Consider the following 44,948-nt stretch of genomic DNA (forward strand, 5'->3'; position numbering starts at 1 on the left):
CAGAACGTCGTGAGACAGTTCGGTCCCTATCTGCCGTGGGTGTAGGAGTTCTGAGAGGATCTGTCCCTAGTACGAGAGGACCGGGATGGACGGACCTCTGGTGGACCTGTTGTGGCGCCAGCCGCAGTGCAGGGTAGCTATGTCCGGTCGGGATAACCGCTGAAGGCATCTAAGCGGGAAACCCCCCTTGAAACGAGAACTCCCTCGAGAGCCGTGGAAGACGACCACGTGGATAGGCTGGATGTGCAAGCACGGCAACGCGCTGAGCTGACCAGTACTAATCGCTCGATCGGCTTGATCGCTCTCATGATCCGTGTCCGGATCGACACCAACCACAACACGATGAAGACGGATGGGCGTCACAGCCCCTCCACACATGCTTGCCCGAACGCGACGTGCTTGGCCGGTCTGGTGGTCAGAGCGGGGTGATCAGAACCCGATCCCATCTCGAACTCGGCCGTTAACCGCCCCAGCGCCCATGGTACTGTGTCTCAAGACACGGGAGAGTCGGTCACCGCCAGACCTGCCAAGCACGCACACCTTCCCTCTTCACGACCGATCATATCGATCAACGCAAGACACCCCGCCGGACCAACCGGCGGGGTGTCTTGCGTTCAGGCGTCCACGGCGCCCGATTCGTCGCTCAGGGCGCGATCTGCAGGATCGCCTCGACCTCGACCGTCATGCGGTTCGGCAGCGAGCCCATGCCGACCGCCGAGCGAGCATGGCGGCCGGCATCGCCGAGCACGTTCACCAGAAGATCCGAGCATCCGTTGATGACCTTCGGGTGGTCGGCGAAATCGGGCTCGGCATTGACCATGCCCAGAAGCTTCACCACCGCCTTGATCCGCGACAGGTCGCCGAGCGCCGCCTTGGCGACGGCGAGGAGTTGCAGCCCGGCGAGCTGCGCGTCGGCGTAAGCTTCCTCGATCGTGGCGTCGCGGCCGAGGCGGCCGGGGCGGTAGGTGCCGTCGGGGCGCTTGGGGCCCTGGCCGGAGAGGTAGAGCAGGTCGCCGACGATGCGGAACGGCACGTAGTTGGCGACCGGCACCGGCACCTCGGGGAGGGTCAGGCCGAGCTCGGCGAGCTTCTGTTCGGGGGTCACGGATCGCTCCTCGTCGATGGACGTCGTCGGTGCAGCGGGAAACCCGTTGATTTCCCGCGTGGAATCGCAACACTTCCGCCTGCCGGCACCGGCCAACAAGACGAGCGGAACGCCGCCATGTCCACCCCCACCCTGAAGCAGATCCGCTTCTTCGTCGCCGCGGTGGATTGGGGCAGCCTGTCGCGGGCGGCAGCGCATCTCAACGTGGCCCAGCCGGCCCTGAGCCAGCAGATCGCCCAACTCGAAGCGACCTTGCGCAGCGAACTGTTCGTCCGGACCGCCCGGGGCGTGCGGCCGACCGAGGCGGGCCAGCGCTTCTACCGTCACGCCCGCACGATCCTGCGGCAGGTGGACGGGGCGGTGGCCGACCTCACCGGACCGGGGCCGGTCATCGGGCGGGTGGCGATCGGCCTGCCGACCAGCGTCTCGACCATCCTGGCGCATCCGCTGCTGAGCACGATCCTGCGCGACTATCCGGGCATCCGGCCGGAGCTGTTCGAGAGCCTGTCGGGCTACCTGCACGAGCTGATCGCCCAGAGCCGGCTCGAACTCGCGATCCTCTACCGCGACCGCTCTGCCCCCGGGCTCACCGTGCAGCCGATCCTGCGTGAGGAACTGTTTCTGGTGACGAAGGCGGGCGCTGCCACCCCCGCCACCATCACCATGCGGGAGGTCGCCCGTCTGCCGCTGGTGATGCCGAGCCCGACCCACACCCTGCGCACGATGGTCGAGGCGGCCTTCGCCCGCGAGGGATTGTCCCTCACGGTGATCGCCGACGTCGATAGCCTGCCGACCATGCGCCGGATCGCCGCCTCGGGCCTTGCCGCCGCCATCCTGCCGATCTCCGGTCTGTCGGGGCTCGACGAGGCCCAGCGTCCGGCGATGATCCGCATCGTCGAGCCGACCATCACCCGGCCGCTCGGCCTGTGCCACGCCGCCGACCAGCCGCTGACCGGCCCCGCCGCGCTCGTGGCCGACCTGATGGTGGCGGAGGTGCGCCGTCTCGTCGAGAGCGGCGCCTGGGGCAATGCCGTCCTGGCCGAGCCATAAGCTTTCCCGATAGCCACCCCGGAAAATCCGTCTCGATCGCGGCCGCTCCCTCGGACAGGATACTCCCCAAGCAAGATTCGTCGGGGAGGCACGGATGGCCCGCAGGACGCGCTGGTGGCGACACGCCGCTCTCGACCGGGGCTGCCGATGAGCGCCGCGCCCGCCGCCGACGGGCCGCTCGCCGGGATCCGGGTGCTCGACCTCTCGCGCCTCGTCGCCGGCAACATGCTGAGCCTGCAACTGGCGGATTTCGGCGCCGACGTGATCAAGCTCGAGCCCGACCGGGGCGACCCGCTCCGGCACTGGCAGGATGACGGCATCCCGGCCTGGTGGAAGGTCTACGGCCGCAACAAGCGCTCGATCCGCCTCGACCTGCGCGAGCCCGAGGGCAAGGCGGCCTTGCGCCGCCTGGTGCCCACCGCCCAGGTGCTGATCGAGGGGTTCCGGCCCGGCGTGATGGAGGCCGCGGGCTTCTCGCCGGAGGTCCTGCTCGGATTGAGCCCGAAGCTGGTGATCGTCCGGGTCAGCGGGTTCGGGCAGACCGGCCCGTATGCCCAGCGCCCCGGCTTCGGCTCGCTCATCGAGGCGATGAGCGGGTTCGCGGCCAAGAACGGCTTTGCCGACAAGCCGCCGGCCCTGCCGAACCTCGCGCTCGCCGACATGGTGGCGGGCTTGTCGGGGGCTTTCGCGACGCTCGCGGCCCTGCGCGTCGCGGAAGCTCCCGGCGGCGCCGGCCAGGTCGTCGACCTGTCGCTGCTGGAGCCGCTGCACGCGACCCTCGGGCCCGACGCGGCGATCCACCGGCTGACCGGGCGGGTGCCCTCGCGCATCGGCAACCGGGTCAGCATCACCGCGCCGCGCAACGTCTACCGCACCCGGGACGGCGAGTGGCTGGCGCTCTCGGCCTCGACGCAAGAGATGGCCGCCCGGCTGTTTCGCGCGATCGGCCGGCCCGAGATGATCGCCGACCCGCGCTTTTCCACCAACTCCGCCCGGCTCGACAACGTCGAGGAGGTCGACGCGATCGTCGGCGGCTTCATCGCCGAGCGGGATCTTGACGCCAACCTCGCCTACTTCGAGGCGGCGGAAGTCACGGTCGGCCCGGTCTACGACCCGGCGGGGTTCGCCGAGGATCCGCATGTCAAGGGCCGCGGGGTTCTCGTCGAGGTCGAGGATCCGGAGCACGGCGCGGTGCCGATGCACGCGCCCTTCCCTCGCCTGTCGCGCACGCCCGGCCGGATCCGGCGCCTCGCACCCGCGCTCGGCCAGGACGAGGCCGACATCGCCGCCGAGCTCGGCCGGACGGAGACCACGCGATGAGGCTGCGCTCCCTGCTCTTCGCCCCGGCCGATGCGGCCCGCAAGGTCGAGAAGGCGGTCGGATCGGGCGCCGACGGCGTCATCCTCGACCTCGAGGACAGCGTCGCCCCCGCGGCCAAGGACGCGGCGCGGGCGGAGGCCGTGGCGATGCTCCGCGCCCGACCGGGCACGCTGATCGTGCGGATCAACCCGCGCGGCACTGCCTGGTACCTCGCCGACCTCGCGGCCGTCGTCCCGGCGCGGCCCGCCGCGATCCTGCTGCCGAAATGCACCGCGCCGGCCGACCTCGCGATGCTCGCCGGCCAGATCGACGTGCTGGAGGCCGCCGGCGACGTGCCGGCCGGATCCGCCGGCGTGCTGCTGCTCGCGACCGAGACGGCGGAGTCGCTCCGGGACATGAACTATGCCGGCGTGTCGCCGCGCCTGCGCGCCCTCTGTTTCGGGGCCGAGGACCTGTCGGCGGATCTCGGCATCAGCCCGCGCCGGCCCGACGGCCGCCTCGCGGCACCGGTCGCCGCCGCCCGCGACCGGCTGCTGATCGCCGCCGCCGCGGCCGGCGTCGCGGCGATCGACACGCCGTTTCCCGATCCCCGCGACCCCGCCGGCCTGAAGGCCGAAGCCGAGGCGGCCGCCGCCGACGGCTTTTCCGGCAAGCTCTGCATCCATCCGGGCCAGTTGGAGGCGGTGACCGCCGCCTTCACCCCAGCACCGGAGCGGGTCGCCTGGGCGCGCGAGGTCGTGCGGCTGCTCGAGGGGAGCGGCGCGGGCGTCGCCGTCCTCGACGGGCGGATGATCGACATCGCCCACCTCAAGCTCGCGCGCCGCGTGCTCGCGATGGCGCCCGAGGGGCAACCGGGGGACAGGTCATGATGCGCTTTCCGAAGACCAGCCGTGCCGCCGTGGTGCGGGAGTTCAAGGCGCCGGTCTGCATCGAGGAGGTGCCGGTCCCGCAGGAACTGGAGCCCGGCACGATCCTGACCAAGATCGAGACCTGCTCGATCTGCGGCACCGACGTCCATCTCTGGCAGGGATCGCTCGCCCTCAAGGTCGACCTGCCGGTGATCATCGGCCATGAGATGGTCGGACGCATCGTCGCGATGGGGGCCGGGACGGAGCGGGATTCGGTCGGGCAGCCCCTGCGGGTCGGCGACCGCATCACCTGGACCCACACGGCCTGCGGGCGCTGCTACTTCTGCACAATCGCCCGCGAGCCGACCCTGTGCCAGTACAGCCGCAAGTACATGTACGAGCGGATGGACGTCGCGCCCTACCTGCTCGGCGGTTTTTCGGAGTACGGCTACGTGCTGCCGGATTCCGGCCGGGTGAAGGTGCCCGATTCGGTGCCGAACGAGCTCGCCAGCATGGCGAGCTGCGCCTTCCGCTCGGTGATGAACGCCTTCGACGTCCTCGGCCGGGTCGATCCGACCGACACGGTGGTGGTGCAGGGCGCCGGGCCCCTCGGGCTGCTCGCCACCGCGGTCGCCAAGATCTCGGGCGCGCGACGGGTCGTCACCCTCGGCGCACCGGAGGCGCGGCTGGCGCTCGCCCGCGACTTCGGCGCCGACGAGGTGATCTCGATCGAGACGACGAGCCACGCCGAGCGCCTCGACCGGGTCCGGGCGCTCACCGACGGGCGCGGCGCCGACGTGGTGATGGAGTTCACCGGCCACCCCGCCGCCTTCGGCGAGGGCCTCGACCTCGCCCGCCGCGGCGCCTCCTACGTCGTGGTCGGGCAGCTCGGCCAGGGGACGACGACGATCGCGCCCTCGACCATCGTAGCGAAGAACCTGCGGGTGCTCGGCTCGTTCTCCGGCCAGGCCAAGGCGTACTGGAAGGCGCTGCAATTCGTGGCGAACCACCAGCACGAGGTGCCGTTCCACACGATGGTGACGGGACGCTACAGCCTCGACGAGGTCGATACGGCGCTGAACCGGATGAAGAACTTCGAGGAGATCAAGCCGATCATCGCGTTGTGAGGAAAGCTGTACCGGCGGAGCATCCTGCAGCAGCCCACATCGACATCCCTCGATGTCATCCCGGGGCTCGCCGAAGGCGAGAACCCGGGATCCATAACCGCTGAGGCTGCAAGACCGATCTGAACACCCTCCGCTTCATCCTGAATCGTCGGCGGTTATGGATCCCGGGTTCCGCTTTCGCGGCCCCGGGATGACGATGGAGCTTCGACGAACACGTTCGCGGTCGCGGTCGAAGACAGAAAACACCCGCCCCGCGGCCCCACCGCCAACCAAAAGAACCCTCAGGAGGAACGATGTCGAGCGCCCCCCTCTCGCGCCGCGCCCTGGTCGCCGGCACGCTCAGCGCCGGACTGGTCGGTTCGGCCTTTCCGTTGCGCCGCGCCCGCGCCGCCGAGTTCGTGTTCAAGCTCGGCACCGACGTGCCCGAGACCCATCCGATCAACATCCACGCCCGCAAGGCCGCGGAGGCCATCCGCGCGCAGACCGACGGACGGGTGGACCTGCAAATCTTCTCCAACAACCAGCTCGGCGGGCAGAGCGACATGCTCTCGCAGCTGCGCTCCGGCGCGCTCGAATGTTTCGCGCTGTCGGGCGTCAACGTGCTCTCGACGATCATCCCGACCTCGTCGATCTACGGCCTCGGCTTCGCCTTCCCGGATTACGACGCGGTCTGGCGCGGCATGGACGGGCCGCTCGGTGCGCACCTGCGCGGCCAGATCGAGAAGGCCGGCTTCGTCGTCATGGAGCGGATCTGGGATAACGGGTTCCGCCAGATCACCAACAGCGTGCGGCCGATTCGTGAGCCGAAGGACCTCCAGGGCCTCAAGATCCGGGTGCCGGTGAGCGCGCTCTGGACCTCGCTGTTCCGCTCGCTCGGCGCGGCGCCGACCAGCCTCAACTTTGCGGAAGTCTATTCCTCGCTGCAGACCAAGGTGGTCGACGGGCAGGAGAACCCGCCGGTGATCATCAATACCGCCAAGATCTACGAAGTGCAGAAATACTGCTCGGTGACGAACCACATGTGGGACGGCTGGTGGTTCCTGATCAACCGCCGCGCCTGGAACCAGCTGCCGGCCGACCTCAAGGACGTGTTCGCCCGCAATGTCGACGCCGCCTGCCTGGAGGAGCGCAAGGACGTGGCCCGGCTCAACGCCTCGTTGCGCGAGGAACTCGTGGGCAAGGGCCTCGCCTTCAACGACGTCGACACCGCGCCGTTCAAGGAGGAATTGCGCAAGAGCGGCTTCTACGCGGAATGGCGCAAGAAGTTCGGCGACGAGGCGATGGGCCTGCTCGAAACCGCGGCCGGCAAGCTCGGCTGAAGGCCCCCCTGCCCTCAGGCCCCGTGCCGCCGGCTCCAGAACGGCCGGTCGGCCCAGCGGGTCTCCAGGCCGTACCAGGCCCGCAGATGGGTGTCGTAGGCTCCCGCTACGGCGTCGAGCCCGCGCCGGTACTCGTCGAGCGCTTGAGGCTCGCCGGCGAGGGTCCGGAGGACGGCTTCGGCGCCGGTCAGGGCGGTGTAGAGCGCGTTGAGCAGCCCCTGCGACGAGAGCGGGTCGCAGGCCAGGGCGGCATCGCCGACGGCGAGCCAACCCTCGCCCGCGGCCGCGTCGATCCGCGCGCTGTGCGCCGCGCAGGAGCCGGCCGGGCCGTCGGGCACGAAGCCGGTCGCGTCGAGGATGTCGGCGAGGCCCGGCTGACTCTTGGCGCGCGCCAGAAGATCCGGAGCGTCCGCGGTTTCGACGGCCGCCGGGAGGTCCGCGTCGGTGTGGAAGGCGAGGACCCGGCGCCCGGCCGGCAGGGGCGCGGTGTACCACCACCCCTCGGCTTCGGCCGCCACCATCGTGCGGCGCGGCCCCTCGGCGCCATGTCCGTGGAGCCAGCGGCAGATCAGCCGGTCCTGCCGGGTCCGGCGCCGGCCGAGGGCCCGGGCCACCGGCGAGGCGCGCCCGCCGGCATCGATCACGATGCGGGCCGCGACCGTGAGCGGGCGCCCGTGCCGGGTCACGGTGAGCCGCCAACCGTCGCCGCTGCGCGCGAGCCCGGCGAGCTTCGCCGGAGCCACCAGGGCGGCGCCGCGCCGGGCGGCGCAGGCCCGCAGCCACTCCTCGAAGCGCGCCCGGTCGAGGTGCCAGCCCGGCCCGTCGAGGTCGCGCATCGCATCGACCGAGACCGGGTCCGGCCCGCCCCAGAGGCTGTCGGCCCCCTGGCAGGGGGCGTGGCCCTCGGCCAGGAACGCGTCCCACAACCCCATGTCGCGCAGGAGCCGGCGCGCCGCCGCCGGCAGCGCCTCGCCGATGCGGGCGGGCCGCGGCGCGCCCGAATCGGCCCGGTCGAGCACCAGCGTGCGGCAGGAGGGAGCCAGCAGCGACGCCGCGGCGGCGCCGGCGGGGCCGGCCCCGATCACCACGATGTCGGCGGTGAGGTCCGTCGTCACGGCGGCTCCCGTCTCCAAGCATTGTCCGACGAAGTGGATGCCGGTTCGTCGTAGAAAATGCGGTAAAAACAAAAACCTTTGGGCACTGCACGATCGCGTTGCGATCGTGCAGTGCCATCAGGTCAGCGGTGCAGGTGCGGCGGCAGGCGCCGCACCTTGTCGATGTCGGACAGGTCGGTCACCTCCGGGTCGGGCGTGGCGCTCCGCTTCAGCAGCCGGATGCCGGGCCGCGCCGGGACGGTGAGGTCCTGCACCTCCATGACCGCCGGGAACGCGTCGTCGCCGGGGCCGGGCAGGCTCTCGACCACGCCCATCTTGTCGAAATGCGCGATCATCGTGTTGACCTGCGCCACGTAGGTCGCCGCGAGGTCGAGGGGGGCGTTCCAGTCGGCGCGGCGGGCGAAGGCGGCCTTGCGCTCCGCCAGCGGCCGGCGCTCGTCCTTGACGATGGCGTAATCCTCGCGCGTGAGAACCTGGTTCGGCACCCGGGCCGGCCAGAAGGTCGGCACGTAGGGGTCGTAGGCCTTGGCGTAGCCGGAGCGGCAGCTCGCCGTGTCGGTCTGCCAGGGCACGGCCATCCAGCGGGTGATGCCGCCGGCGATCTGGGGGCCGAGGCAGCCGTCGGGGGCGATCGCCCGCTCGTAGGTCAGCGTCATGCCGTAATCCGGCTCGACCCAGCCGGCCGGGGCGTGCGCGAACCGGAACGGCGCGCGGTACAGGCCGATCCAGCGCACCGGCCAGGTCATCTCGCAGCCCGGATGGAAGGCGTCCGCGAGGCAGAAATCGAGGGCGGCCTTGGTCAGCATGTCGCCCTGCCGGGCGAACGGAACCTCGTCGAGGGTCCGGGGAACCGGCCGCGCCGGGTCGTAATCGGCCTCGAACTCACCCTTTACCCAGAGGCCGAGCTGCTCGAGCTGCAAGCCGCTGAGGCTGCTGTTCTGGCGCGGCGAGAGGGCCGGCGGGTTGTTCATGGCGTCGCCGTAGAGCCATGGCCACGGCACCGGCGACCAGCTGTCGCGGGTGGTCGACGCGAGCGGCATGCCGTTCGACTCGTTCGGGCTGACGGTGCGGAACTGGTTGGCCAGCACCCGGCGCCATTCGCGGTCGGATGGGTCGGCCGAGGCGAGGCGGGCGATCGTCTCGGGCGTGAGGTCGAACACGCCCTTCCAGCCGAAGCCGGCGGCGAAGCCCTGGTTGACCCATTGCAGGCCGGCCATCCGCTCGAAGATCGGCAGGATGTCGTGGGTGAAGGACGGGCGCTTGGGCTTGGGCAGCCAGTGGTTCGCCACCGCGACGTCCCGCATCAGGTCCCACAGCGTGCGCACCGACTTGCGGCACGGGCCGTAATTGGGCGGGGCGACCACGATCCAGGCCGGCTCCACCGGCAGCGACCGGCCGCCGAGCCGGACGGTGGCGGTGACCGGGCCGTCGGCGACGTCGTCGTGCCAGGTGTCGTTGTTGGCGAAGGTCACCGCCATCTCGCCGGTATAGGACGCGGATTTGCCGTGTCCGCCGAGGACGATGAGCCGGCCGGCCTCGTCGGTCCGGATCGACCCGAGCGTGACCCGGGCGCCCATGAAGGTCCCGTCGTCGAAGACCTTCTCCGGATGGTCCCGGCCCGACACCGTGCGCGCCCGCGGGGTGATCGCCAGGGCCGCCCGGTCCGTATGCATCGGGTTGCGCAGGGTGGTGGGCGTCGCGCCCGGTTCCCAGGATTCCGGGATGTCGAGCGCCAGCTGGAAGCCGTACCAAGCCGCCTTCGTGTTGGCGAGCCGCACGGTCCAGGCGACCTCCGCGTCGGAGCCGGTTAGCTCGCGCACGATCGTGCCGGCCTGGTTGAGGCCGTAGACCCGGAACCGCGCCGCTTCGCGCTTCAGGGCTCCGGTGGGGTCTCGGTAAAAGCCGGGCGGCCACGGCAGCGGGTCGGGTACCTCCGGCCCGAGATACCACTCGGTCTCGCTGTTGCCGACGCGGGCGATCCCGATCGAGGGATAGATCGCCGCCTTGACGATCTCGTCGGCGGGAGCGGAGGAACCGGGAACCGCTGTCATGTGGGTCGACCCTGCTGGCGTAAACCGCGCGCTCGTCCAGGACGAATCGGCGAGATCCCAGTCATAGACGCCGCACGCCGCCTTGGCATGCCTCGCTTATGAAATTCAGATTTCAATTATATTTCTTTTTATAAAATTATGCCTTGCAGCGGCATCGATTTTTTGCGTCACACTGATTCGATATGGATTTTATTCCGGGCACTGCCCGGGAGATGGTGAAGATCGAGGTGATTGAGTTGGTCTTGCAACCATCTATTTGTTGTCTTGTTATTACAATAACCACTTAAACTATTTTTATATCGACAATATTATAAGATGACAATGCAAGATGCTGGCTCGCGTCAGCAAGCTGGCAAGTCTCCCTTAGCGTCATCCCGGGGCTCGCCGAAAGGCGAGAACCCGGGATCCACAACCGCCGAGGATGCGAGACCGATCTGAACGCGTTCCGCTTCGTCCTGAAGCGTCGGCGTTTAGGGATCCCGGGTTCCGCTTTCGCGGCCCCGGGATGACGTGGCGGGAATCTCGCCGATCGGCTCGCCCCGATCGGGCTCTTAACGCCGCCGCGATGGACCTTGGGCCTGCCACACTGCGCCGCCACAGGGGCTCACACGACGATCGCGGCCTTCGCCCCGTCCATGGTGAGGGTCACGCCGGTGACGTAGCTCGCCTTGGCGGAAGCGAGGAAGACGATGGCCGCGGCGATCTCCTCCGGCTCGGCCATGCGCCCGAGCGGGATGCCGGCCTCCGCCCGTGTCCGGGCCTCGTCGACCGCGACGCCCTGCACCGCCGCCTCGGCCCGCATGCCCTCCGCCACCCGGTCGGTCCGGGTCAGGCCCGGACTGACGCCGACGACCCGCACGCCGCTGCCGGCATAGGCTTGGCCGAGGCCCGCGGTCGCCAGCATCAGGGCGGCGTTGGCGGCCCCGCCCGCGATGTGGGTCGGGGCCGCGACCTTGCCGCCGCTGCCGATGACGTTGACGATCACGCCCGTGCCGCGGGCGGCCATCCGCTTCACGGCGGGGTCGAACATGTTGACGTAGGTGAAGAGCTTGGCGTCGAAGGCGGCCCGCCAGCGTTCCGGCGTGAGGTCCCCGGGCGGCACGCGCTTCGCGGCGCCGGCGCTGTTCACCAGAACGTCGACCGGCCCGAGCGCCGCCTCCAGGGCGTCGAGGGCGCCGAGCGCCTGGGCCGGGTCGACGAGGTCGGCCGCGAAGCCCGCGACCGGACCGAGCGCGGCGCGGGCGCGGTCGAGGTTGTCGCTCGAACGCGAGACGATCCCGACCCGCGCGCCCTCGTCGAGGAAGGCGCGGGCGCAGGCGAGGCCGATGCCCTTCGAGCCGCCGGTGATCAGCACCACCTTGCCGTCGAGTCCGAGTTGCATCCGCGTGTCCTCCTGGTGTCGTTCGTCCCCGCACTGTCGGCGACGGCGGCCGGATCCGGAAGCGTCCTTGTCAGAATGCGGGTTCGTTCGAGGACCGCCGCCACCTCGTGATCCGTCGCGGCATCGGTCGTGGACGAGCCGTCGGCGCGGGCGGACGGTAGCGGGATAATTCGGCAATATTTCTTGGAAGTTATTCCAAGAAATATTGCCAGTCTCTTGAGAGAATGCACGTCCGCCCCCGGACCTATGTATCAATTACACCACAAACGTGGGGAAATGCCGCAAGTGCCCCGCAAGGCCGGGTGTCGCCGGCCCGTGAAGCGTGCTTAGCCTGTGCCCGTCCCGACCCGCGCTGACGCAAGGCACCGGGCGGGCGGCGATGTTCTCACGCGGAAGTTGTTCCGCGCGATCCGCTTCGTCTCGACGACAATCAAGACAAAATCACCGGGAGGTTGGTGCGATGCCGGTTTTCAACAACACCGTCTACGGCGCAGGTTTCGTCGCGACCGATGACGGGGCGCCCTCGGCCGGGTTCGGCCTCGACGATGTCTCGACCGCGAGCATCACGGTGACCGGAACGGTCGCCAAGGCCGGCGACACGGTCCAGGCGACCGGCATCTTCCCGACCGAGAGCACGTCCACCACCAAGACGCTCTACGCGACTCAGTACGATTCGCCGAGCATGATCCAGTTCACGGACAATCCGGCCAAGCCGACGACCCGCTACGTCTTCTCGAACACGGCGCTCGCTGCGCGTCAGCGCGTCACCTTCGACAGCAACAACACGCCGACCGATTACGCACCGGTCTGCTTCGTCACCGGCAGCCGCCTGCGCACCTTGCGCGGCGAGGTCGCGGTGGAGGACCTACGGGTCGGCGACCGCGCCGTGACGGCGTCCGGCGCCCTGCGGCCGGTGATCTGGATCGGGCATCGCGACCTCGACGGCGCCGGCACCGCCCTGCCCCGGCAGCAGCAGCCGATCCGGATCCGCGCCGGCGCCTTCGGGCCGGGCCTGCCCGCCCGCGATCTCCTCCTCTCGCCCGGGCACCCGGTTCTCGTCGGGGCGGATGCGGACGGCGAGGGCGGGCACCTCGTGCCGATCATGTGCCTGATCAACGGCACCAGCATCGTTCGCGAGCCGGTGGCGGCCGTCACCTACTGGCACGTCGAGCTCGACGCCCACGACGTCCTGCTCGCCGAGGGACTGCCCGCCGAGAGCTACCTCGACTGGGGCGACCGGCCGTTCTTCGCGGAGGGCTCCGACCACGCCCTGCACAACCCCGACTTCGTCGTGCCGGGTCTCGCCGCCCGCTGCCGGCCGGTCGCGGTCGAGGGGCCGGTGGTCGAGGCCGAGCGGGCGCGCCTGTCGGGCGTGTTCGCCGCGTCCCTCGGCGAGGCCTGCGCCTGGGACGAGGCCGAGCGCTTCGCCTGGATCGCCGCCTGACCGGCGCGGACCGCCCGAAGGCGGGGCCCGGGCGGGGCCTCGCCGACCGGCCGGATCCACCGGGCGCTCCGCCCCTCGTGACTTGTCCCCGCCACCCTGAGACAAAGGGGGACAACAACGAAGACACGAGGGAGAGACGACCATGGACCGCGACGATCCTTTCGCCGGACCCGACGCCGCGCGCGCCCGGCGCGACACGATCTCCGATGCGCTCCGCCGCACGGCCCGGCGCTACCGCGACCGCACCGCGCTGACCTTCGGCGAGCGACGCTGGAGCTTTGCCGCCCTCGACCGCGCCGTCGACCGTGTCGCCCGGGGCCTGCTGGAGGCGGGCCTGACCCGGGGCGACCGGCTCGGCGCGCTCGGGCGCAACTCGGACGCCTACCTGATCCTGTGGCTCGCCTGCGCCCGGGCCGGCCTCATCCACGTGCCGGTCAACTACGCGCTGACCGGGCGCGAATTGCGCTACATCGTCGAGCAATCGGGCGCCCGCGCGCTGATCGTCGATCCGGCGCTCGCCGGCAACGCCCGGGAGGCGCTGGACGAGGGGGCGGGTCCCTGGTTCGCCACCCTGTTCGGCGGCACCGGCCTCGACGTGCTGCGGCTCGCGCAGGGCGAGGGTGAGGTCGAGCCCGTCGACGTGCCGGTCGCCGACGAGGACGTGGTGCAGCTCCTCTACACCTCCGGCACCACCGCGGCGCCGAAGGGCGCGATGATGACGAGCCGCGGCCTCATCGCCGAGTATCTGAGCTGCGTCACCGCCCTCGATTTCGGCCCCGGCGACCGGGCGCTCGCCGCCCTGCCGCTCTACCACACCGCGCAGATGCACGCCTTCACCATGCCCCAGCTGCTGGCCGGAGCCGAGACGGTGCTGATCGAGGCGCCGGTGCCCGAGACCTGCCTGCGCCTGATCGAGGAGCACCGCCTCACCTCGTTCTTCGCGCCCCCGACCGTGTGGATCAGCCTGCTGCGCTCGCCCGACTTCGCGCGGCGGGACCTCACATCACTGCGACACGTCTATTACGGCGCCTCGATCATGCCGGTCCCGGTGCTGGAGGAACTGCGCGCCCGCCTGCCCGGCGCGAAGCCCTACAATTGCTACGGCCAGAGCGAGATCGCGCCGCTCGCCACCGTGCTGCGCCCCGAGGAGCACGATGCCCGCCCGGCCTCCTGCGGCCGCCCGGTCTTCAACGTCGAGACCCGGATCGTCGACGACGCGATGCGCGACGTCGCCCCGGGCGAGCGCGGCGAGATCGTCCACCGCTCGCCCCAGCTGATGGCCGGCTACTGGGACAAGCCGAAGGAGACCCGGGAGGCGTTTCGCGGCGGCTGGTTCCACTCGGGCGATGTCGGGATCATGGACGAGGCGGGCTACATCACGGTGGTCGACCGGGTGAAGGACGTGATCAAGACCGGCGGCACCATCGTGGCGAGCCGCGAGGTCGAGGAGGTGCTGTTCACCCACGCGAGCGTCTCGGAGGTGGCGGTGATCGCCCTGCCCCACCCGAAGTGGATCGAGGCCGTGACGGCGGTCGTGGTGCTGCGCCCGGGCGCGCAGGCCGGGGCCGAGGAGCTGATCGCCCATTGCCGCACCGGGCTCGCGCCGTACAAGGTGCCCAAGCGCATCCTGTTCCAGGAGGACCTGCCCCGCAACACCGCCGGCAAGCTGCTCAAGCGCGAGTTGCGGACGCAATACGCGGCTTTGGACTGGCCGGGGGAGGACGGGCGGGGCGTGTGAGCGCGTGCTGGCCGGCTGCGCCCTCGCGGCGGCGGACGCAGCCGGCGGCACGGGCGCGGCGGGGTGGCCGCGCTCGCGCCATGCGCTGATTGACGATTGACGATTTGCAGCAATACATTTTCGTAAAGAGATCTGCCATGGCGACCATCCTGAACGTTCGGAACCCTCGCGCGCATGCGCTCGCCAGTGAACTTGCGCGGCGTCGCAAGACCGGTATTACCGAGGTCGTGATCCAAGCCCTGGAACATGAGCTTGAACGCGAACGCTCCTCGATACCCCTCGCTCAGCGTCTCACCACTCTTGCGGATCGCGCCAGGGCGAAAGCCGGGCCCAATGCACGCCCTGTCACTGAGGCGGATCGTGACGAGATGTGGACCCGTTGATGTTCATCGACACGTCCGCTTTCGTAGCGATTTTCTGCGATGAACCCGAAGCCGGGATCTTCGCGACGTGTATCGAGCGAGCGCCACATCGTTGCACATCGCCGATGGTTCGCCTGGAAACCTGCATGGTCTTGGCAACCCGCATGGATCGCGATCCCGTCGATGTTCAGGCCGATTTCGACGAATTCCTCGCCGAAGCCGGGATCGCCGTCGTGTCGATCAGTGACAGCGTCGGCTGCATCGCCGTCGAGGCGTTCCAGCGGTACGGAAAGGGACGCGGCCACCCGGCACAGCTCAACCTTGCGGACTGCTTGTCGTACGCCTGCGCCCGCGCCTACCGTCATCCCATCCTCTTCAAGGGCCGGGACTTCGGCCACACGGACCTGCAATTCGCGCTCTAGCAGCCGTCCGTTGAGTCTCGATCTCATTGCAAGTGAGCCGCTGCCTCAAGGCCGCAGTTCCTCACCGCCGACGACTCGCGCCTGTTCCGTGGGGCGGACGGTCTAACCACCGCCCTCCTCCCTGCCACGTCCGAACCTCCCACCGTCATCCACAGCAGAGACGAAACGACGCGCGTTGCCCACCTGTTCTCGTGCGTTGACCGGGGCGGCCAAGGTAGCGTGTCGGCCGTGCTCACGCAGGTGATGGGAATGTCCGAGATCCGGAGCTTCGGCCCGCAGGACCGCGCGGCGGTGCTGGAACGTCAGCGCACCCTGAAGATGGCGCGGTCGGCGCATGCCTACGTGCGCGGCAACACCCTCAAATTCTACGAGTGGCTCGACGGCCTGCCCCGCGGCACCCTGCCGGAGGGGCCGGCAATCTGGATCTGCGGCGATTGCCATCTCGGCAATCTCGGGCCGCTCGCCGACGCCGAGGGGCGGGTCGAGATCCAGATCCGCGACCTCGACCAGACGGTGATCGGCAACCCGACCCACGACCTCGTCCGCCTCGGCCTGTCGCTGGCGAGCGCGGCGCGCGGCTCGGACCTGCCCGGGGTGGTCACGGCCCGGATGCTGGAGGAGATGATCCGCGGCTACGCGCAGGGCCTCGGCGTGGGGGAACCCGGCGAGCCGGGTGCCGGCGAGGCCCCGCCGGAGCCGGAGGTGGTGCGGACGGTGCGCCGCCGGGCGCTGGGCCGGCACTGGAAGCAGCTCGCCCGCGAGCGGCTGAAGGACGTCGAGCCGCGGATCCCCCTGGGGCGCAAGTTCTGGGCCCTCGACGCAGGCGAACGCGACGCCTTGCGCGAGGTGTTCGCCGAGGACGCGGTGCGCCGCCTCGTGCTCGCCCTCAACGGGCGCGACGCGGGAGCGGATCTCCGCCTCATCGACGCCGCCTACTGGATGAAGGGCTGCAGTTCGCTCGGCTTCCTGCGCTACGCCGCCCTGGTGCGGATCGAGGAGCCGGAGCAGGGACACGACAAGGCCGGAGGGCACGGCAAGGAGCGCCGGCGCCGCCTGGCCCTGGTCGACCTCAAGGAGGCGGTCGCGCCCGCGGCGCCCCCGGCCCCCGGCGCCCGGATGCCGGAAGACGCCGCCGAGCGGGTCGTCGCCGGGGCGCGGGCGCTGGCGCCGAATCTCGGCGAGCGGATGCTGCCGGTGCATCTCCTCGGAAAGCCCGTGGTGATGCGCGAGCTCGCGCCCCAGGACCTGAAGCTCGACGTCGACCAGTTCACCCGCGAGGAGGCGGTGCGGGCCGCCCACTACCTCGCCACCGTGGTCGGCCGGGCCCATGGCCGGCAGATGGACGACGAGACCTGCGCGGCGTGGCGGGCCGAGGTCACCCGCGGCTGCGACGGCGAGGCGCCGTCCTGGCTGTGGTCGAGCGTGGTCGAGCTCGCCGGGCGGCACGAGGTCGGCTACCTGCAGCATTGCCGCCGCTATGCCGGCCGCCGCGCCGCCTGACGGGCGCTCCCCGCGCTCAATGGGGCGCTACTGCACCAGCGCCCCGTAGAGGAGGTTCTTGAACAGGAAGCGGGTGTGCTGGCGCGTGCTCGGGCCGGCCGCCAGGAAGACGCCGACGATCCCCTCCTTGCGGTCGACCGTGAAGCTGGTGCCGCCGGCCCCCGCCCACATCGCGTCGCCCTTGGAGCCGGGGATCCAGGCCCCGCCCTCGTCGAGGCGCACGCCCCAGCCGAGGCCGAAGCCGTAGCCCGGGCCGGTGGTCGGGGTCGGCGCGCCTTCGAGCCCCTGGAGATGGTTCGACAGCATGAACTCGACCGATTCGCGCGACAGGATGCGCGCCCCGTCGAGCTCGCCGCCATTCGCCACCATCTGGGCGAAGCGGAAGTAATCCTCCGCCGTGATCACCGCGCCGGCCCCGCCGTGGAGGTAGCGCTTGCCCGGATCCTGCTCGCTGCGGGCGAGCTTCCACAGGTCGGCCTTCAGCGGATCGGCATCGTAGGCGTCGGCGAAGCGGGCGGCCTGGTCCGGCCGGAGCTGGAAGCTCGTCTGCGTCATCCGCAGGGGCTTGAACAGGGTCTCGTCGAGGAACCGGTCGAGGCGCTGGCCCGACACCTTCTCGACCACGAGGCCGAGGACGTCGGTGGCGACCGAGTATTCCCAGCGCGTGCCCGGCTCGTAGGCGAGCGGGATCGCGGCGAGCCGCTTGACGAACTCGTCGTTCGAGAGGTCGCCGTTCAGGCTCTCGACGTCGGCCTTCTCGTAGGCCTCCTTCATCTCCGGGAAAGGCGCCGAACCGCCATAGGTGAAGCCCGCGGTGTGGCGAAACAGGTCCCAGACCAGGATCGGGCGCTTGGCCGGCACCGCGACGCGGCTCGTGCGCCCGCGCTCGTCGCGCACCTCCGCGTAGACCTTCATGTCCTTGAATTCGGGGAAGTACTGCGACAGCGGATCGCGCAGGGCGAGCCGCCCCTGCTCGATCAGCGCGATCGCGGCGACCGCCGTGAACGGCTTCGTCATCGAGAAGCCGCGGAACACCGCGTCGCGGGTCATCGGCTTCGTCTTCGCGGAATCGAGGAAGCCGTGCGCCTCGAAGTGGACGATCCTGCCGTTGCGGGCGATCAGCGTCACCGCGCCCGGAATCGTGCCCTTCTCGATCTCCCGGGTGATCGCCGGGGCGATGCGCGCCAGGCGCTCGGTCGAGAAGCCCTCCTGCACCGGCGGCCCGTCGGCGGCGTGCGCGACGCCTGCCAAGAGCACGGCTGCCAGCGACCAAGACAGAGCGCGTTTCGCGGTCCGACCCATCTGTTCCTCCCGATTTTTGAGCGAGCATAGAGCGGGCGTAGCCGATGGACCAGACGGTCGGGCGGCGATCATCATCCCATGCTGTCGCGACGGGCGCGTGACGCCTCTAGGCAGGATTCGTCAGCAGGAGACGCGAAGACCATGCAGGACGATCCGACCGGCCGGACCCTCACCATCCACGAGTCCCGGGCGGTGCCGTGGCTCAGCGTCGCCCTGGGCTTCGGCCCGATGCTGCCCTTCGTGGCCGGCGCGGCCGCGTCCTGGACGCTCGGGGGCGAGCCGGGCGAGGCGGCGGTCACGCTGACGCTGCTCTGGGCCTGCGCGATCCTGCTGTTCTTTTCCGGGGTCCGCCGCGGGGTCAGCTTCCGCACCGAGGGCGGGGCGACCGTGATGCAGATCACCACGATGCTGGCGCTGTTCGTCCTGGGCTTCGGCGCCCTGCTGGCGGTGGCGCTCAGTCGCACCGGGCTCGCCGCCGGGCTGCTGATCGCCGGCTACGGCGCGGTCGCTTTGCTCGATCCGGTCGCCGCCCGGCGCGGCGAGGCGCCCCTGTTCTTCGCCCGCCTGCGCCCGGTCCAGATGCCGCTCGCGATCGCGAGCCTCGCGGCGATCCTGGTGCTGGTCGCGCGCGCGTAAGCGCTACTCGACCGTGTTGGGCGCCACCACGTTGCCGGTCCCGTTATCGGCATTGTCGAGGCTGCTGCCGAACGGGTAGCCGGCATCCTCGCCGCAGGTGAAGCGCCAGCCGTTGCGGGAATTGACCACGATCGGCGCGGCCTGGAAGAAGCCGCGGGTCCGGAAGGTGTTGCCGGTGATCACGTTGTCGGAGGGGGTCTGGTGGCGCACCGTGCTGCCCTCGCCGCAATTGCGGTAGAGGCGTAATCCCCCCTGGCCGCGCAGGGTGAGGCGGTTGCCGGTGATGCGGTTGCGCGCCGAGCCGTCGACCGCGACGAGCTCGCGCGCCGTCTCGGTCTCGACATCGTTGTCCTCGATGCGGTTCTCGGCGCTCTCGGCGTCGAGGTAGAGCGCCGTCGAGACCGAGCGGCCGGCGAGCCGCGAGCCGCGCAACGTCACCCGGGTGACGCCGGGGCCGAGATAGAGCGGGATCGGTCCGGCGGCGACGATGGTCGTGCCGGTGATCGTCACGTCGGTGGGCGCAGCGGCTTGCGCGCGCGCGGTGTGGCCGAGGCTGTGCGAGGATTCGCGCAGGAGCGCGCCCTGCCCGTTCTCGGCCATGCCCCAGATCCGGACGTGGCCGAAGACCTGGCAATCGCGGATGCGGATGGCGGACGGGCGGTCCCAGGCATCTCCAGGGCGGGAGGGCGGCCGGGAGCGGATCGCGATCGTGTAGGCGCCGAGATACGCCTCCTCGCCCGGGCGGCCGAGGCTGGCGCCGGCGCAATCGAGGGTGAGGCCCGACGCCGCCGCGCCCTCGATCACGATGCGCTTGAGCACCCGGTCGCCGGGCGCGAGACGCAGCGAGCAGGTGAGACGCACCTCGTCGTCCCCGGGCGTCGGCGGCGCCAGCAGGCGCGCGCGGGTAGCCGCCTCGCAGGGAACTGTTGCGACGTGACGCACCATGGCCGGCGGATCGGGCGGCAGCGGGGCGAGCGGCATCGGATCGCTCACGCGAAAACGGGCGAGGCCCGTGCGGCCTCGCCCGTTTTCGACGTCACGATGAGACGTGAGGTGGTGCCGGCGCTTACCAGCGCCCGCTGCCCGCGGAGTGCATGCTGCGCTCCACCGCGGCGAGCGCGCTGGCCTCGGCCTTGGCCTCCGTCGGGTGCGGACGGTCGGAGCGCTCGACCAGCTTGCCGTTCCGGCGGATGGCCCACTGGAACTGCCCGGCGGGCTTCGTGATGGGGGAGATTTCGATGGTGTAGGGAGTGGAAGTGCTGTCTGCCATGAGCCCCATATAGGCGGTGGGCGGTCACCTTTCCACCCCGTACCGGGTGAGAGGTACGCGAGGACTGCATGGCCGGGGCGCACGGCGATGTGATCCCCGCTCCGCGGTGCATGGGAGGAGGCAGGGCGCGAGACCTGCTATCTCTGGCCGGCGAGGCGCGAGCGAGGAGCCCCGATGTCGTCACCCGTTGCGCCCGCCGAGGCCCAGGCCCGCCCCGTGGCGCAAGGCGGGGCCATGCCTCCCTTCCGGGCCCGGTTCTGGCTCGTGGCGCCGGCCATCGGGGCGCTGGCCGGCCTGCTCTACGGCCTGACCTTCGGCGTCGAGCCGTTCGTCGCGGTGGTCCGGGGCGTCTTCATCGGCGCGCCGCTGATGCTCTACGAGCGCGGCCTGATGCTCCGGCGCTGGCGCGCGCTGACGCGCCGGGCCGCGACCCCGGTCTTCGCCGTCGCGACGCTGGCGACCTACGTCGCGATGATCGTGCTGGGCAACGCCGTCGCCGGCACGGTCCTCCACCGCGGCTTCGGCGTCATGGCCGATGCCCGCAGCGCGATGATGATGACGGAGACGGGCTTCGCCTACGCGCTCGGGATCTCGGCGTTCGCCACCTTCGTGTTCCGGGTCCGCGACCTGATGGGACCGCGCGTCTTCGCGAGCCTGCTTGTCGGCCGCTACCACCGCCCGATCACCGAGGAGCGCATCTTCCTGTTCCTCGACGTCGCCGGCTCGACGCGCTTCGCCGAGGAGCACGGCGACCTCGCGGCCCAGAGCTGGCTCGGGGCGATCTTCGCGGCCCTGGCCCTGCCGGTGCACCGCGCCCGCGGCTCGATCGACGATTACGTCGGCGACATGGCCCTGGTGAGCTGGTCGATGGACAGGGGCACGCGGGACGCGGCCTGCCTGCGCTGCGTGTTCGACTTCGTCCGGACGATCGAGGCCGACAGGGAGGGCTGGGTCGCGCGGTTCGGCGCGGTGCCGACCTTCCGCGCCGCCCTGCATTGCGGGCCGGTCGTGACCGCGGAGATCGGTCTGGAGCGGCGCAAGATCGCCTATTTCGGCGATGCGCTGAACACGACGAGCCGGCTCGAGGGCCTTGCCAAGGAACTCGACGTCCCGGTCATCGTCTCGGGCGACCTCCTGGATCGTCTCGGCCCCCTGCCTGCCGACCTCCGGGCGGCGGATCTCGGCCTGCGCCCGGTGCGCGGGCGCAAGGAGCCGCTGCGGATCGCGGCTTTGCGGGAGGCCGGCCGCACCGGGGCAGCGGCGCGGTGAAGCCCGTCCCTCACGCACCCTCACGCACCCTCCCGTCGCTCAGCCGACGCCACCACCGCCGCCGCGAGCGCGACCGCCACCGCATCCTCGGCGAAACCGTAGGCGCGACCGGCCGCATGGCGGGAATCCGGCCCGCGCGCGGCGCGGCCGAGGAGCGTGCCGGCCGCCGCGCCGGCGAGGCCCGCCAGCGCACCCGCCTCCGGCGCGGCGCGCCGCCCGGCCAGCGCCCAGCCGCCGACGGCCCCGATGACGAGCCGCAGCGCGAAGGACGGCGGGATCCGCCGGTCGGGGGCGAACGGCATCTTGTCGCCGGCGATCTCGGCCAGCGCCGCCGCGACGGCGAGGCTCCGGGCGACGGGCCCGGACGGGATGACGGTGCCCCGGGTACGCCCCTCTGCAGCCGCGACCGTCAGCGCGGCGCAGGCCGTCATGCTGCGCAGGCCCGCGACGAACCCGATGCCGAACGAGGGGCCGTGGTCCCGCATGTGTCGTCTCCCTTCGCGTACCGCGAGGGACAAGGCGCCAGCGGCATGGCGTGTTCCCGTCACGGCCGATCGTGGCATTCCTGCACCAGGGCGAGGATTTTCCCGCCCCCGCATCCGTCCGGCCGCCCGGCGGGGCGGGCTTCGTTGCCGAACATTTCCGGCAGAAACACAACGGCTTGCGTGGAGTCACCCCGCGCAGTTTAGAACTGGACGTAATACGATGAAGACACCACGCTACGACAAGCGCTTGTGCGATCGTATTCGGGATGATTGATTGATCAAGGTCCAGTTTAGATAAGTTCGGAGTTGGGGCATGCAGGCGGTCTCGATCGATGCGCTGCATCGGGGCGACGGTGCGAGGCTGCGGCGATTCCTGACGCGCCGGCTCGGCAACCCGGCCGACGCGGCCGACGCCCATCAGGAAACTTATCTCCTGATGCTCGCGGCGCTCACCCGGACCAACATCGAGCAGCCCTCCGCCTTCCTGTTCCAGATCGCCAGCAACGTGGCGCGCCGGATGCGCAACCGGCAGCGGCTGGAGGGCCGGATCTTCCAGCCGGTCAGCGACGAGGACTGGACCGGCCTCGCCGACGCCCACGCCCTCCCGGAGCAGCAGGCGATGGCCCGACAGGATCTTCGGCGGCTCGCCGCCGCCATCGACGAGTTGCCGCCGCGCTGCCGGGAGGCGTTCCTGCTCGCGCGCATCGAGGGATTGCCGAACGGCGAGGTGGCGGCGCGGCTCGGCGTCAGCCGGAACATGGTCGAGAAGCACCTGATCAAGGCGCTCCTGCATTGCCGCCGCCGCTGCGGCGATCTTTTCTAAAGAGAACGTCAGGATTCCGGCGCCCCGTCGATCATAAGGGATCGAGGCTCGCATCCCCGGATCGTCCGGGCCTGGTGAGCGCCGTTGAGGGAACCGGCCTTGGCCATCGACGACGGGACCGGTGCGCATCATCCGGACGAGGAGGATCCGATCGACGAGGCGGCGGCCGGCTGGGTCGTGCGCCTCGCCTCCTCCGACGCGACCGAAGCGGACCGCGCCGCGTTCGACGCCTGGCTCGCGGCCGATCCGGTCCACGCGGCGGCCTTCGCCGAGATGGATGCGCTGTGGCGCCAGCTCGGTCACCTGCCGGACCGGGCTCCCGTCCGCCGGAGTCCGAGGGGGCCGGCCGGCCTCGCCGCGATTCTCGTGCTGGGAGGAGCCCTGGCCTTCCAGGCCGGCCTCGCCGACTGGCTGCGCTCCGACCTGTGGAGCGGAATCGGCGACATCGCCCACGCGACCCTGCCCGACGGCAGCCGCGTCGACCTCAATACCGGCACCGCCCTCGCCCTGCATTTCTCCGGCGCCGAGCGCCGGGTGTCGCTCCTGCGCGGCGAGGCGGTGTTCGACGTCGCCCGCGATCCCGCCCGGCCCTTCGTCGTCGAGGGGGGCGGCGTCAGCGTCCGGGCCGTCGGCACGGTGTTCTACGTCCGCGCCGACGGCGCCGCGCAGCCGGTCGGCGTCGCCGAGGGCCGGGTCGATGTCGCCACGGGAGGCCGCCACGTCGCCGTGTCGGCCGGCGAGGCGTTTCGGGAGGGCCCGGCGGGCGGCGGCGAAGCGGTTGTGGCGAAGGCGGACGTCGCCCGCGCGATAGCGTGGCGCGACGGGCGCCTGACCGTCTCCGGCGAGCGCCTGTCCGACGTGCTGGCGGAACTCGGGCGCTATCGCCGCGGGCGCATCGTCCTGCTCGACGCGAAGGCTGGAGAGCGGCGCGTCACCGGTGCCTTCGACCTGCGCGACACCGACGACGCCCTCGACGCCCTCGCCGCTGGCCTGTCCCTGCGCGTGACCCGGCTCACGCCGCTCCTGGTCCTAGTCGGCTCGCCCGTCTGACGAATTTTTTCGAGAAAATGCGTTTTCCGACGTCAGGAGATCGCCGCCCCGTTGATCTCAAGCCCATGAAGGGACGAGAGCGCGCGAACACGCCGCCCCCCTTCGCGCAGACGGACGGGGTGGTCGGACATGGTGGCGCGCAAGCGTAGGGTTCAATGCGGACGGCTGGCCGGGATGGCGCTCGCCGGCGCGTCGGTGCTGGTGCTGGCATCGGCGGCGGCCCGGGCCGACGACGCCGTCGCCCTGTCGATCCCAAACGGGCCGCTCGAACCCGCCCTCGTCCGCTTCACCGAGCAGGCCAAGGTCAAGCTCGTCTACGGGACCGACCTGACCCAGGCCCTGACGACGACCGGCCTCGAGGGCACGTTCCAGCCCCTCGAGGCGCTGGGCCGGCTCCTCGACGGGACGGGCCTGAGCTACCGCCGGGTGAGCCCGTCCACCCTCACCCTGGTCAATCCGCGCTACGCCCAACTCGGTGGCAAGCCCGAGGAGACGGTGCGCCTCGACGAGATCGTCGTCGAGGGCCGGCCGGGGGGCGGGCCCGCGGCTGCGGGCGACGGGGGGCGGGGCCTGCCGCCGCCGACCGGGACGGTGGGGCAGCCCCCGCCCCCCTTCGCCGGCGGCCAGGTCGCCACCGGCGCCAGGCTCGGCCTTCTCGGCAATCGCTCGGTCCTGACCACGCCGTTCAACGTCACCGGCTATACCGAGAAGCTGATCCAGGACCAGCAGTCGCGCTCGCTCGCCGACGTGGTTCTGAACGATTCCTCAGTGCGCAACGACGCGCCGCCGTTCAGCGAGCGCGATTCGTTCTTCATCCGCGGCTTCTCGGTCGTGAACCTCGACGTGGGCTTCGACGGCCTGTTCTACCTCGCCAACCCGCGGCGGGTGTTCACCGAGGGCGTGGAGCGGGTCGAGATCCTGAAAGGTCCGTCCGCCTTCCTCAACGGCGGCACCGGCCGCGTCGGCGGCACGATCAACCTGATCCCCAAGCGGGCCTACGACGAGCCGCTGACGCGTCTCACCACGACCTACCTCAGCGATTCGCAGGTCTGGACCCACGCCGATCTCGGCCGCCGCTTCGGCCCGTCGAAGGAGTGGGGCGTGCGCACCAACCTCTCCTATCGCAACGGCAACACGCCGCTGGACAAGAACGCCATCGAGGTCGGCGTCGCGACGCTGGGCCTCGACTATCGCGGCGAGCGCCTGCGCGCCTCGCTCGACCTCGTCCACAACAGCCAGAACATCACGGCGCCGACCTCGCTCTTCAACTCGGTCTCCCCGAACATCCCGATCCCGCGAGCGCCGAACAACCGCCTCAACACGTCGAGCTCGCTCGAATACATCGACACCCGCCAGAACATGGCGGCGGGCCGGGTCGAGTACGACATCCTGCCCGACACGACGATCTACGCGGCCGGCGGCGTGAGCCGCTACAACGAGGACTTCCTCACCTCGTTCTACCAGGTGACGAGCCTGACCGGCCAGGCAACCAACACCCTCTCGATCCAGCCGCAGGAGATCCAGGGGCTCACCGGCGAAGTCGGCCTGCGCACGAAGTTCCAGACCGGGATGCTCGGCCACTACCTGACCGTCTCGGCGGTCGAGGCGAACAACCGGAACTACCGCGGCGGCTTCGTCCAGCCGGCCCTGCCGGCCCCCTTCCAGACCAACATCTACGATCCGATCCACCTGGCGCGCGGCTCGGTGAACACCCGGCTGCTGCCGCGCTCCGACAACCGGCCGCTGTTCACGGAGTTGAGCGCCCGCAGCGTCGGCATCGCCGACACCCTGTCGCTCGGCGAGGACCGCTTCCTCCTGACCCTGGGCGGCCGGTTCCAGGAGATCGACCAGCAGGGCTACAACATCACCCTCGGTCCGAGCCTGGGCAACCAGACCTCGAACTACCAGCGCGGCCGGTTCAGCCCGGCTATCGCGGCGGTGTTCCGCCCGACCGACAACCTGTCGTTCTACGGCAACTACATCGAGGCGCTGGAGCCCACGGCGACCGCACCGGTCGCGGCGATCAACGCCAACGAGGTCTTCCCCCCCGCGGTCAGCCGGCAGCAGGAGATCGGCGCCAAATACGATTTCGGCACGTTCGCGGTCACGGCGTCGCTGTTCGAGATCGAGCAGCCGAACGCCTTCACCGACCCTGCCACGCGGCGCTTCTCGGTCAGCGGCCTGCAGCGCAACCGCGGCGCCGAACTCTCGGTGTTCGGCGAGCCGCTCCCGGGGGTGCGGCTGCTGGGCGGCGTCACCTTCCTCGACGGGCGGCTCGTCAACATCGCGAACCGCCAGTTCAACGGCAACGTCGCCCCCGGCGTGCCGGACGTGGCGTTCAACCTCTACGGCGAGGTCGACCTGCCGCCGTGGCTCGCCCCCGGCCTGACGCTGACCGGGCGGGCCATCTACACCAGCGGCCAGTTCTACAACCAGGCCAACACGCAGCGGGTGCCCGACTGGACGCGCTTCGATGCCGGCCTGCGCTACACCTTCGAGGGCGCCTCCGGAAAGCCCGTCACGGTGCGGGCCATCGTCGAGAACGTGTTCGACAATTCCTACTGGGCCTCGGCCGCCCGCGGCTTCCTGGCGGTGGGGGCGCCGCGCACGGTCATCGTCTCGGCGACAGTGGATTTCTGAGTGAGACGGCAGGGGAGCGGCCCGGAACCGGCCCTCCCCCTTTCCTGCACGATGATGCCTGCACTCCGCCGAGCATTCGACCCACGATACCCTGAATGACCGCTCGATTTTGCGAGTTTTTGTTTTCATAATAGTTCAAATCTATGCGTCTATGCACGCAGTATCGGCATATTTTCTTGACTCGTGCCTGTCGCGCGAGCGATAGACCCCGTCACGAAGCGAGCCCGACGCGATCCCGCGCATCCGAGCGGGCGACCCGGCCCCGCCGGGCGCAGAGCCTCGGCGCCCCTGCACACACGAAAATTCCCCCAACCGGAGGCCGGAGCGAGGCTTGGTCGTCATGCCGCAACCGTCTGAAGCCGTCGCCGAGGCGGCGGCGTTCCGCAGCTTCGCCAACGGCTACCTGCGCGAGATCGATCCCGGCATCCCGGTGCGCCACGCGCTGCCCGACGGGCCGCCCGCGCGTTGCGTCGAGTGGCAGCTGCGCGACCAGCGCGTCACGATCCGGGCCGAGATCGTCGCGCCCTCGCTCTGCGGCGCGCTGGGCTTCGGCCGGCTCTGGACCCGCCACCTGCACGAGCCGCGCTGGCGCCCGGTCGCGCCGATGCGGGCGCTGCAGGACCTGCTCGGCGAGGCCTATGCGCGCTGCGACGAGGCCGGCGGGGAAAGGGCCCGCGCGCGCGAACTGGAACTGCTGGGGCGGGTGCTCGACAGCTACCGCGAGACCGCGCGCCAGCTCGACCTGGCGGCGCAAGCCCCCGGCGGGGCGGAGGATTTCATCGCGGCCGAGCGCGCGCTCGTCTTCGGCCACTGGCTGCACCCGACGCCGAAGAGCCGCCAGGGCCTCACGTCGTGGCAGGCCCGCGCCTACGCACCCGAGGAGGCGGGGACGTTCCGCCTCGCGGTCTTCGCCGCCGACGCCGCCCGGGTGCGGCACGACTCGGCGGTGGACCGCTCCGCCCCGGAGATCGCCCGCGACCTGCTCGGGGCGGATGCGGCGTGCCTTCCCCTGCGGCCCGGCGAGATCGCCTTGCCGATGCACCCGCTCCAGGCCGAGGCGCTGCTGCTGACGCCGGCCGTCGCCGCGCTGGTGGAAGCGGGCGTCCTGCGGCCGCTCGGCGCCTTCGGCCCGCGTTTCACCGCGACCTCGTCGCTGCGCACGGTCTACGCGCCGGACAGCGCCTGGATGGCAAAGTTCTCGCTGCCCGTCACCCTCACCAACTCGCTGCGGGTGAACCGGGTATCCGAGCTCGAAGCCGGGGTCGCGGTGGCGCGGCTGCTGGCGCGGAGCGGCGGCGCCGAGCATCCCGCCTTCCGGATCATCGCCGACCCGGCCTGGATGACGCTGGACCTGCCCGGCCATCCCGAGAGCGGCTTCGAGACGGTGTATCGCGAAAACCCGTTCCGGGACGGGGCGGTAAGCGGCGTCGCGACCGTCGCGGCGCTGACCGCCGAGCCGGTGCCGGGCCGTCCCTCGCGGCTCGCGGCCCTGCTGCGCCGGGTCGGCGGCACGGACTTGGCCCGAGCCGATCTCTCTCATGCCGGCCGGACCTGGTTCAGCCTCTACCTCGACTGCATGCTGGAACCGGTCGTCGCCCTCTACGACCGGCACGGCATCGCGCTGGAGGCGCACCAGCAGAACGCACTCCTCGACGTCGCCGCCGGCTGGCCCCGCCGGGGCTTCTACCGCGACAACCAGGGCTTCTACCTGTCGGAGGACGCCCGCCCGCGGATCACGCGCCTCGTCCCCGAGACCGGCACCATCCCGTCGCTCTTCTTCGACGACGGCGAGATCCGCCGACGCCTCGCCTATTACCTCGTGGTGAACCAGGTCTTCTCCGTGGTGGCCCGGATGGGCCATGACGGGATCGTCCGGGAGGAGGTGCTCCTCGACGACCTCGCCCGCCGGCTGGAGACGATAGCCCGGCGCATGACCGGTCCGGGCCGGGCCTTCGCCCGCTCGGTCCTCGACGGGCCGACTCTCTGCACCAAGGCGAACCTGCGCGTCCGCCTCGCCGACCGCGACGAGCTGGCCTCGGCCGAAGGCGCCGGCACCTATATCGACATGCCGAACCCGCTCCGGCCTTGGGCGCGGCAGGGCGCGTCCGGCCGTGTCCCGGCGTCCCGGCATGCATGAGTCACCCGACGATCGCGTGCTGCGGCAGCTCGCGGAGGCGGTCCTGTTCGAGGGCCTGAGCGACGCCCCGGTGAATGCCGTGCCCGGCGATGGCTCGCTGCACTGGCGCCTCGGCGGGCGGCACTTCCGGGCCTCCGGGACTCTCGGGCCCTTCGGCCGCCCCCGCCTCTCCGGGCCGGTCGAGGTCGCGGTGGAGGATGGGTGGCAGGCCGCCCGGCTCGCCGACCTGGTCGAGGCCCTGCCGGCCGCCCCGGAGCACCGCGAACGCCTGCTTGCGGAACTCCGCCAGACGGTCGCGCTGTGCCGCTGGAACGCCGCGACCCTGCCCGGGCGGGAGCGCCGCGGCCTGCCCTTCGCGGCGCTCGATAGCGCCCTCGGGGAAGGCCACCCCTATCATCCCTGCTTCAAGGCCCGCACCGGCTTCAGCCTCGACGACCACGCCGCGTACGGGCCGGAGGCCGGGCAGGCCTTCCGCCTCGCCTGGCTCGCCCTGCCGCGAGGCTCGGTGCAATCCTCCCTGCCGGGCGAGGAGGACGCGTTCTGGCGCGCGATACTTGGGCCAGACTGGGACGGGCTGGCGGAGCGCCTGGGCGCGGCCGGCCATTCCCCCGCCTCGCACGCGCTCGTCCCTCTCCATCCCTGGCAGATGCACCACCTCGCCGGAGAGGAGCCCTGGCGCTCCCGGCTCGCGGACGGCACCGCCGTCGCGCTCGGAACGGCCGGGCCGCGCTACCGGGCGAGCCAGTCCCTGCGCACGCTGCACGCCTGCGACGACCCGCGCGCCCCGAACGTGAAACTGTCCCTGAGCGTCGTCAGCACGTCGAGCCTGCGGATCCTCGATCCCGCCTTCGTCCTGACCGCGCCGGCCCTCTCGGACTGGCTCGCCCGGATCGTCGCCGGCGACCCGCACCTCTCCGGGATGACGCTCTTGCGCGAATTCGCCGCCATGATCGCCGACCGGGACGGCCGGGTCGCGGCGATCTGGCGCGAGAGCCCGGTCCTGGCGCCCGGCGAGGCCGCTTTGCCGCTCAACGCGCTCTCGGCTGCCGAGCCGGACGGCCGCAGCTTCGTGGCGCCCTGGCTCGATCGCTACGGCCTCGCGCCCTGGCTCGCCCGGCTGGTGGAGGTGGCGGTGCTGCCGGTCTGGCACCTCCTGGTGGCGCACGGCGTGGCGCTCGAGGCGCACGGCCAGAACATGATCCTGGTGCACCGCGACGGCTGGCCCGAGCGGGTGATGTGCCGTGATTTCCACGAGAGCGCCGAATACGCGCCGGACTTCCTCCGCGACGTGCCCCCGGTGCCGGATCTCGGCGCCATCGACCCGGCCCATGCCGGTCCGCCGGACGACCGCTTCCACGCCATGCGGGCGGCCGCCACCCTCGCCGAATTGGTGACCGACAGCCTGTTCGTCTTCAACTTGAGCGAGATCACCCATCGCCTCGCCCGCCGGCACGGGCTCGACGAGGCCGGGTTCTGGGACGGGCTCGGCCGGCGCCTGCGCCGCCACGCGGCCGAGCACGGGCTGACGGACCGGCTCGCCCGGCTGGAGGTGATGGAGCCCCGCCTGCGCGTGGAGGCGCTGCTCGCCCGCAAGCTCGGCCTCGGCGCGGCGCATGGCAGCCACCTCGCGCCCAACGCCCTGTTTCCCTCCTCCCTCCCCCTCCTGCGGACAGGCTCATGATCGAGATCGACGGACGCATCCTCGCGGCGGACGAGATGGAGGCGACGCTCGCGCACGTCACCTCCCGCGCCCGCCTGCGGGCCGGCAGCGGCGAACGGGTCGCCGCGCGGTTTCGCGACACCGCGTCGAGCCTCGCCTTCATCCTGGCCGCCCGCCGGGCCGGCGCGACGCTGCTGCCGATTCATCCGGCCCTGCCGGACGACGGCGCCCGGCGGCTCGCCGCCCGCGCCGGCTGCCACCGGGTCTTCCTCGACGACCTCGACGGCGAGAGCCTCGACGACGCCGCGCCCCCGGTGCCGGGCGAGGGCCACCTGCTCCAGATGAGCTCCGGCACGACCGGCGAGCCGAAATGCATCGCCCGGCCCTGGAGCGCGGTCGAGCGCGAGATCGAGAGCTACGTCGCGGCCTTCACCGAGCCGGGGGGGATGACGCCCGTCATCGCCTGCCCGATCACCCATTCCTACGGGCTGATCTGCGGCCTGCTCGTGGGCCTGCGCCGCGGCCGGGCGCCCCTGGTACTCGATACCGGCAACCCGAAATACCTGCTGCGCCGCCTGCGCGAGACCGAGCGGCCGCTGCTCTACACCTCGCCCGCCATGCTGCACACGCTCGCCCGGCTGATGCCGGAGGGCGAGCGCCTCCATGCGGCCATGACCTCCGGCACGCTTTTGCCCGCGCCCTGGTTCGCCGCGATCCGGGCCCGGGTGGAGCACCTCTTCCAGCAATACGGCTGCTCGGAGGCCGGCTGCATCGCGGTGAACCCCGACCTGCGGCGGGCCGACGCGATCGGCTATCCCCTGCCGCATCACCGCGTCCAGGCGGGCGTGAGCGCCGGCGCGCCCGAGGAGATCGTGGTCGCGAGCGGGAGCGCGACGATCCGCACCGGCGACCTCGGCTACCGGATGCCCGACGGCATGCTGATCTTCGTGTCCCGCCGGAGCGACACGATCAACGTCTCGGGCCTCAACGTCTATCCGGGCGAGGTCGAGGACGTGGTGATGGCGATGCCGGGGATCACCGATGCGGTGGCCTTCGCCCGGGCCGATCCGTTCGCGGGCGAGCGGGTGACGCTCCTGTTCAGCGCCGAGGCGCCGGTGCCGCCGCGCGCGCTCCAGGATTGGTGCCGCCGCTTCCTCGCCGGCCACCAGGTCCCGGTCGAGGCCTTGCAGGTCGCGGCGATCCCGCGCCAGGCCAACGGCAAGATCTCCCGTCGCGAGGCTGCCGAGCGCTACCGCAGCGGCGCCCTGGAGGCGGTGTCGTGATCTCCACCCTGACCCGCGACGACGCGGTCGCGGCCATCTTCACGGTCTTGCGCGACGAGATGCACCACCCGCATCTCGACCTGTTCGGGCCGGCGGCACGGCTCAACGAGGACCTCTACCTCGACTCGGTCCAGGTGCTGCAACTCGTCCTGTCGCTGGAGATGAGCCTCGGCCTCGCGATCCCCGAGGAGGCGATCGCGCGGAGCGACCTCGCGACGGTCTCCGACCTCGCCGGGCTGCTCGTGCGCGAACCCGCCGCGGAGGCCCCCGTCGCGGCGGCGCCGTCCGAGGGCGTCCACGGCGAATTGGCCTACGACCTGAAGATCCACTGCTTCGTCAGCTGCGTCTGCGACGGGCTGAAGGCGCGCGGGATCGACCACCGCCCGTTCTACGCCCTGATCTGGGACGCCGACTTCGCCATCACCGACGAGTTCCGCCTCGCCTACCACTCGGATGCCCAGGACCACGAGGTCTTCCGCTACTGGTTCGAGCGGCTCTACGGCGTGCCGCTCCACGCCTGGTACGACCCGTCGCGGTCGAAGGACGAGAACGTCGCGACCCTCATCGACCTGCTGGCGCGGCGGCGCCCGGAGGACTGCGTGATGGTGATGCTGGACATGTTCCACCTGCCGGAGCGGGAGAACAAGTTCAACCAGAACCCCTTCCCGCATTACCTGCTGGTGAGCCTCACCGACGATCCCGAGACCTGGCAGGTGCGCGATCCCGATTTCCGCTGGGAGGGCGGAATCGCGCGGGACCGGATGCTGAACGCCATCCGCCAGCCGAGCGTCGCCGGCGGCTACCTTTTCGATCCCTCGCTCGCCCATCCGCCGGCGGACGCCGATCTCGACGCCTTCTTCGCGGCCTGCTTCGTCCGCGACTCCAACCCGCTGATCGACGCGGTCCGGGCCATCGTGGCGGCCCATGCCGAGGGACGCGGCGGGCTGACGCTCGCCGCCATCGGCGAGGCGTTGCGCGAATTGCCGGTCATCACCATCCGCAAATGGGCCTACGAGCACGGCTTCGCCTTCTTCTGGCGCGCCCTCGCCTGGCCGGACGCCGCGTTCCAGCGGATCTGCGACGACATCGAGGCGCTGGTGAACGGCCTCACGGCCCTGCACTACGCCGTGCTCAAGCTCGCCCGGTCGGCCGACCCGGCGCAGGTCGCCGGGGTGATGGCCCGCCTCGACGCGCTCGACGCGGCCGAGTTCGCGCTCAAGCACCGGCTGTCCGAGGCCTACCAAGCCTGGCGGACGGCCCGCCTCTCCGACCATCGCAGCCTCGCCGAGGAAGGATGCCTGCCATGATCCAGTCCCGCGCCGTCGTCGGCACCGCCCATGCGAGCCGCTACCTGCAGCAACTCGCCAAGCACTGGTCGCACCGGTTCGAGACCGAGTTCGATACCGAGACCGCCCGGATCGCCCTGCCGCTGGGCGAAGCCCGGCTCGCCGCCGATGCCGAGGCCCTGACGATCGACCTCTCGGTGACCGATCCGGCCACTCTGCCCGATTTCCACGCCGTGATCGTGCGCCATCTCGAGCGCTTCGCCTTCCGCGAGACGTTGCGGATCGACTGGGCGTCACCGGCGTGACGGCGACCCTGGACGTGACCGTGCGGGCGATGCGCGAGGCCGACCTGCCGGACCTCTTCGAGCTGTACAACCAGCCCGCCTTCCGCTCCGGCACGCTGGCCCTTCCCTACGAATCGGTCGAGGCGGTCAAGGCCTGGGCGACGCCGCGCTCGCCGCGGGACCTGCACCTGGTGGCGGAGGCGGACGGCCGCGCGGTCGGCGCCGCGGCCCTGCGGCCGTTCTACGGCCGGCGCGCCCACGCCGCCGAGTTCTGGCTCGGCGTGAACGAGGACTATGCCGGGCGCGGCATCGGCTCGCGGCTGCTGGCGGCGATCATCGACACCGCCGAGAACTGGCTCAACGTCACCCGGATCGAGATGACGGTCTTCGTCGACAATTCCCGGGCGATCGCGCTCTACGAGCGGTTCGGGTTCGAGATCGAGGGCACCCATCGGGACGCCAGTTTTCGGGATGGGGCGTTCGTGGACGTGCACTGCATGGCGCGGCTGCGGCCGGGGGGCGTGCGGTGACGCCCACGTTCCGGCGACTTGATCGGGCGCCCGGTCCTGCCATCCTCCTCGTCATCCCGGGGCCGTGCAGCGGAACCCGGGACCCATAACCGCTGAGGTTTCAGGACGAGGCGGAACCCTGGTCGCTACGTTCGGTGCCGTCAGCGGTTATGGATCCCGGGTTCTCGCCTTCGGCGAGCCCCGGGATGACGTGGAGAACTGTAGGCCGGGGGTGCGAAATCGATCGACGCGACCTGTCGAGCAAGCTCTCGGAACGAGGCTGCTGGTGGGATGATCTGGACATTTTACCGAACGATTGTTCACGGGAGCCGCACTTTGCCGTCGCTCAAGACGATCCAACACCACCTCGCGGCCCTCCTGCTCGCCCTGTCGTGCGCCGCCCCCGCGACCGCCGAGATCGTCGTGCAGCACTCCCGCGGCCAGACCACCCTGCCGGCCACACCCAAGAAGATCGTCGTGTTCGACCTCGCCGCCCTCGACACCCTCGACGCCCTCGGCGTCCCGGTCTTCGGCGTCGCGGCCGGCGCGAAGCCGCCCTCCCTCGCGCAGTACAACGCGCCGCGCTACCGCCCGATGGGCACGCTGTGGGAGCCCGATTACGAGGCGATCAACGCGGCCGAGCCCGACCTGGTCGTCGTCGGCGGCCGCTCGGGGCCGCGCTACGAGGCGCTGGCGAAGATGGCGCCGACCATCGATCTGTCGAGCGACGCCGCCGATCCCCTCGGCAGCGAGCTGCGCAACATCCGCTCGCTCGCCCGCCTGTTCGGCAAGGAAGCGGAGGCCGAGGCGCGGATCGGCCGGATCCAGGCCGGCATCGCGGCGATCCACGCCAGGGCCCCGCAGGCCGGCACGGCCCTGTTCGTGCTCTCGACCGGCGGGCGGCTCAGCGCCTTCGGGCCGGGCTCGCGCTTCGGCCTGATCCACGGCGCCCTCGGCTTCCGGCCGGCCGCGCCCGATCTCGGGGCCGGCATCCACGGCCAGCCGATCGCGTTCGAGTTCATCGCCAGGACCGACCCGGACTGGCTGTTCGTGCTCGACCGGGATGCGGCGATCGGGGCGCGCGGCCAGCCGGCGCGCCAGCTCCTCGACAACGAACTGGTGCGGCAGACGAGCGCCTGGCGCAAAGGGCAGGTCGTGTCCGTCGATGCCGGCAGCTGGTACCTCGCCGCCGGGGGCCTGCGGGCGCTCCAGACCATGGTCGACCAGATCGCCGCCGCCCTCGACGCCCGGCGCTGAGCATGGCTCCGCCTCTCCTGCGCAAGGCCCTCCCCGTAAGCCTTCTCTCGGGCCTCGCGCTCCTGGTGCTCGCCGCCGCGAGCCTCCTCGTCGGCGTCGGCGACACGGGGGCGCCGGACATCCTGCTGGCGAGCCGGGTGCCGCGCACCCTCGCGCTCGTTCTCGCCGGGGCCGGCATGGCGGTGGCGGGGGTCATCATGCAGCTCGTGGCGCAGAACCGCTTCGTCGAGCCCTCCACCGCGGGCACCGCCGAATCGGCGACGCTCGGCATGCTGCTCGTCACGCTCCTCGCCCCCGACGCGCCGGTGGTGGTGAAGATGCTGGCGGCGACTGCGAGCGCGCTCGCCGGCACGATCCTGTTCCTGCGGGTCCTGCGCGCCATGCCCCTGCGCGACCGGCTGACGGTGCCGCTCGTCGGGATCATGCTGGGCAGCGTGGTCGGATCGGCCTCGAGCTTCATCGCCTACCGCACCGACATGCTGCAATTCCTCGGCACCTGGCAGGCGGGCGACTTCTCGACGGTCCTGCGCGGGCGCTACGAACTGCTCTGGCTCGCGGCCATCCTCACCCTGGTCGCCTACGCGCTCGCCGACCGCATCACCATCGCGGGGCTCGGCCGCGACGCCGCGATCAATCTCGGGCTCGACCACCGCCGCACCGTCGCGGGCGCCATCGCCATCGTGGCGACCATCACCGCCGTGACGATCGCCACGGTGGGGGCGATCCCGTTCCTTGGCCTCGTGGTGCCGAACCTCGTCGCGATGGTGGCGGGCGACAACCTGCGCCGCTCCCTGCCGCTGGTGGCAGCCTCCGGCGCCGGGCTGCTCCTCCTCTGCGACGTGCTCGGGCGGGTGGTCCGCTACCCCTACGAGATCCCGGTCGGCACGGTGATGGGGGTCGTCGGCAGCGCCCTCTTCCTCGTCCTGCTGCTGCGCCGGGATTCCCGCCATGCGTAGTTCCCCCGCGCGGTTGCGGCCGGGTCCGGCTCCCGTGCTGGCGCTCCTCGCCCTCGTGGCCTTCGGCGCAGCGATCGCCTTCATGACGGTCGGGGCCAACGGCCGCTGGGGCTTCGTGCTGCCGTTCCGCGGTACCAAGCTCGCCTCGCTGCTGCTCGTCGCCGGCGCCGTCGCCACCGCGACCGTGCTGTTCCAGACCGTGTCGGGCAACCGCATCCTGACGCCGGCGATCATGGGCTTCGACGAGCTCTACCGCCTGATCCAGACCGGGATCGTGGTCGCGGCCGGGACGGGAGGACTCTTCGATCCGCGGCTGCGCTTCCTCGCCGAGACCGGCGCCATGGTGCTGTTCGCGCTCCTGCTCTACCGCTGGCTCCTGAACCGGAACGGGGGCGGCCTGCATCGGCTGCTGCTCGTCGGCGTCGTCTGCGGCGTGCTCTTCCGCAGCCTGTCGCAGTTCCTGCAACGCCTGCTCGATCCGAACCAGTTCGTCGTGCTGCAATCGAGCTTCTTCGCCAACTTCAACGCCGTCCGCCCGGACCTGCTCATGCTCGCCGCCCTCTTCCTCGTGGCGGCCGGGTTCGCGGCCTGGCGGCTGTCGAGCCGGCTCGACGTGCTGCTGCTCGGCCGGGACGAGGCGGTCGCGCTCGGAGTCGACTACCGCAAAACCCTCACCCTCGTGCTGGTCCTTGTCGCGGTCCTCGTCTCGGTCTCGACGGCGCTCGTCGGGCCGGTGACCTTCCTCGGCCTCCTCGTCGCCAACCTCGCCTACCGGATGATGCCGAGCTACCGCCACGCCTGCGTGCTGCCGGCCGCCGCGCTGGTCGCCGCGATCACGCTGGTCGGCGGCCAACTCGTGCTGGAGCGGGTCTTCTCGCTCAACGCCGCCCTGTCGATCGTGATCGAGTTCCTGGGCGGCCTCACCCTCCTGGTCCTCCTCGCGAGACGCGCCCGATGATCGAGACGAGAGACCTCACGCGCCGCTACGGCGACACCGTGGTGGTGGACGGCGTCTCGTTGCGCTTGCCCGAGCGCGCCTTCGTCTCGGTGATCGGGGCGAACGGCGCCGGCAAGTCGACCTTTCTCTCGATCGTCAGCCGGCTCCTGCCGCCGAGCGCGGGGCAAGCCTTCGTCGACGGGCTCGACGTCGCCACCACCCCCGGCGACGTCCTGGCGCGTCGCCTCGGCATCCTGCGCCAGGAGCACGGCGTCGCCGCGCGGGTGACGATCCGCGACCTGGTCGCCTTCGGGCGCTACCCGCATTCGAAGGGCCGGCTGACCGCCGCCGACCGCGCCCACATCGCCGACGCGCTCGCCTTCCTCGACCTCGAACCCCTGGCCGACCGCTTCCTCGACGAGGTCTCGGGCGGGCAGCGCCAGCGCGCCTACATCGCCATGGTGCTCGCCCAGGACACCGACTGCATCCTCCTCGACGAGCCCTTGAACAACCTCGACATGCGCCACGCCGCATCGATGATGGGCCTGCTGCGCCGGGCGGTCGACGAGCGCGGCCGCACCATCGTGGCGGTGCTGCACGACATCAACTTCGCCTCCTGCTACTCGGACATCATCGTGGCGATGCGCGACGGCCGGGTGGTGGCGATGGGGCCGCCGGAGGAGATCGTGACGCCAGGAATCCTGCGCGCGGTCTACGGGATCGACGTGGAGGTGGTGACGGTGAAGGGCTACCGGACGGTGTTCTTCTACCGTTGATCCCGGGGCGACCGGCCGCCGCCACGGGTCGTCCCCGACAGGCCCCCGTTGGGCGCGGGGAGGCAAACCATGCCGGCGCCTCCGGCGTGACGCGCGCCCTGGCGCGCTCGGCCATGCCCGTCGACGGGCGGGGCCCTCGTCGGCCCGCAGGCGAACGAAGGCCCGCCGGCGGATCAGGCCGTCACCCTGCCGCCCGCGCGCCCGCGCTCGGCGGCATCGCCCGAGGACGCCGCCGCCAGGGCGACCCGGTCCGGCACATCCTCCTCGGAGCCCCACCAGATCGTCTCGCCGCTCGCCATCCGGGCGTAGCGGGCCTGCCCGCGAATCCCGACCTCGACCACCCGCCCGAGGCGGCCCGACCTCCGCCCGACATCCACGCGCCCGACATCCATGGCTGCTGCTCCCGCGCCGCGTCCGTCAGCGAACGCGGCTCCGGGCATCCGGTTCGAGCGGGGCCGTACGGGACGACGGCTCGGGGGCCTCCGGCGACCGCGCCCGGTCACCGTCCCGTACTGCGTTTCTGTATATGTCGGCTCCGCGTGATCGTCCGATACCCGTGATTTTCAAGCTTAATCCCCATGAGATCGGCCTGACGGGCGAATTTGGCCGCCGATTGTTCGGTCTTGCCGATTGACCCTGGACCGGCTGACGCCCATCACGGGAGCGGTTGGATATTTGGAAGAAAAAATGGACGACGCGACCTCCCTCACCCCTCCGATGATCGAGCTGACGAGCGACATCGTCGGCGCCTACGTCTCGAACAACAACGTTCGCGCAGCAGATCTGCCCGGCCTGATTGCATCGATACACGCAACGCTGGTCGGCCTCGGCCAGCCGGCCGCGGAACCGGAGGAGGATCATAAGGTCACCGCCGCCCAGATCCGGAAATCCGTGACGCCGGACGCGATCACGAGCTTCCTCGACGGCAAGCCGTACAAGAGCCTGAAGCGGCACCTTACGACCCGCGGCTACACGCCGGACGAGTACCGCCAGAAGTTCGGCCTGCCCTTCGACTACCCGATGGTCGCCGCCAGCTACGCGGCCCAGCGCTCCGAACTCGCCAAGAGCCTCGGCCTCGGCCAGATCCGGCGCGAGCGCGCCGCGGCGCGCAAGGCGCAGGCCGAACCGCCCGCCGCCCCGGCGCGCCGCGGCCGCCCGCGCAAATCCGAGGCCGCTGCCGAGGAGTGAGGAACGCGGCGACGCCGCGGGGGCCGTCGGGCCCGGCCGGCGGCGTCGCTCCGGACCCGGCGGGACACGATCCTGGTGTCGTACCGCAGCTTTCCGCCCCGCTCCCGCCAGTCACCCCGGATCGCGCTCGAACATCAGCCCGGCCTCGCGAAAGCCCCCGTCGACGTTGAGGGTGTGGCCGTGGACGTAGCGGGCCTCGTCCGAGCACAGGAACACCGCGGCGTCGGCGATCTCCTCCGGCGTGCCGTAGCGGGTCATCGGGATGCGGGCGGCGTAGGCGGCCCGCGTCGCCCGGTCGTGCATCGCCTTGGCGATCTCGGTCTCGATCGCGCCCGGCGCGATGTTGTTGACGTTGATGTTGGCCTTGGCGAGCTCCACCGCCATCACCTTGGTGAGCAGTTCGAGTCCCGCCTTGGCCGAGCCGTAGGCCGCGCGCCCGTTGCCGCCGCGCTGGCCCGACAGCGAGGCGATGTTGACGATCTTGCCGCCGCCGACCCGCACCATCTCGCGGGCGCAGGCCTGCGCCACCATGAAGGCGCCGGTGAGGTTGACGCCGATGATGCGGTTCCACTCGGCGAGGCTGGTCTCCAGGAACGGCGTGTTGGCGCCGATCCCCGCATTGTTGACCAGGATGTCGACGCGGCCGTGGGCGGCGAGGATCGCCGCCATCATCGCGGCGACCGAATCCGGGTCGGCGACGTCGACGGCGACGGGCATCGCCGCCTCGCCCAAGCGGGCAGCAGCGTCCGCCGCGCCCGCCCCGTTCACGTCGGCGACGACGACCCTTGCACCCTCGCGCACGAATGCCGACGCGACGGCGAAGCCGATGCCCCGCGCAGCCCCGGTCACGAGGGCGACCTTGCCGGCCAGCCGCTGGGTCATGTCCATCTCCTCACGCGGGATCGCGGCCGCCCTGCCGGACGGCGGAAAAGAAGTCGGGCCGGCCGACCTGGCCGCCCTTGAGCGCCAGTTCGAGGCCGTCGAGGGGCGTGTCGGCGCCGTGGGCGCGGCAGAGCGGCGAGCCGGGATCGAGGGGAGCGAGGGCGGTCAGCGCGTCGATCCCGAGCTGCAAGGCGGCGTGGCCCGACGTGTCGCCGCCGGCGATCACCGCCCGGGTCAGGCCGGCGCCGAGAGCGATCTCGCGCAAGGCGCGCCCGAGCCCGGCGCCGAGCCGCTCGCTCGCCAGGACCGGATCGAGACCCGCCGCCGCCACCGCCTCGCGCAGGGCTGACACCGCCGGATCGTCCGGCCCGGCGGCGCTGTAGACCAGGGGCGCGCGCCCCTCGCCGAGTGCGGCTCGCGCCGCCTCGACCGCGCGACCGATCTCCTGCGCGAAGGCGCCGTCGTCGACCACGTGCCGCGCGTCGAGCCGGATGCCGGAAAAGCCGTGGTCGAGGGCGTGGGCGATCTGGCCGGCCGTCGCCGGCGAGACCGAGCCGGACACCACCGCGATCCGCTCGACGGGGGCGCAGCGGGGAGTCGGCGGCTCCGGCGGCAGCAGGCCGGCGGCGCGCCAATGGGCGACGAGGGCGGCCTCGACCCCCTGCGAGCCGAGGGCGAAGACGGGTTGTCCGCTGCGCTCCCAGATCAGCCGGCCGGCCTCGGCCAGGGTCTCGGCATCGAGCACGTCGAGGGAGACGATCTGCCCACCCTCGGCCAGGGCCCGGTCGAGGGCCGCGTCGCCCTCGCCCCGCTTCATCGCCACGAAGTCGACGAGGCCGACCGGGAGCGCCGTCTGGCGGGCGAGGTGGCGGCCGAGATCGGCCTCGTCCATCGGCGTGACCGGGTGGCGGGCCATGGTCGGGTGGCGGTCGAGGCGGTGGCCCCGGCCGTGGGCCATCGCGAACAGGTGGCCGAAGCTCTGGTAGCGGCCCATCCCCGGATCGGCGACGACCATCGGGGTCCAGCTGTTCGAGAAGATCTCGCGGCCGATCTCGGCGGCCCGGCCGATCGAGCCGACCTGCGGTGCCGAATCGAAAGTCGAGCAGACCTTGTAATGCGCGACCGGAGCCTGGAGCGAGGCGAGGAGCCGGAAGGCCGGGGGCAGCTCCCGGTCCATCCAGGCCGGCGGCTGCGAGCGCGCCACCCCGGCGATGCCGATAGCGCGCGCGCCCGCGAAGGCCTTCAGGCGCTCGGGACGTGGGATCGAGAGGAACAGCACGGTCTCGAGCCCGGCGAAGGCCAGCACCTCCATCGCCGCCGAGGAGCCGGTGAAGTCATCGCCGTAGAAGGCGACGAGGGGGCCGTCGGGGAGCGGGCGCGGGCTCACGCGGCGCCCTCCAGCGCCTGGGCCAGGGCCGGATGGAGGCGGGCATGGTCGGCCAGCGGAATCCCCGCCACCGCCGCCTCCCAGGCCTGCCGCAGGGCCGCCACCCCCTCGCCCGGCCCCCCCGGATGGGCGACGATGCCGCCGCCCGCCGTGACGATGAGGTCGGTCGAGCCGAGGGCCGCGAAGGTGCCGGGGGCCTGCCGCACCGTCTGGCCCGAGGAGAAGACGGGCATGGCGAGGCACGGCTTGTCGGGAAAGAGCGGGGTCAGGCAGGTGCGGGCCGAGGCGACGACGCTGTCGTCGTCCTCCGAGAACTTGTTGTCGAGGCCGTTGACGTGCATGTGGTCGGCGCCGACGAGCCGCCAGATCTTCTGCCAGGCGACGTAGGACCAGCCGAGCATGGGATGGCGGGTGAGATAGCCCCAGCCGTTGCGGTGGGCGTGGATCGGCAATTCGCTCATCCGCGCCAATTCGATTATCCCGACGAGACCGACCGAGTTGAGGCTCGCCATCACGCAGGTGCCGCCGAGATCGCGCACGAGGTCGTGGCGCCGGCGCATCTGGTCGATCTCGCCGGTGAGATTGAAGGCGACCATCACCTTCTTGCCCGTCCGCTCGGCATGGTCGTTGACGACGCGCATCACCGCCCGCGCCCGGTCGTCGAACGGGCAATGCGGCCCGTCGGCCTGCAATTCGTCGTCCTTGATGAAGTCGATCCCGCCCTCGCACAGGGTGCGGACCAGGGCGGCGGTCTCCTCGGGCCCGAAGCCGACGCTCGGCTTGATGATGGTGCCGATGATCGGCCGCCCCTCGACGCCCGCGAGGCGGCGGGTGCCGTCGATCCCGAAGCGTGGGCCCGGATAGGCGCCGGCGAAGGCCTGCGGCAACCGGATGTCGAGGAGGCGCAAACCCGTGATCGGGCGCAGCTCGAACAGGTTGCCGGCGACGGTGGCGAGCAGGTTGGGCAGCGAGGGGCCGAGATTCTCGATCGGCCAGGACAGGGTGACGTGCGCGCGCCGCAAGCGGGCCGGATCGACCGCGGCGGTGGTCGGCAGCGACGGGGCCGCGACGACATCGTCCAGGATCTCCAGGCGCTCGACCCGGGCGGCGGAGCGGGCCTTCAGCTCCGGCGTCTCGCCCGGCACCGGGACGAAGGTGCCGCTCGATTGCTCGCCGGCCATCGTCTCCGCCACCTTGCGCGGATCGCTCGCGGTCTCGAGCAGGTAGTCGGCCTCGATCCGGATCGGGGGCGCGGCGGGACGCTGACTCATGCACTCGGCTCCGGAGGATCGCGGCGCTGCCGCGGGGGCCAGACCGTAACGAAGCCCCGGATGTGCGAGAACTTGAGTTCGGCGCAGCGACCTGTGAGAAAAACTCCCAAGTTGCGGTGGAGTCCGGATGCCGAAATCACGCCTGCCCCTCAACGCGCTGCGCGCCTTCGAGGCCGCCTCCCGCCTCGGCAGCATGAGCGCCGCGGCTCTGGAGCTCGGCGTCACCCACGGGGCGGTGAGCCGGCAGGTGCGGGCGCTCGAGGCGCAGCTCGGCCTGCCGCTCCTCGACCGCGGCGCGCGCGCCGTCGCGCCGACGCCGGAGGGGGCGCGCCTCGCCGCCGAGCTCGCCGAGAGCTTCGAGCGGATGCAGGCCGCGGTGGCGCGGGTGCGGCCGGGCCCGCTGACCCTGTCCTCCTCGGCGACCGTGATGATGCGCTGGCTGCTGCCGCGGCTGGAGCGGTTCAAGCGGGCCCATCCGTCGATCGAGCTGCGGCTCACCGTCAGCTACGGCGAGGTCGACTTCATCCGCGACGAGATCGGCCTCGCGATCCGCAACAGCATGGTCCGCGCGCCCCCGAGCGCGCTCGCCGAGACCCTGATCCGCGAGGAGATCGGGCCGGTCTGCCACCCCGATTACGCCCTGCGGGTGTTGGCCGACGGGCCGGACGCGCTCGCGGCGCGGGCCCGCATCCTCGGCACCGCGACCCGGCCGGAGGGCTGGAGCGAGTGGGCCCGGGCGATCGGACGGCCGGATCTCGGATTCGCGCCCGACGAGGTGTTCGGGCATTTCTACCTGGTGATCCAGGCGGCGGCCTGCGGCCTCGGCTTCGCGCTGGCACCGCGCCTCCTCGTCGAGGACGAGATCGCCGCCGGCCACCTCGTCGCGCCACTGGGCTTCGTGCCCGGCCCGCACGAGATGCAGCTCTGGACCGCCGCGCACCTGCGCCACCGGCCCGACCTGCGCCTCGTGGCGGAGTGGCTGCGGCGCGAGATGGCCGGGACGCGTTGAACCAAGCGGAACGGGAGCGACACGATGGATTCAGCCGCCGACCTGGACGAGCCCATTCCGTATCGGGCGCGCACGCGGGCCTATTACGGCGCCCTCGGCTATCCGCCCTATCGCTGGGCGCATTGCGGCGACGTGCCCTTCGCCCCGCTGCGAAAGCCGCTGGCGGAGGCCTCTCTCGCCCTCGTCACCACGGCCGCGCCCTACCAGCCGGACAAGGGCGAGCAGGGCCCCGGCGCGCCCTATAACGGCGCGGCCAAGTTCTTCACGGTCTATTCCGCCCCGACCGATACCGACCCGGACCTGCGCATCGCCCACATCGCCTATGACCGCGACCACACGCGGGCGGAGGATCCCGGCACCTGGCTTCCACTGCCGGCCCTGCGGGCGGCGGCGGAGGCGGGACGGATCGGGCGCCTCGCGCCCCGCCTCCACGGGCTGCCGACGAACCGCAGCCAGCGCGTCACGATCGAGACCGACGCCCCGGAGATCGTGCGGCGCGTGCGCGCCGACGGGGCGGATGCGGCGGTCCTGGTGGCGAACTGTCCGGTCTGCCACCAGTCGCTGGCGCTCGCCGCCCGGGCGCTGGAAGACGCCGGCATCGCTACCGTGCTGATGGGCTGTGCCAAGGACGTGGTCGAGCATTGCGGGGTGCCGCGCTTCCTGTTCAGCGATTTCCCCCTCGGCAACGCCGCAGGCCGGCCGCACGACCGGGCCTCGCAATCGGCGACGCTCGAACTCGCCCTCGCCCTCCTCGAATCGGCCGTGGCGCCGCGCACGACCGTGCAATCGCCGCAAGTCTGGAGCGCTGATCCGACCTGGAAGGCGGATTACGCGAGCCTGCACCGTCTCTCGGCCGAGGAGATCGCGCGACGCCGGGCGGAGTTCGAGGCCGAGAAGCGCAAGGCCCGATCCTGACGGTGCCGGCCGGCGACGAGCCCGGGGCCGCGGTCATTCTCCCGCCAGGAACCCGTGCTATCCAACACGCCTACCCTCCACAGCCAGCCGATCGCCGATGCTCGCCCGTACAGCCGCGCTCTTCCTCCTCCTCGCCGGTCCCGCCCTCGCGCAGGACTACAACCGCGCCGACCTGGTGCGCGGCCTCTGCCACAAGGACGGCTGCGACGAGTTCCAGGTCCTGCGGGTCGAGCCGATGCTGACCGGCACCACCGGCAGCCTCAAGCGCACGCAGGTCAAGACGTTCCACGCGAGCCATGCCGGCCGCAGCGAGCGCGAGGCGGAGGGCGGCTACGTCTACTGCTCGCCGACCAAGCCCGCCGTGATGGCGCAGGGCAAGACCCGCACGGCGGCCTTCATGCTGGCCCCCTTCGCCACCGAGGACAACAGCGAGACGATCCGCAAGAACGCCAACTTCGTCGCGATGTACTTCGCGATCTGCCACGGACCGGACGTCGCCCGGCAGGCAGTGCGCGACCTGCGCGGCACGGCCACCTCCCTCGGCTACCGCGTGCTCGCGACGGCCTCGCGGATGGTCGAGCTGGCGGCGCCGGAGGACATCGTCGACCGGGCGCCGGCACCGCCGGTGGCCCGGGCCCCGCGTCCGGCGCCGGTCGCGCCGTCGCCTGCGCCGCGGCGGGAGGCGGCGCCGGGACCGGCCCTACTGCCGCCGGGGGAGATCCCGGAGGATTGAGGTGAGCCCCTGCCCTGACGTGGGGATGTCCAGCGGAGTTTTGGGCGCGGATTCCCTCCTCTCCCCGCGGGCGGGAGGGCTGTCCGCGGAAAGGACTGGCGCGACTACCCCTCCCCCCTCTGCAGAGGAGGGTGGCCCCCGGAGGGGGCCGGGAGAGGGGGCGACGCTTCCGGAGACGTCGCGCGTTTCTTGACGCGCGCCACCTGGATCAGCGTCGCGCT

Annotated in this window: 41 protein-coding genes and 2 rRNA genes; 31 read left to right on the forward strand and 12 right to left on the reverse strand. The window is 71.5% G+C overall.

Annotation, left to right across the window (positions count from 1 at the left end; all coding sequences use genetic code 11):
• Positions 1-302, forward strand: a 23S ribosomal RNA gene (locus BM430_RS29595); the annotation flags it as partial.
• A gap of 105 nt (positions 303-407) precedes the next feature.
• Positions 408-523, forward strand: a 5S ribosomal RNA gene (rrf, locus tag BM430_RS29600).
• Positions 524-643: 120 nt separating this feature from the next.
• On the opposite strand, the gene BM430_RS29605 is transcribed toward rrf, so the two are convergent.
• Entirely contained in the window at positions 644-1,105 is a 462-nt protein-coding gene (locus BM430_RS29605) for a RidA family protein (RefSeq protein ID WP_177303206.1), read from the reverse strand.
• A gap of 117 nt (positions 1,106-1,222) precedes the next feature.
• On the opposite strand from BM430_RS29605, the gene BM430_RS29610 reads away from it, so the two are divergent.
• The 5 genes from BM430_RS29610 (at position 1,223) to BM430_RS29630 (ending at position 6,769) form a co-directional block, all read left to right on the forward strand.
• On the forward strand, positions 1,223-2,155 hold the full coding sequence (locus BM430_RS29610) for a LysR substrate-binding domain-containing protein (protein WP_093570805.1): 933 nt from the start codon (positions 1,223-1,225) through the stop codon (positions 2,153-2,155).
• A 147-nt stretch (positions 2,156-2,302) separates the two neighbouring features.
• A complete protein-coding gene (locus tag BM430_RS29615; protein ID WP_093570806.1) occupies positions 2,303-3,475 on the forward strand; it encodes a CaiB/BaiF CoA transferase family protein in 1,173 nt (390 codons plus the stop codon).
• Positions 3,472-4,344 carry an HpcH/HpaI aldolase/citrate lyase family protein gene (locus tag BM430_RS29620; RefSeq protein ID WP_093570807.1) on the forward strand — a complete coding sequence of 291 codons (873 nt, stop codon included), beginning with the start codon at positions 3,472-3,474 and terminating at the stop codon, positions 4,342-4,344. Before BM430_RS29615 ends, BM430_RS29620 begins: the two co-directional genes overlap by 4 nt.
• Positions 4,341-5,450 carry a zinc-binding dehydrogenase gene (locus BM430_RS29625; protein WP_210188466.1) on the forward strand — a complete coding sequence of 370 codons (1,110 nt, stop codon included), beginning with the start codon at positions 4,341-4,343 and terminating at the stop codon, positions 5,448-5,450. The genes BM430_RS29620 and BM430_RS29625 overlap by 4 nt, the downstream gene beginning before the upstream one ends.
• A gap of 293 nt (positions 5,451-5,743) precedes the next feature.
• The gene (locus tag BM430_RS29630; RefSeq protein WP_093570809.1) at positions 5,744-6,769 is read left to right on the forward strand and encodes a TRAP transporter substrate-binding protein; all 1,026 of its coding nucleotides are present in this window, start codon (positions 5,744-5,746) and stop codon (positions 6,767-6,769) included.
• Positions 6,770-6,783: 14 nt separating this feature from the next.
• On the opposite strand, the gene BM430_RS29635 is transcribed toward BM430_RS29630, so the two are convergent.
• The 3 genes from BM430_RS29635 to BM430_RS29645 form a co-directional block, all read right to left on the reverse strand.
• Positions 6,784-7,884 carry an NAD(P)/FAD-dependent oxidoreductase gene (locus BM430_RS29635; RefSeq protein WP_093570810.1) on the reverse strand — a complete coding sequence of 367 codons (1,101 nt, stop codon included), beginning with the start codon at positions 7,882-7,884 and terminating at the stop codon, positions 6,784-6,786.
• Between the two features lie 122 nt (positions 7,885-8,006).
• On the reverse strand, positions 8,007-9,935 hold the full coding sequence (locus tag BM430_RS29640; protein ID WP_093570811.1) for a LodA/GoxA family CTQ-dependent oxidase: 1,929 nt from the start codon (positions 9,933-9,935) through the stop codon (positions 8,007-8,009).
• Positions 9,936-10,539: 604 nt separating this feature from the next.
• Positions 10,540-11,316 carry an SDR family oxidoreductase gene (locus BM430_RS29645; protein ID WP_093570812.1) on the reverse strand — a complete coding sequence of 259 codons (777 nt, stop codon included), beginning with the start codon at positions 11,314-11,316 and terminating at the stop codon, positions 10,540-10,542.
• A 460-nt stretch (positions 11,317-11,776) separates the two neighbouring features.
• On the opposite strand from BM430_RS29645, the gene BM430_RS29650 reads away from it, so the two are divergent.
• The 5 genes from BM430_RS29650 (at position 11,777) to BM430_RS29670 (ending at position 16,782) form a co-directional block, all read left to right on the forward strand.
• Positions 11,777-12,760: a Hint domain-containing protein gene (locus tag BM430_RS29650; protein WP_093570813.1), complete on the forward strand. Its 984-nt coding sequence runs from the start codon at positions 11,777-11,779 to the stop codon at positions 12,758-12,760.
• Positions 12,761-12,902: 142 nt separating this feature from the next.
• Complete coding sequence (locus BM430_RS29655; protein WP_093570814.1) at positions 12,903-14,498, forward strand: acyl-CoA synthetase; 1,596 nt, start codon at positions 12,903-12,905, stop codon at positions 14,496-14,498.
• Between the two features lie 137 nt (positions 14,499-14,635).
• On the forward strand, positions 14,636-14,881 hold the full coding sequence (locus BM430_RS29660; protein ID WP_093570815.1) for a type II toxin-antitoxin system VapB family antitoxin: 246 nt from the start codon (positions 14,636-14,638) through the stop codon (positions 14,879-14,881).
• The gene (locus tag BM430_RS29665; RefSeq protein ID WP_093570816.1) at positions 14,881-15,282 is read left to right on the forward strand and encodes a type II toxin-antitoxin system VapC family toxin; all 402 of its coding nucleotides are present in this window, start codon (positions 14,881-14,883) and stop codon (positions 15,280-15,282) included. The genes BM430_RS29660 and BM430_RS29665 overlap by 1 nt, the downstream gene beginning before the upstream one ends.
• Before the next feature lie 249 nt (positions 15,283-15,531).
• Positions 15,532-16,782, forward strand: a complete 1,251-nt coding sequence (locus tag BM430_RS29670; protein WP_093570817.1) for a DUF2252 family protein — start codon at positions 15,532-15,534, stop codon at positions 16,780-16,782.
• Between the two features lie 27 nt (positions 16,783-16,809).
• Here BM430_RS29670 and BM430_RS29675 read toward each other — a convergent pair whose 3' ends face one another.
• Complete coding sequence (locus BM430_RS29675; RefSeq protein ID WP_244539718.1) at positions 16,810-18,039, reverse strand: serine hydrolase domain-containing protein; 1,230 nt, start codon at positions 18,037-18,039, stop codon at positions 16,810-16,812.
• A gap of 186 nt (positions 18,040-18,225) precedes the next feature.
• Between BM430_RS29675 and BM430_RS29680 the strand changes: the two genes are divergently transcribed.
• Positions 18,226-18,720 carry a DUF3429 domain-containing protein gene (locus tag BM430_RS29680; RefSeq protein WP_093570819.1) on the forward strand — a complete coding sequence of 165 codons (495 nt, stop codon included), beginning with the start codon at positions 18,226-18,228 and terminating at the stop codon, positions 18,718-18,720.
• Between the two features lie 3 nt (positions 18,721-18,723).
• Here the strand turns inward: BM430_RS29680 and BM430_RS29685 are convergent, their stop codons facing one another.
• Both BM430_RS29685 and BM430_RS29690 read right to left on the reverse strand, forming a co-directional pair.
• Positions 18,724-19,701 (reverse strand): right-handed parallel beta-helix repeat-containing protein, encoded by a 978-nt coding sequence (locus BM430_RS29685; protein WP_093570820.1) that lies wholly within the window; start codon positions 19,699-19,701, stop codon positions 18,724-18,726.
• A gap of 85 nt (positions 19,702-19,786) precedes the next feature.
• Complete coding sequence (locus BM430_RS29690; RefSeq protein WP_093570838.1) at positions 19,787-19,990, reverse strand: hypothetical protein; 204 nt, start codon at positions 19,988-19,990, stop codon at positions 19,787-19,789.
• Positions 19,991-20,224: 234 nt separating this feature from the next.
• On the opposite strand from BM430_RS29690, the gene BM430_RS29695 reads away from it, so the two are divergent.
• Positions 20,225-21,259, forward strand: a complete 1,035-nt coding sequence (locus BM430_RS29695; RefSeq protein ID WP_093570821.1) for an adenylate/guanylate cyclase domain-containing protein — start codon at positions 20,225-20,227, stop codon at positions 21,257-21,259.
• A gap of 20 nt (positions 21,260-21,279) precedes the next feature.
• On the opposite strand, the gene BM430_RS29700 is transcribed toward BM430_RS29695, so the two are convergent.
• The gene (locus BM430_RS29700) at positions 21,280-21,744 is read right to left on the reverse strand and encodes a hypothetical protein (RefSeq protein ID WP_093570822.1); all 465 of its coding nucleotides are present in this window, start codon (positions 21,742-21,744) and stop codon (positions 21,280-21,282) included.
• A 313-nt stretch (positions 21,745-22,057) separates the two neighbouring features.
• On the opposite strand from BM430_RS29700, the gene BM430_RS29705 reads away from it, so the two are divergent.
• The 13 genes from BM430_RS29705 (at position 22,058) to BM430_RS29760 (ending at position 37,342) form a co-directional block, all read left to right on the forward strand.
• Positions 22,058-22,567, forward strand: a complete 510-nt coding sequence (locus tag BM430_RS29705) for an RNA polymerase sigma factor (protein ID WP_093570823.1) — start codon at positions 22,058-22,060, stop codon at positions 22,565-22,567.
• A 99-nt stretch (positions 22,568-22,666) separates the two neighbouring features.
• Entirely contained in the window at positions 22,667-23,617 is a 951-nt protein-coding gene (locus tag BM430_RS29710; protein WP_093570824.1) for a FecR family protein, read from the forward strand.
• Positions 23,618-23,782: 165 nt separating this feature from the next.
• Positions 23,783-26,257: a TonB-dependent receptor gene (locus BM430_RS29715; RefSeq protein ID WP_093570839.1), complete on the forward strand. Its 2,475-nt coding sequence runs from the start codon at positions 23,783-23,785 to the stop codon at positions 26,255-26,257.
• A gap of 340 nt (positions 26,258-26,597) precedes the next feature.
• Positions 26,598-28,394, forward strand: a complete 1,797-nt coding sequence (locus BM430_RS29720; protein WP_093570840.1) for an IucA/IucC family protein — start codon at positions 26,598-26,600, stop codon at positions 28,392-28,394.
• Positions 28,387-30,075: an IucA/IucC family protein gene (locus tag BM430_RS35390; RefSeq protein WP_177303207.1), complete on the forward strand. Its 1,689-nt coding sequence runs from the start codon at positions 28,387-28,389 to the stop codon at positions 30,073-30,075. The genes BM430_RS29720 and BM430_RS35390 overlap by 8 nt, the downstream gene beginning before the upstream one ends.
• On the forward strand, positions 30,072-31,337 hold the full coding sequence (locus BM430_RS35395) for an AMP-binding protein (protein ID WP_177303208.1): 1,266 nt from the start codon (positions 30,072-30,074) through the stop codon (positions 31,335-31,337). The genes BM430_RS35390 and BM430_RS35395 overlap by 4 nt, the downstream gene beginning before the upstream one ends.
• 8 nt (positions 31,338-31,345) lie before the next feature.
• Entirely contained in the window at positions 31,346-32,644 is a 1,299-nt protein-coding gene (locus BM430_RS29730) for a DUF6005 family protein (protein ID WP_093570841.1), read from the forward strand.
• On the forward strand, positions 32,641-32,928 hold the full coding sequence (locus BM430_RS29735; RefSeq protein WP_093570825.1) for a DUF2218 domain-containing protein: 288 nt from the start codon (positions 32,641-32,643) through the stop codon (positions 32,926-32,928). The genes BM430_RS29730 and BM430_RS29735 overlap by 4 nt, the downstream gene beginning before the upstream one ends.
• 8 nt (positions 32,929-32,936) lie before the next feature.
• Entirely contained in the window at positions 32,937-33,437 is a 501-nt protein-coding gene (locus BM430_RS29740) for a GNAT family N-acetyltransferase (protein ID WP_093570842.1), read from the forward strand.
• A 315-nt stretch (positions 33,438-33,752) separates the two neighbouring features.
• A complete protein-coding gene (locus BM430_RS29745) occupies positions 33,753-34,673 on the forward strand; it encodes a siderophore ABC transporter substrate-binding protein (protein WP_244539716.1) in 921 nt (306 codons plus the stop codon).
• 2 nt (positions 34,674-34,675) lie between these two features.
• Positions 34,676-35,629, forward strand: coding sequence for an ABC transporter permease (locus tag BM430_RS29750; protein WP_093570827.1), 954 nt, complete (start codon positions 34,676-34,678; stop codon positions 35,627-35,629).
• Positions 35,622-36,587, forward strand: a complete 966-nt coding sequence (locus BM430_RS29755) for an iron chelate uptake ABC transporter family permease subunit (protein ID WP_093570828.1) — start codon at positions 35,622-35,624, stop codon at positions 36,585-36,587. The genes BM430_RS29750 and BM430_RS29755 overlap by 8 nt, the downstream gene beginning before the upstream one ends.
• On the forward strand, positions 36,584-37,342 hold the full coding sequence (locus BM430_RS29760; protein ID WP_093570829.1) for an iron ABC transporter ATP-binding protein: 759 nt from the start codon (positions 36,584-36,586) through the stop codon (positions 37,340-37,342). The genes BM430_RS29755 and BM430_RS29760 overlap by 4 nt, the downstream gene beginning before the upstream one ends.
• A 173-nt stretch (positions 37,343-37,515) precedes the next feature.
• Here the strand turns inward: BM430_RS29760 and BM430_RS29765 are convergent, their stop codons facing one another.
• Positions 37,516-37,734 carry a hypothetical protein gene (locus tag BM430_RS29765; RefSeq protein WP_093570830.1) on the reverse strand — a complete coding sequence of 73 codons (219 nt, stop codon included), beginning with the start codon at positions 37,732-37,734 and terminating at the stop codon, positions 37,516-37,518.
• 295 nt (positions 37,735-38,029) lie between these two features.
• On the opposite strand from BM430_RS29765, the gene BM430_RS29770 reads away from it, so the two are divergent.
• On the forward strand, positions 38,030-38,530 hold the full coding sequence (locus tag BM430_RS29770) for a Ros/MucR family transcriptional regulator (protein ID WP_093570831.1): 501 nt from the start codon (positions 38,030-38,032) through the stop codon (positions 38,528-38,530).
• Between the two features lie 111 nt (positions 38,531-38,641).
• Here BM430_RS29770 and BM430_RS29775 read toward each other — a convergent pair whose 3' ends face one another.
• From BM430_RS29775 to BM430_RS29785, 3 genes are read right to left on the reverse strand one after another with little or no spacing between them, the layout of a single operon-like run.
• Complete coding sequence (locus BM430_RS29775; protein WP_093570832.1) at positions 38,642-39,412, reverse strand: SDR family NAD(P)-dependent oxidoreductase; 771 nt, start codon at positions 39,410-39,412, stop codon at positions 38,642-38,644.
• A 10-nt stretch (positions 39,413-39,422) separates the two neighbouring features.
• Complete coding sequence (locus BM430_RS29780; RefSeq protein WP_244539717.1) at positions 39,423-40,799, reverse strand: four-carbon acid sugar kinase family protein; 1,377 nt, start codon at positions 40,797-40,799, stop codon at positions 39,423-39,425.
• Positions 40,796-42,070: a ribulose-bisphosphate carboxylase large subunit family protein gene (locus BM430_RS29785; protein WP_093570833.1), complete on the reverse strand. Its 1,275-nt coding sequence runs from the start codon at positions 42,068-42,070 to the stop codon at positions 40,796-40,798. The genes BM430_RS29780 and BM430_RS29785 overlap by 4 nt, the downstream gene beginning before the upstream one ends.
• A 127-nt stretch (positions 42,071-42,197) precedes the next feature.
• Between BM430_RS29785 and BM430_RS29790 the strand changes: the two genes are divergently transcribed.
• From BM430_RS29790 to BM430_RS35615, 3 genes are all read left to right on the forward strand, one after another.
• The gene (locus tag BM430_RS29790) at positions 42,198-43,079 is read left to right on the forward strand and encodes a LysR substrate-binding domain-containing protein (protein WP_093570834.1); all 882 of its coding nucleotides are present in this window, start codon (positions 42,198-42,200) and stop codon (positions 43,077-43,079) included.
• Between the two features lie 24 nt (positions 43,080-43,103).
• Positions 43,104-43,994, forward strand: coding sequence for a glycine/sarcosine/betaine reductase selenoprotein B family protein (locus BM430_RS29795; protein ID WP_093570835.1), 891 nt, complete (start codon positions 43,104-43,106; stop codon positions 43,992-43,994).
• A 97-nt stretch (positions 43,995-44,091) separates the two neighbouring features.
• Complete coding sequence (locus BM430_RS35615; RefSeq protein ID WP_093570836.1) at positions 44,092-44,727, forward strand: hypothetical protein; 636 nt, start codon at positions 44,092-44,094, stop codon at positions 44,725-44,727.
• Positions 44,728-44,948 lie beyond the last annotated feature (221 nt).

This window comes from Methylobacterium sp. 174MFSha1.1 (assembly GCF_900116815.1).
Taxonomy (GTDB): Bacteria; Pseudomonadota; Alphaproteobacteria; order Rhizobiales; family Beijerinckiaceae; genus Methylobacterium.

Bases quoted from the DNA above. Each gene is read 5' to 3' on its own strand.
- BM430_RS29765 (WP_093570830.1), bottom strand. From the start codon at position 37,734: ATGGATGTCGGGCGCGTGGATGTCGGGCGGAGGTCGGGCCGCCTCGGG.
- BM430_RS29790 (WP_093570834.1), top strand. From the start codon at position 42,198: ATGCCGAAATCACGCCTGCCCCTCAACGCGCTGCGCGCCTTCGAGGCC.
- BM430_RS29645 (WP_093570812.1), bottom strand. From the start codon at position 11,316: ATGCAACTCGGACTCGACGGCAAGGTGGTGCTGATCACCGGCGGCTCG.
- BM430_RS29670 (WP_093570817.1), top strand. From the start codon at position 15,532: ATGTCCGAGATCCGGAGCTTCGGCCCGCAGGACCGCGCGGCGGTGCTG.
- BM430_RS29775 (WP_093570832.1), bottom strand. From the start codon at position 39,412: ATGACCCAGCGGCTGGCCGGCAAGGTCGCCCTCGTGACCGGGGCTGCG.
- BM430_RS29750 (WP_093570827.1), top strand. From the start codon at position 34,676: ATGGCTCCGCCTCTCCTGCGCAAGGCCCTCCCCGTAAGCCTTCTCTCG.
- BM430_RS29700 (WP_093570822.1), bottom strand. From the start codon at position 21,744: ATGCGGGACCACGGCCCCTCGTTCGGCATCGGGTTCGTCGCGGGCCTG.
- BM430_RS29610 (WP_093570805.1), top strand. From the start codon at position 1,223: ATGTCCACCCCCACCCTGAAGCAGATCCGCTTCTTCGTCGCCGCGGTG.
- BM430_RS29770 (WP_093570831.1), top strand. From the start codon at position 38,030: ATGGACGACGCGACCTCCCTCACCCCTCCGATGATCGAGCTGACGAGC.
- BM430_RS29620 (WP_093570807.1), top strand. From the start codon at position 3,472: ATGAGGCTGCGCTCCCTGCTCTTCGCCCCGGCCGATGCGGCCCGCAAG.
- BM430_RS35615 (WP_093570836.1), top strand. From the start codon at position 44,092: ATGCTCGCCCGTACAGCCGCGCTCTTCCTCCTCCTCGCCGGTCCCGCC.
- BM430_RS29680 (WP_093570819.1), top strand. From the start codon at position 18,226: ATGCAGGACGATCCGACCGGCCGGACCCTCACCATCCACGAGTCCCGG.
- BM430_RS29705 (WP_093570823.1), top strand. From the start codon at position 22,058: ATGCAGGCGGTCTCGATCGATGCGCTGCATCGGGGCGACGGTGCGAGG.
- BM430_RS29625 (WP_210188466.1), top strand. From the start codon at position 4,341: ATGATGCGCTTTCCGAAGACCAGCCGTGCCGCCGTGGTGCGGGAGTTC.
- BM430_RS29665 (WP_093570816.1), top strand. From the start codon at position 14,881: ATGTTCATCGACACGTCCGCTTTCGTAGCGATTTTCTGCGATGAACCC.
- BM430_RS29735 (WP_093570825.1), top strand. From the start codon at position 32,641: ATGATCCAGTCCCGCGCCGTCGTCGGCACCGCCCATGCGAGCCGCTAC.
- BM430_RS35395 (WP_177303208.1), top strand. From the start codon at position 30,072: ATGATCGAGATCGACGGACGCATCCTCGCGGCGGACGAGATGGAGGCG.
- BM430_RS29720 (WP_093570840.1), top strand. From the start codon at position 26,598: ATGCCGCAACCGTCTGAAGCCGTCGCCGAGGCGGCGGCGTTCCGCAGC.
- BM430_RS29660 (WP_093570815.1), top strand. From the start codon at position 14,636: ATGGCGACCATCCTGAACGTTCGGAACCCTCGCGCGCATGCGCTCGCC.
- BM430_RS29755 (WP_093570828.1), top strand. From the start codon at position 35,622: ATGCGTAGTTCCCCCGCGCGGTTGCGGCCGGGTCCGGCTCCCGTGCTG.
- BM430_RS29695 (WP_093570821.1), top strand. From the start codon at position 20,225: ATGCCTCCCTTCCGGGCCCGGTTCTGGCTCGTGGCGCCGGCCATCGGG.
- BM430_RS29685 (WP_093570820.1), bottom strand. From the start codon at position 19,701: ATGCCGCTCGCCCCGCTGCCGCCCGATCCGCCGGCCATGGTGCGTCAC.
- BM430_RS35390 (WP_177303207.1), top strand. From the start codon at position 28,387: ATGCATGAGTCACCCGACGATCGCGTGCTGCGGCAGCTCGCGGAGGCG.
- BM430_RS29690 (WP_093570838.1), bottom strand. From the start codon at position 19,990: ATGGCAGACAGCACTTCCACTCCCTACACCATCGAAATCTCCCCCATC.
- BM430_RS29760 (WP_093570829.1), top strand. From the start codon at position 36,584: ATGATCGAGACGAGAGACCTCACGCGCCGCTACGGCGACACCGTGGTG.
- BM430_RS29650 (WP_093570813.1), top strand. From the start codon at position 11,777: ATGCCGGTTTTCAACAACACCGTCTACGGCGCAGGTTTCGTCGCGACC.
- BM430_RS29640 (WP_093570811.1), bottom strand. From the start codon at position 9,935: ATGACAGCGGTTCCCGGTTCCTCCGCTCCCGCCGACGAGATCGTCAAG.
- BM430_RS29785 (WP_093570833.1), bottom strand. From the start codon at position 42,070: ATGAGTCAGCGTCCCGCCGCGCCCCCGATCCGGATCGAGGCCGACTAC.
- BM430_RS29795 (WP_093570835.1), top strand. From the start codon at position 43,104: ATGGATTCAGCCGCCGACCTGGACGAGCCCATTCCGTATCGGGCGCGC.
- BM430_RS29630 (WP_093570809.1), top strand. From the start codon at position 5,744: ATGTCGAGCGCCCCCCTCTCGCGCCGCGCCCTGGTCGCCGGCACGCTC.
- BM430_RS29655 (WP_093570814.1), top strand. From the start codon at position 12,903: ATGGACCGCGACGATCCTTTCGCCGGACCCGACGCCGCGCGCGCCCGG.
- BM430_RS29615 (WP_093570806.1), top strand. From the start codon at position 2,303: ATGAGCGCCGCGCCCGCCGCCGACGGGCCGCTCGCCGGGATCCGGGTG.